The following is a 45,560-nucleotide window of genomic DNA, read 5'->3' as shown; positions in this document are numbered from 1 at the left end:
TACAAGGTTTTCACGTTATTTCAGATTTACACCCTGGCAATCAGACTTTTTGCCTCAGAGATTGCATGGTAACGCGACGCAGCTCGGCCCCCTCTGCAATCCTTCCCATCAGCCGTTTGTCCCCTCATCGAGAAGAACGCCGGCCCCTAGCCCTGTTCGCGCGCCAGCCACTTATCAAGCGTTCGACGGCATACGCCAAGACGCCGCGCAGCCTCGGTCTTTGACACCTCCCCCGCTCGAACAGCCGCGAACATCTCGAGCGCACCTTCCGGAAGCGGCTTCTCAGGCCTGCCGAACCGCATTCCACGTGCCCGCGCCGCAGCTATACCCTCAGCTTGTCGACGCTTGATGTTCTCGCGCTCAACCTGCGCCACATAGCTCAACAATTGCAAGAGCAGATCGGATATGAAGGTCCGGGTCACATCTTCCCCAAGGCCTGTTTGGCCCCGTGTATCGAGCAGCGGCATGTCGAGCACCACGATATCGACATTCCTGTCTTGGGTAAGCTTTCTCCACTGGTGCAAGATTTCCTCGTAGTTACGGCCCAGGCGATCGATGCTTGTGACCACCACGACATCTCCAGGCCTGAGCCGGCGCATCAGCGTTCCATACCGGGGCCGGTCAAAGCTCATTCCCGTATATCGGTCAACATATATATGGCTGTCCTTAACCGGGAACGCCCGCAGCGCATCCAGCTGCCGATCAACGTTTTGATCGGGGCTCGAAACGCGCGCGTATCCATACTCCATGTACTCGCCTCCTTAGGCATTGGCACTACTTGAAACGGATTGTTACCCCGCACCGCGCTCTAACCAGAAGCGCTTCGCACAAGCCACATGTCGCGTTCCGAGCAGAAACGCCCCGCGCGAGCTATAAGGCGCAGGCAAACCAGAACCGCCCATACGAACCCAAGACGCGCCGCGTATAATGAATCGGAAAACCAAAACGGGAGGATATACGGCATGGACTTGTCGCTCATTTGCGCGCTTATCGCTGCGCTTGCAGCCGTTGTGGCGGCCGGCGCGGCAATCATCTGCCTTATGGAGGCGCGCCGAGAATCGGCGCGGGCCGAAGACGCCCGAAGCAGCGCGAGCGCGAACATGCAGGAGCTGACGCGCCATGCCCAGGAAACTCAGCGCGCGCTCGACAGCGCCCAGCAATCCCTCGGCGCGCTCGTTCAGCATGCAGCCGCCACGACTCCGCTCATGCAGCAGCGCTTCGATACGGTCTCACAGCAGATCGCCCGCACCGGGGACCAGATGGACGCTCTTCGCCGCGAGACCACGCAGCAGCTCGGGCAAAACCGCGAGAACATCGAGGGCCGCCTCGACCAAGTGCGCGAAACCGTGGACCGCCAACTGGGCCAGATGCGAACGACCGTGGACCGCCAGCTGGGCGATATCCGCACCGACAACGCGCGCCAGCTCGACCAGGTGCGCGCCACGGTAGATGAAAAGCTCTCTCGCACGCTCAACGACCGGCTTTCGGCATCGTTCAAACAGGTAAGCGATCAGCTTGAAGCTGTTTACAAGGGCCTCGGCGATATGCAGAGCATCGCCTCTGGCGTGGGCGACCTCAAGCGCGTGCTGAGCAACGTGAAAACACGCGGCATGCTCGGCGAGGTGCAGCTTGGCGCCATCCTCTCGGACATCCTCGCCCCCGAACAATACCTGGAAAACGTGGTGACTAAACCTGGAAGCTCCGAGCGCGTCGAATTTGCCGTGAAGCTTCCCGTTGAGAGCGGCGACCCCATCCTGCTGCCCATCGACGCCAAATTTCCCGGCGACACCTACGAGCACCTGCGCGACGCCCTCGACGACGGCGACGCTGAGTCAATTGCCGCGGCGCGGCGCGCGCTCGAGACATGCATTAAGGGCGAGGCGAAAGATATCTCGAGCAAGTATCTCAGCGTGCCCGAAACCACCAACTTCGCCATCATGTTTTTGCCCTTCGAAGGGCTCTATGCCGAGGTAGTCGATCGTCCCGGGCTGGTCGAAGTCCTGCAGCGAGACTACCATGTCAACGTGGCGGGCCCCTCCACCATGGCGGCACTCTTGAACAGCCTGCAGATGAGCTACCAGACGTTCCGCCTGCAAAAACGCACCGACGACGTGCTTCGCGTGCTCGCCGCCGTTAAGGCGGAGCTTCCCAACTACCAAGAAGCGCTTCGCCGCGCCCGCAAGCAGATTGACACAGCGGGCCGCACGGTCGACAGCATCATCACGACGCGCACCAATGTCATCGAACGCAAGCTCGACGACATCAGCGCCCTTGCCGACGACGATGCCGCCGAGGTCCTTGGGATTGAAGCGAGTACCGAGCACGGTGATTCCTACGCCAAGGCTCTAGATGAGAGCGCAATCCTAGAACCCATTCATTCAAGCACAGAGACGCGAGACACTACCAATGGGAACGAGCACGGGAACGACGCAACCTCCTAACGCCCTATCGATGCCGAATCCCATTCACGCTGCACACGGTTATACCGATGCGCGGCTCTTCGCCTCCACCACGATGCGTCGCAGCTCCTCCGACCGAGTATGGCCGTGCGCCCTTGCCCGATCGTCCACATAAGCCATGAGCGATACGGGAAACCTCACGGTAAAAGGCCTGACCTCTTCGTTGGCAATCGACGGGCGGCCACGACGAGGCTTGCCCAGCTTCGCTGCGTCCCATGAATCTCGCTCATAATCTTGGGCACGAGCCTCTGCCTCTTCCTCGGTCATACCAATCTGGGCAAGCAACTCCTTGTCACTCATCGTCTAACCTCCTAAGCCCAGCTCGCGCAGCGCCTTACGTGTTGGCGGCGTGAAAGCATGCCAAATAATCCAGTCGCCATCGGATGTGCGCCGGCCTACCATCTCGATGCTGCGCCCCGTTGCGTCAAAACCGATTGCAATATATTCAAAGGGCCGGGAATCGCTACGCACCGCATATGCAATCGCTCCCTCCCATGCGCTGCGAACATCATCTGACTCAAGCTCTGGATGTCGCCCATGAATCCTATCCAATACATGTGTCACTGAGCCACCTGTCCTGATTATTGTATGACAATAATCAATCGCGCACAATAACGCGTGGAAGGGCAAGTCATGGATACGCCCTTTCGCCTACTCGCAACAGGCGAAGCACATTGGTAAGATGGCCATACCATCACAACCTTGCTGAGCACGATGCCTTGCATGTTAGGCAGTGACGCAGAGAGGATTCGCCATGCCCCGTGAAACCAACGCCGCCAAGCGCGAGCGCGCAATTGAGGTCTGCGAACGGCTTGACCGGCGCTACGGCCCCGTCGAGTGCTTTCTCGACCACGAGAACCCCTTCCGCCTCGTCATTTCGGTCCTCCTTTCTGCCCAAACCACCGATGCGCAGGTGAACAAAGTTACGCCGGAGCTTTTCCGCCGCTGGCCCACTCCCGAGGCCATGGCTGGTGCCACACCCACAGAGATCGCCGAGGTGATCAAGTCGCTCGGCTTCTATAAAACGAAGGCCAAGCACTGCGTTGAGGCTGCTCAGATGATCGTTGCCGATTACGGCGGCCACGTTCCGGCCGATATGAAAGAGCTCGTCAAGCTCCCTGGTGTGGGGCGAAAGACAGCCAACATCGTGCTCAATGTGAGCTTTGGCATCGTTGAGGGAATCGCGGTCGACACGCACGTCAATCGCATCGCCCACCGGCTCAAGCTCTCGCCCAAGACCCATGAGAAGGAACCACTCAAAACGGAACAGGACCTTCTCAAGATTCTTCCCAAAGCGTATTGGCGCAACGTGAATCACCAATGGATCAAGTTCGGGCGCGAAATCTGCGATGCACGCAAGCCGCTCTGCGGCGAATGCCCCCTCTCGGATATCTGCCCCAGCGTGCGCTGCTAGCTCCTAGCTCACGCCCTTGCCCAGGATACGCTGCGAGCCCTAGCTCACGCCCTTAGCCCCTACTCACATCGCCATCACCGAGCGCACAAACGACTCCACACGCGAGGGCATGGCAGTAAGCACATCGAGCACCTCTTCCGGCGTGGCCCCGTTGATGATGCAGGTCAGAACATACGACCCGACAAACACCGCCGCGAGCCCAAGGGGAATGAGCACGATGAGCGCGAGCACGCGCAGACAAGCACCGATGCGACGACGACGCGCCCGGCGGCGCTGGAAGGCGAGCTCTTCGCGGTACGCATCCTGCGCGACCGAATAGCCATCGCCCGCCTGAGACGGTGTATGCGAGGCCTCATGTTCAATCCGCTGCTCGGCATGCGTTTCGCACGCGCGGTGCCGCTCGGAAAATTCCTCGTGCCCGGATCGCTGCGCGGAGGGCGCATCGCTCCCGATCTGTTGGTCGACGGGCACCCGGCTCCCGGCCTGCTGCACGACAGGCGCCCCAAGCCCGGCCTGCTGCGCGGCATACTGCTCTTGCATGGCGCGCAACCATGCGTCCTGGGAACGACGCTCACGCTCCAACCGGTCATTTACTTGTTTGGGAGTCTCGATAAAAAGGTCCATGCAACATCCTCCTCGGAGAGGCATGCATGGAAAGGTAGGCCAAGCATGGCACGGAGATTAGCCTACGTCAAGCGTGCCCTGTGTCGAAATCGATAAACGGCATGCCCCGAGGACGCCGAGCGAAAGCTCGCTCCATCAACCACGATTCAAGCACGACCGCGGTGGCAACCCCACCAAGCCGCGTCACACGGCAGATGCGCCTCATGGGCAGGTCGCACCATGCAAGAAATGGCCGTGCGGAAATAGGGCACAACGCAAACGCCATCACGCAAAAGGCCGCCCATGCAACAAACGGCATGGGCGGCCCCAGAACCTAGGCGACGCGTTAGAACGCCAAGCCTACACTAGTAGTTGATCGCCTGCTCCTCGAAGTAGCTCTGCGGATGGTTGCAGACGGGGCAAAGCTGCGGAGCCGTGGGGCCAACATGCAGGTGGCCGCAGTTCAGGCACTTCCAAACCTTGACGCCCTCGCGCTCGAAGACCTCGCCCTTCTCAACGCGCTCGGCGAGCTTAAGATAGCGCTCCTCGTGCGCCTTCTCCACCGCGCCAACGCCCTTGAACTTGGCGGCGATCTCCTTGAAGCCCTCCTCCTCGGCGGTCTGCGCAAACTCGGCGTACATCGTGGTCCACTCGTAGTTCTCGCCAGCGGCGGCGTCCTTCAGGTTGTCGAGCGTGCCCGGCACCGCACCGCCGTGCAGATACTTGAACCACAGCTTGGCGTGCTCGGACTCGTTCTTGGCGGTCTCCATGAAGATGTCGGAGATCTGGACGTAGCCGTCCTTCTTGGCCTGCGAAGAGTAGTAACGATACTTGGTGTGCGCCTGCGACTCACCGGCGAACGCGGTCTCGAGGTTCTTCTTAGTCTGCGAGTTCTCGAAATCCATTGGACTCTCTCCCCTCCTGCTGGCATCAGCAGTCGTTGTTCGCGCACTCACGGCGCGCCTATGCTGAGGTTATACCCTCGGCGGTAGATTATACTCATACTTAATAGGAATTAGTTCTAATAAAATGAAAGAATCGCATACATTGCGCCAGCCAGATGAAGCTTATTCAACTTTTGGGCACTTCTTGCCTGCCTTATGAAGTATGAGTAACTTTTTTGTCAGAGAAACCGCAGGTACATCGCTCGCAGAACACCTGTCTACTTTGCAGGCACCTCGTGAAGTGCCCAAAAGTTGAAAGTGGTCGGTGCCCATGCAATGCTACAGTGCGATAAAACCCAACATGCTCCCGCAGCCAAACGTAGATTTCGGATTTCTTACAGCAAAAGCGCTGGTAGAGTGCTGACGAGATACTTCCCGCTTCAACCGAAGGTATAAAACAGGGTTTCAAGCCAGCGGGCAGCAGCCCCTATGCGATCATCCAAACGCGCTCACCATCGCGCTCGACGGCCAAACAGAACCCTTCCTGCTCCAAGGCGTCGAGGATCGAAGCAGCGAGCCCGGAGTCAACCGGGCCGCGCCCTGCCTTGGCCTCAAAGCGGTCGAGTTCGCGCACAACATCCTGCAAGGTAAGGCCCGCTGGCTCTGCATCGCGCGCATCGAGCAGCATCCGGACAACCTCTGCGCGCTTCTGGCGACGCGACCCTTCGAAACGGGACTGTCGCGTATACGCCGCGGAGCGGCGCGAGGGGTTGGGCAGCGTCTTTTTGAGATACGCGCCGTAGTCGAGCAGCGCATAATACCAGGACCGCGGCGTGTCTTCAGCATCCTGGGGAACGGCAAACCGCTCCGTCCCAGAAGCCCCATCCGTCCGCGCCGCAATACCCTCCGGGGCAAGGGGACAGGTCGCCTCCACCAACGGCGTGAGCTCCCGGTCGGGCACCGCAGGAACATCAGGGAAGAAGTGATGCAGAAACACCGTACGGACGTTGGTCTCGAGGTACACACCGGGCAGGTCGAACGCGAAGGCCCTGATACCCTGCGCCGTCGCGGGACCTATGCCCGGCAGCGCAACGAGCTCCTTCGTTTCGCGGGGAAACGCGCCGTCACAGCGCTCCATGATTTCCTGCGCCGCCCGCTTGAGCGCCAGCGCGCGGCGGTTGTATCCCATACCCTGCCACGCCTCGAGTACATCGGAGGTGGGGGCATCGGCCAGCGCCTCGACACTCGGAAAACGTTCGAGCCACGCCGGCATGCGCGTCTCGACGCGTGCCACCTGGGTCTGCTGAAGCATGACCTCCGAGAGCCAGATATGATAGGGGTCGCGCGTGCGGCGCCATGGAAGGTCTCGGTACAGCCGCGCACCCTCGGCGCGGATGAGCGAGCGAAATTCCTCTGAAACCATGTACCAGCCTACGCACCGGTATGACGGCGAAGCGACGCGCAGTCGGCATACGAGGCAAATGCGCTGCGATCGGTGAACTTCGCGTCAACGGCGGGGAAACGGCTCCACGTCACGACGTCGTGCAGCGTGATGGAACTGAGATAATCGCGCATAAGGGCTTCGGCTCCCAGCCAAAGCGGATGAAAACAGCAGGTAGACATACGCGAGCAGTCGGCGTCAGGCGCGGTGCACTCGTTGATGCAGAATGGTCCTTGCACGGCTTCGACGATATCGCAAAGCGTGATCGCGGCAGGATCGGCCTTAAGACGCATGCCGCCATGGACGCCGCGCAGGCTCTCCACAATGCCGGCCTGAGCAAGCCCATGCTGGATAGACCGCGCGAAGGAGTAGGGAACATCCACTTGCTCGGCGGCCACGCGCACGGAAAGCAGGTCGCTCTCGCTCGTAGCCAGAATCGACAGAATGCGCAGCGCGTAGTCCGTCTTCCTCGAGATGTCCATTATAGCCCCTTTGATGTCGAACGCCTGATAACTTGTCTTACCATGTTATATGACTGCACAGGCGAAAAAGCTGAGCATAGACTATAGCATGTTACCTACATCGCGCAGCGGGGCGTATTAAAAGCAAAAGCCCCGCACATGGCGGGGCTCTCTAAGCAATGGCGGGAAGTACGGGGCTCGAACCCGCGACCTCCGACGTGACAGGCCGGCGCTCTAACCAAACTGAGCTAACTCCCCTCAGCAAATGCTGCGTGAGCAAGTGTACCAAGAGCAGACGAGCCGCGCAAGGGTATTTTTAAAGAAAAGTGCGCTGATGCAAAAAAGCCTCCATAAGCGCAGCTCAGAGGGGGGCTGCAACTGCAACAGCTATTGCGCACGGTGAGGAGAACGCTGTGGCCGCAGCTGCATGGAGAATGGCCGGCATGCTGCGAGGCGGGCTGCCGGCTGCGTCCACTAACTTACTCCAGATCGATGATCTTAAGCGAAAGGACCTCGCCCGCCGAAACCATCATGCGCGCCATAGTTGCCCCGCGGGACCCGCGCGGAAACGTTGCCGACCCCGGGTTCACCACCAAGCAACCGCCCATCTCGAGCACGCGCGAACGATGCGTGTGGCCGCATACGGCAATGTCCACATCGTCAACAGGAAGATCCTCGCGATAATGGGCCACGGCAAAACGAAGCCCCTCATAGGTGAACAGGGCCAGCCGCTGCACCTCGGGGCCGTAGTCGCGGTAGTAATCGTTGTTGCCCAGCACGCCGCGAATCGGCGCAATGGTGCGGAGGTGCTCCCAATCCATTTCGGACGTGATGTCCCCTGCATGAATGATGAGGTCGGCACCTTCAAGCTGTTCGAGCAATGCGGGCGACAGGTGCCCGTGGGTATCGGAGATGATATCGATCCGCTTTGCCTCGGGTTCCGCCCCAACACGCCCCGACTCGGTCACCGTTGCCCCTTCCACAAGCACTCCCTACAGACTCAGCGCCTTTTTAAGCGGCACCACACGACGACGAGAAACCGGTACGCGCTCCTCCATACCCGTAATGCCCAGCTGGATGGCACCCGAGGGCACCGTCTCGACGTCTTCGACGCACGCAAGGTTCACGATATAGCGACGATGCACGCGGAAGAACCCGAAGTCGCAGAGCTTCGCCTCAAACTGAGCGAGCGACGTCGTGGAAAGAAACCGGTCATCGTCGGTAAAGATGCAAGAATAGTCGTCCTTCGCCATGATATAGCGGATCTGGTCCACCGGGATGAGCACCTTGCGCCCGCCCTTTTCGACCGGGATGCGCTCGATGGAAACCTTGCTCTCGGTCTGCGGCTTCACACGCGTGAGGACCTTCTCGATGGCCTGGTCGAGCCGCGCCTCTTCGACGGGCTTCAGCAGGTAGTCGACCGCGTCGACATCGAACGCCTCCACCGCGTGGTCGCTGTACGCGGTCACGAACACGATCGCGGGAGGGTTCTTGAGCTTGTGGAGCGCCTCCGCCAGCTGCAGGCCCGATGCCCCGGGCATCGAGATATCGAGAAACACCACGTCGACGCGGCTCTCCATTAGCATCTCGATGGCAGACCGAACACTCGACGCCTCGGTAATCGAGCTAATCTTGCCCGTCTGCTCGAGCAGAAATTTAAGCTCAGAGCGGGCAGGAGCCTCGTCATCGACGATCATCGCACGTAGCATACGTTGTATTCCCTTCGTCCGCGCAAACCGCTAGGCATGAACCGTGCGCCCAAACGGAACCGGATGTTCTCATTCTACCCATCAACGAAGATACTCCCCAGCAAATCCAGATGCAAGGTAATCGTCGTCCCCTCCCCTGGGTGCGATTCAACGTGCGCAGAGGATTTGGGGCCGTAGAATCGCTGGATTCGCTCGAAGATGTTGTGCATGGCCACGCCAGCGCCGCCGCCTTGGGGAGCGTTTACATCGACCGGCCGCTCCGTTACCTCGAAAAGGTGCGCCGCGGTCTGCTCGCTCATGCCCACGCCGTCGTCGGATACCTCGATTGAAATCGCCCCCTCGCCGCACGAACGCACCGCAACGCGAATATGCAGCGTGCCCTCGTCCTTCATACCATGACGCACTGCGTTTTCTACGAGCGGCTGAATAACGAAGGAGGGCACCGGCGACTCCTCGACGCCGTCTTCCACAATGAATTCGGCTGCGATGCGGTCGTCGCCAAACCGCGCGTACTCGAACATGAGATACCGCTTGGTCTGCGCGATCTCGCGCGATACGGGGATGAGCGAGCCGGAATTATCGAGCGTCGAGCGGTAGAACGAAGAGAACTCGCGAAGCAACTCGCGCGCGCGGGCCGGATCGGTGCGCGTGAAGGAAGCGATGGTGTTGAGCGTGTTGAAGAGAAAGTGCGGGTTGATCTGCGCTTGGAGGGCGCGCACCTCGGCGCGTGCGGTGAGCTCCTCCTGGAGCTCGAGCTCGTGGATGGCGAGCTGCGTCGAAATGAGGTCGGCAAAGCCCGACACAAGCGCGTACTGCGTGCGGTTGACCGCGTGCGGGCTGCGGAAATAGAACTTGAGCGCGCCCACGGTGTGATCGCTCACCTTGAGCGGAGCCACGATGCCCGCGGGGATCAGCCGGGCTCGCCCGTTCTCGGCACGCACCTCCACCGCCTGGGTGAACGACTGGATGATGCCGTGCTCAATCACGTAATGCGTTGCAGGCGTATGGATGGCAGAGCCGGAAGGAAAATCCTCCGCCATGTCGCCCACGCAGGCGAGAACGCGGCTCTCGTCGGTCACAGCGATGGTGCTCGCATGCGTCTCGGGCAGCAGGTGTCTGCAAATGGCTTCCGCGCTTTCGGGAGTAAGGCCGCCGCGCATGTCTTCGAGCATGTCCGAAGCGAGCGAGAGCGTTTCCTCGGTGTATTGGGAACGCAGGCGGTCCGGGTTGAGCAGGCGATAGGCGAATACCACCAGAAAGATGGCGAGCAGCACGCACACGATGGTCACCGGCACCGACTCCGCTCCCGCAATGACCAACCAGAGCAGGTAGAACGCCACCACGGACGCACCGATCACGGCAAGCATCCAGAGCAGCGAGAGGATATCGGTATGCCCTCCCGCCACACGGGACCGAAGGTTCATCAAGCCTCCTTGAAGAGTTCCGCGAGCTGCGCGTCGCGCCACAAGCCCTCCATGATGGCGGGCCAGAAGCTTTGGAAGCGCAGGTACTTTCCAGTGTTCTCGCGTGCATACCGCAGCGCGTTGCTGCGTCCATGGCGCCAGATGCCCCAGTAGGCGCGATGCTCCCGCGTGAAGAACGTGCGCACGATGGCGGTCTTGCGCACGCGCGAGTCGAGTTCCGACGAGATCCACGGACCGGGATACGGCATGAGCGAGGCGGGCGTCACCGAGTTGAGGTCGTTCTGACGGTTCGCATCGGCGAGCTTCGCCCGTTCATAATACCAGCGGTACACGTCCTGCATAAAGCGCGGTGCGCGCTGTTCGACCGCAGGGGGAAGATGGCGCACCGACCACCGGTTGTCGAACCAGACATCGAGACCGTGCAGCCGAAGATTGAAGAGGTAGTCGAGGTCCTCGCCGCGCGTGATGAACGGGTCGAACGCCACGCGCATGTACGCGCGGGCATGCACAGCAAAGCATCCGCCGCACACATAGTTGGAACGCGAGATGCGCGTCCCGCCGAGCGCCCGACGCATCCACTGGTTGAATTCCACGCGCTTGGTCCACCAGCGGTTCGTGATGCCCGCTTTTGAGGTGTTGGCGAAAGGAGAGTTTTCCTCGTTGAAGAAATATCCGCTCTTGGCAAGGATGGGAAGGCCCTGGCGCGTCTCGTGCCCAAGAGCGTATACCGCGCGCTTCATGAAATCCGCGGTGGCAACGACCTCGTCGTCGTCCAAGAACACCACGATGTCGTGGCCCAGCACCGCTGCGACCGCGAGCCCCATGTTCCGGATGGCCCCATAGCCGCGCAGCGATACGCATTCCCCCAGCCCGCGGGGGGCGAGCTCGCCCACGCGGTCGATGACCTGCATTGCCTCGACGTTGGTCACAACGGTAATGGTGAGCGATGGGTGGTCCTGAGCGATGCGCCGCACGCGCATGCTAACGTCGGAGGAGGCGGATAGCGGGCATACCACGAGCAGGACGATGGGCGCGACATCGTCCACGTTCTCGAGCGACGCAAGGCAGCGATCGAGCTCGGTGTCTTCGCGGTTAAGGTCGGTCGAATGATCATAGGCGCCGGGGGCCTGCTGTTCGGCCCGCACATCTGCCCAGTACGTTGGGATCACGATAACCGGTCCCACGTCCATCACGACCTCTCGTCTCTGGCTCTGCACCTGCCCCAGGCACAGAGCCTCATCGAGCACGCCGGCTTTCCGCACGCGCGCGAGATATCGCCGCGAGAAGCGGTTGGCCGCCCCGAGCGATCCCCCAATCGCTAATGCGAGGCGCCCCGCGCTTCCGCAAAGGGCGAATCCGCCTTGAAGTACGGCGTGCGAGCAAGCGACTTACTCAACGGATATCCCAGCACATACATGATAACCGCTTCGCCGGCGCCCGTGGTCACCAGTCCAAAGAGATACATGAGAGGCCAGGCACCATCGAGGGATATGGATGTGAAGGGAATCGTGTAGAAGCCGGTTGCCTGCAAAAGAATGGGCAAATAGGCAGGGACGATGAGGGCGTTGGCAATCACCGGGCCGGCGAGCGCCACGAGAGGATGCTTCCTCATCTTCCAGGTAAAGCAGGCGCCCGCAAACGTGGCGAGCGAGCCGAAGACCACATCGAGCAGGCCGAGCATGCCCGTGCCGGAAAGCGCGATGTTGGCGACGTTGGCGATAGCGCACCCGAGCGTAAGCCCCGGAATGGCAGCCGGGGTGAAGAGCGCGAGCGCGCAGAGCGCCTCGGACACGCGGAACTGGATGGGGCCCCAGGCCAGGCTGCCAAGGAAGAGCAGCGCGATGAGCGTGCATGCCGCGTACACGGCAGCGATGACCCCTATACGGGCGACTTCATTCGATTTCATGAGCATTCACCTTCTATGTTGGAGGGCTTTACTTGAATGCTCATCAGACGTGCCGGCGGGTGGTCTCTTTTGGGACGGGTCTATTTTGATCCATTTGACCCACTTCGGCCGCGATGGGTCAAAACGGACCCGTCCCAAAACGACTCAAATGGGTCAAAACGGACCCGTCCCAAAAGAGACCACCTGGACCGTCGCGCCCGGCCCTACGCCAGGCCCTTGATTCGAGAGAGCCTGATGAGCATGACAAAGCCCACGACCAACAGGATCCCGATGGAAAGCACTCCTAAAGAAGCATCCCCCGTGAGCGATGTCACGACAGATACTAGCAGAGTTCCCATGACGCTCGCATAGCGCCCGAAGATATCAAAGAAGCCGTAGTACTCGTTCGAACGCTCCTTGGGGATGAGCTTGCCGAAATAGCTGCGCGAGAGCGCCTGGATACCGCCCTGGAACATACCCACCACCACAGCGAGAATCCAGAACTCCACCTCGCTCTTGAGGAAGAACGCCGCGAAGAGCACGATGCCCACGTAGGCAGCAACCGCGATGAGAATCATGCGCAGGGTTCCGTACTTCTTGGCAAGCGATCCATACGCAATCGCGGAGGGGAACGCCACAAACTGCGTGACGAGCAGGGCCAGGATGAGCGCGGTCGAATCGAGGCCGAGCGACGTGCCGTAGGTTGTCGCCATCGAGATGACCGTATGCACGCCGTCGATGTAGAAGAAGAAGGCAATCATGTAGATGAGAATCGCCCGGTCCTCGGCGATGCGGCGCATCGTGGTGCCGAGGCCGCGGATGGTCTTGACCACCTCTCCGCCGAACGTCTCGCCAGGTGCGAGCTCCTTGGCGTAGCGCTGCTTATACGTGCGCACGAGCGGCACGGTGAACGCAAGCCACCAAATGCCCGTGATGATAAACGAAACCTGCACGCAGAAGAGCATATCGAGACCCAGAGCCGAGGGTCCCACCAGGATGAGCAGGATGCACACGATGAACGGCACGCACGACCCGATGTAGCCCCACGCGTATCCGGAGGAAGACACGGTGTCCATGCGATCGTCGGTGGTGATATCGGGGAGCATGGCGTCGTAGAACGTCATCGACGAGTTGAGCCCGATGGTGCACAGCACGTACACCACGAGAAACGGCATGGCACCCATGGGGATAGCCTGCGCGAAGCAGAGCACGAGACCCGTGAGGAAGAAGCCAAGGAAGAACTTGATCTTGTTGCCCGCATAATCGGCGAGCGACCCCAGAACGGGCATGAGCAGCGCCACCACGAGCGACGCCACCGTCTGGGCGTTTGCCCATGCGGTCACGAGCTCCGCAGAGGAGGCCCCCGTGTTGATCGCGTCGAAGTAGATGGGCACGACCGACGTGTTGAAGAGGACGAGGGCAGAATTGCCCACGTCGTACATGACCCAGTTGCGTTCCTGCTTGGTGTAGTTCACGACTGCTTCCTTCCCCATGCGCACGCGCGAGGCGCATGCAAAACAGCCTTATATGGTACGGCACCAAACAGAAAAGCACCGTCAGGATTTAGTAAAGAGGCCAGCCCTGAGCCGGATGCCGCCATGGGGCACCGCCGCACCCAGCGGCAGGGCGCCGTCATCGGTACCGGCCTTTCGGCCACAGGCCGGCCTCAGGGGCTAATCGTCTTCCTCAAGCTCCTCGTCGTCGGCAAGGGGGCGTCCGGAGTAGTTCACGCGGTTCGTAACCTCTTCCATGGGAACCCCGTCCACGAAGGCGCGTGCAGCACCTTCGTAATCGTCCAGCGCCCGGTCGAACACCTCGGGGAAGCTCTCGAACGAGACCGCCCTGGTGAACGGATTCTCCCACTCCAAATGCCCCATGTTGCCCGCACGAAGCGGAGGCTCGGTAGTCACCCGGTGCGCGAGCGAAGCCAGCAGCGAATGTCCGCGCACGGCTCCCTCGATGAGCCCGAGAACCTGCGAGATTGGCGCATTCGCCGGCTCGACGAGCTGGTAGGCGAGCTTCATGTCGGCCACGGCGCCGCCGTACTCGGGAGCTCCTACCGAAAGACCGAATACGCTGAGCGCCGTGTGGCTCATAAGCGTTCCGGCAACCTTGTTGATACGATCGGTCGTCACGAGCTCGCATGCAGGCGGGCAGTCCTCCGTAGTTGCGCCCCCGCGCTTAATCTGGAGCATAAGGACGTCCAGGTCGCTTTCGATGATGGCATGCACCTGGCTCCCCGCATCTTCGAGCGTCTCATCGACTTCCTGCACGCCCCATTGCTGGGCGTAGACGAACGGATGGGCATTGCGGTCGAGCACGTAATGAGAGAGCATGCCCAAAGCGAAGGCGCGGCCAATCTGGGCATCGTGCTGGCGTAGATGCGACACCCCGTCGCGCAGTGCCGCGAACTGCTGGGAGATGCGGCAGCGATGCATGGCCTGGGCGAGCCCCATGCACTCGGCGATATGCGGTGTGCGCACGCGGAAGAAGAATGGATCAGGGCCTTGGTTTGCCAGCAGAAACGCCATGCGTTCATCATCGCTTCCGATGATTCCCGCTGGTAGCCTATCGATACTTTCCTCGCCAAAGAGGTGATGGGTGATGAGCGCAGGCATGTCGCCCCTTCCCGCGCACCGCGGCAGCGGGCGTGTTCCCATGCTGCCATGCGCCTCCGAGTCGTTCTGTTCCATTATGCCCAACGCGAACCGCAAGATACCCGCCAATGCCCGGGGAAACATACCGCTCATACGATGCCCGCCGGAATTGCCGGGAAACCCTGCGACGATGCGATACCATGGTGCGTAAACATGCAGATGTTGGGAGGGAGGTGCGTCGCCGTGCCACAGGGACAACGCGACGAAGCGGATAACCATCCACAGGGCCAGACGCCCCGCGGCTCGGACACGGGCGTTGGGATGCCCACGCCCCGATCGGCACGCCTCGCCTCCTATCGCCCGCCGCACCAACATGCGACCTTCCCTCACGAACAGGAGCCGGTGGGGGCGCCCGCCCCTAGAGAGCGTCAAGCCGAACGCCAGCCAGGCGCTCCCGGCCATCGCAGCGGGCATAGCGCCATGCCGCACGGCCACTCCACCCAAGGCAGCGAGGCCGCATCCCGCCACGAACGCAGGGGCCGTCCCTCCCCCAACGATGCCATGCCTCGCCGCATCCAGCGAGGCGATGCCGGAAGCCCGCGCCAGGAATCGCGCGGCGATGCCGGATCTCTCCGCCGCCGGGAGCAGCGCGACAATGCCGGAAGTCCTCGCAGCCCGGAATCGCGCGGCGGGCACATCTCGGTACGCGAAAGCAGCCATGCCCCCGGGCGCAACGGACGCGCGTCCATGCGTAATGCCGGGCGGGTTGCCGGGCGGGCAGTAGGCCCCCGAAGAGGCCCCACCGGGCCCTATCCGCCTACCGCCAACAGGGCCGCGCGCATCTTAGGCACCATCGCCATGGTCGCGGCCGCCCTCGTAAGCGCGCTGGGAAGCGCCGTGAGCAAGCTGTTCGGCCGCCTGTTTGGCCGGCGAAACCCTCACGCCGTATTCTCCTCCCGCTCATCGCGCCGCCGCTGGTCGGGCGGTGCGCCGCGCTCTGGGCGCAGCACGTTCGCACGGGGCTCCTATCGGGGCAGCTCGTGGAGCAGACGGGGGCGCCGCCAACCCGTTCGGCTGCGCGCCGTGCTCGCGCCATCCTGCATAGGTGCCCTGGTGCTCACGCTCGCCTCAACCGTTTTCTTCGTGCCTTCGGCTGGCGCGGATGCCACTGCCGAGGCGAAGCTTCTCGACCTCACCCCCATGAGCATAGGGCAGCTTCCCGCATCCACGCAGCGCTCATCGTGGCAGCAGGGCAGCATGCCCTACCTTTTCCAGACCGACCCGCTCTGGGCCCAGAAGCCCTACGCAGGAGCCACCGTGGCGCTCAACGGCTGCGGCCCCACCTGCCTCACCATGGTCTACATTTACCTAACAGGCAACACCGACCTCACGCCCGCCGACATGTGCGCACGCGCCGACGCAGGCAGTTACGCGCCAACCGGCGCAACGGAGTGGCGCTTCATGACCGAGATGCCGAGCAAGCTCGGGTTCTCCAGCCGAGAACTCGAACTCACGCCAAACGCGATATCTACGGCGCTCGAGGCAGGACAGCCGGTCATCTGCGCCGTGGCCCCTGGCGACTTCACCTCGGTGGGCCACTTCATCGTACTTTCCGGCATCGACGATGCAGGCATGCTCACGGTCCACGACCCCAACAGCAGCCTGCGGAGCGCGCAAAAGTGGAGCGTCGACCGCATTTTGGGCCAGACCACCGCATGCTGGGCCTTCACCGCATAGCAAGCGGCCCCGAGATGCGCTGAGGCCGCTTTGCGGGGCTTTGCGGGGCTCGCGCTCGCCAACGCGAAGCGGGCGGCCCCGATATGAACCGAGGCCGCCCGCCTAATCGTTATGTAGAACCAGCTCAGCAGCCGGTGCGCGGCGCGCTAGTACACGCCGGGCCAGAGGTACCAGGAATTGCCGATCTTGATCGCGCACACGCCGATGTTCCCCATGTCCTCGCTCTCGGTTTCACCGGCGCTATAGCCTTCATAATCCTCGTTGAAGGTAACGGAGACCTCGCCGGTAAGATAGTAGCCCTCGGTAACAACGCCGTCGCATCCGCTTGACGCAAGGGCATCGTTGATGCTCTCTATGTCGTAGCTATCGAGCCTATCGCCCAGCTCCACATCGATCGAGATGGTGAACATGTCCGTATAGCTTGAAAGCGTTGACGCATAGTATTCCATGCTACCGCCAAGCGAGCTGCCCATGTACTGGATCAGCTCTTCGCGCGTACGGCCGGTCTCCTCAAGCGCCGAGTCGATGAACTCGGGCGGAATAAGGTCGATGATGCCGCTGCCGAACTTCTCGAACGCAGCAGAATCGAAGTCGCTCTGCATAAGGTCGTCGAAGAGAGCGTCCGTCTGGTCGGCGATGCCCTGCGCGCTCTTGTGCGCCCCGCCGCCAAATACGCCGGAGACCGCGAGCACGATGGCCACTACGGCAACCACGGCGACCGCCAAGATGCCGATGGCCATGCCACGGGTCACGCGGAACGGCTTTTTAGGCGGCTTGACATCGAAGGGGCTTTGGCCCGCTGGCGCCGGCGGAACACCCGGCGGGACGGAACCGGGAGCTGCGGCGAACGGGGGCGCAGATTGCTGCCCCGCAACTGGCGAGGGTGCCGGAGCAGGCTGGGGCGCGCTCGCGTTGGGCTGGGCTGCACCCGCAACAGGCTGGGGCGCTACCGGCTTGCCGCAATGCCCGCAAAATGCAGCCCCGTCTGGCAATTGAGAACCACAGTGAGGACAGTACATGTCAACCTCCCCTTCCCGCGCTCGATAGACCCCGTAGCCCCGAGGCGCATTGCGCGAATCCAAGGCGACGCGCCACCCAGGGCGCGCCGCTTTCTTGGACTAAAGTGTAGCCTCACCAACGCCCCCATAGGAGCAGGCAATCGCCAAACAGCAGGTTTTCTGGCGCCCACCGGACGCCGCTCGCCTACACAATCGGGGCAATCCCAGAAAAATGCAGGTACAGCGAGATAAGAGCAACGATGACGACCACCAAGGCTATGACCTTGTCATGCGCAGCAGGAAGCACCGGCTTGCCGCGCCCCTTCTCTCCTGCCGCATACACCAAGATGCCCGGGGCAAACAGGATCGTCGTGATCATCACACCCTGAAGGCCCGTAGACCACACGAGGAAGATCGTATAGATGAAGCCGAGCGTGCCGAAGAACCGCGCAGTCGCGAGTTTGGGCGCACGAGGGCCGTCCAGGTGCTCGTTCTTCCAGCCGATCACCATGTAATAGGCTGCGGAGCACACATAGGGGATGAGGATGGTGTTGACTGCGCACGAATAGAAGAACTGATACGTACTTGCCGCAACCGCAGATAGCACAAGGAACAGCTGGGTGATGCTCGAGCTTACAAGCACCGTCACGATCGGGGCGCCGCGATCGTTGGTCTTGGTGAACGACTTGGGGAACGAGCCCTGGCGCGCAGCCTCGAAGGGTGTCTCGGAAGCGATGATCACATACCCGAGCATGGCGCCCACAAGCGAGAGGACCACGCCGAGATTTACGACCGCCGCCCCTACCGGACCGATGGCGCGCTCAAGAATGCCCGCCATGGAGGGCGTTGCGAGCTGGGCCATCTCTTCACGCGGCATGATGCCGAGGGAGAGCAGCGAGATGATGAGGTAGAGCACGAAGACGGCGATGAAACCGAAAGCCGTCGCTCGTCCTACGTCTTTCACGTATTTTGCACGACCCGAGATAACGACGGCGCCCTCGATGCCCGTGAACACCCAGACGAGCGCGATCATGGTCGAGACGACCTGTTCACCAAAACTCGGGCCTCCGGGCTCGCCCCAGAAGTTATCCATAAAGATATCCGGGTTGAATTTGCCCAGAAGCACGATGGACAACACGAACATGCCAAGCGGAACGAGCTTCGCCAGCGTGACGATTGTGTTGATGCCAGCGGCCTCTTTAACCCCGCGCGTAACCAAAAACGTGAGGAACCACAGGAACACGCTCGCGCAGATGATTGAAATCATGTTGTTGCCCTCACCGAACACCGGGAAGAAATACCCCAGCGCGCTGAAGAGCAGCAATGCGAAGCTCACGTTCGAGAGGCATGCGCTGATCCAATAGCCCCAAGCGGAATTAAAGCCTACGTAATCGCCAAATCCTGCAGCGGCATACGCATAGATGCCGCCCGTAAGATCAGGGCGCGCTTGCGACAGGCCGTTGAACACCATCATGAGTGCGAACACGCCAATGAAACAGATGGCCCACGAGACGATGACGGCGCCGGAGTTCGCACCGCCAGCGGCCATATCGCCCGCGAGCGAGAAGATGCCGCCGCAGATACTCGCGGTAATGACCATCATCGTGAGGCGGAAAAGATCGAGACCGTTAGGATCGATGATACCGTCGTCGCCAACGCGCTCGACGACCTCATGGTCCTGTGCCATACGAGCTCCCTTCCCTACTTGCGTAGACGTAAAAAGGGGCCGACACGCAGGCCGGCCCCCGAAAAGAACACCTTAGAAACGCAGCGACAGGCAGGAAAGGCCGCCGTCGACCTTGCGGTACTCGGAGGTATCGACCACGAGCGTCTTGTAGCCCAGGTCCTGGACCGCCTTGAGCACGGTCGGGTAGCCCTCGGCAACGATGACGGTGTCGTTCACCCAGATGCAGTTGGCACCGTAGGCCTCTTCCTCGGGCACAACGATCTTGTTGTACTGGGCAAAGTCCGGCTTGTCGATGAACTCGCCCGAAACCAGCATGTTGTTGTTCTCGATGTAGTTCACGCCGGTCTTGAGGTGCAGGACCTCCTCCAGCGGGACCTCGGAGCCCTCGAGACCCCAGCCCTCGAGGATCTCGATGAACTGGCGGATGCCCTCCTCATTGGTGCGCGCGGAGCGGCCCACGTAGAAGTGGTCGCCCACCATCATGACGTCGCCGCCATCGAGGGTACCGGGGCTCACGATGTGCTTCACATGCTCGTCGTCGAAGAACCGACGAACGACCGGCTCAATCTCGTCCTTCTCGCCGTTGCGGGAGTCGGCACCCGGATTGGTGATGATGGCGCCGCAACGGGTGATGACCGCGGGATCCTCGACGAAGCAGCTGTCGGGGTACTGCTCGAGAGCGGGAAGCACCGTGACGTCAACGCCGCACTGCTCGAGAGCGTGCTCGTAGTCGTAGTGCTCCTCGATGGCGCGCTCGTAAATGGGCTGGCCGAGCTCCGGCGCGCTCGTGATGCCGTTGCTAAGCGACTTGCCGGGACGACGGATGATGACGTGGCTGAACTTGGTCATGATGAGGTCCTCCTTGGGAAGGTTTGCGGGGCTTCCTTCACCCCGTCTCGCTGGCTTCATTCTATGGGTGATTCTTTGTTTTGTATATTGTATACAATTATGAGCGGTGCCTATTGCTCGGTGAACGGTTGATTCTATTTACTGGTTTTATCTTTCATTCTCTGCACGTCGACAATATACATTTGAGAATGCTTGGCATGCTCATGCTATTCATCTAGCAACGGTCTGTTGTATGCTGTTGCAGGCGCATCAACATGCCGCAATCGCTCACCCACCGAAGGGAGGCGACCGTGGACACCCCACGCAGCTCGCTCAAGGATAATGTATACAGCTACATTGCCGGGCGCATCGACAGTGGAGAGCTCTCCGCCGGAGACCGTGTAAGCGAACAAGCCATCTGCGACGCGATGGGGGTTTCGCGCACGCCGGTTCGAGAAGCGCTCATCCAGCTCGCAAGCGATGGCTACCTCGACAACCAACCCAGGCGCGGCTTCCGCGTGCGAGGCTTCGATCGCCAACGAGCACTCGAGGTGTTCGAGGTCATCGGGCCCCTCGACGGGCAGGCTGCCTTCTTGGCATGCCCCCAGCTCACCGAGCAAGACCTCGCACAGATGCAGTTCCTTGTGGGGTCTATGGACCTCGCCATATCGAGTGGCCTCATCCTCAAATACGACGACTTACAGCGCGAATTCCATTACAGCTATGTCCAGAAATGTGGAAACCAGCGCCTCATGGACCTCATGACGCAGCTCGAGCGCTGCTTCATCAAGCGCGACTACAGCACCGTTGACCGAGAAATGACCACCAAGCTGCTGCTCAAGGCCAACGATGAGCATCGGCACATCCTCGACCTTCTCAAGGCTCACGACGCCGCTGCCGTTCGAGACTATGTCCGCGACGTGCACTGGAATACCGATAACGCCGAGTTCACCGTGTGGTAGGCGCCAAGATCACGATAAAAAGCCTACGATGAGCGCATGCCCAACCCCCATAGCGACTGCGAGAGCATCGGCTAGTGCAGGAATAAGACGGACCCTACCGCTATGGCCCAACGGGTGCAGCGCCCAATCATTGGAGAAGAGGTCCCTAAACAAAACGGAGGCCCCAACCAGGTTGGAGCCTCCAAGAGACACACGATGTAGGGTAATCGCAGGCGCTTACGCGTAGATGCGGGTGCCGGAGAGACCGGCCATGGTCTCGGCGGCCTTGTCGAGCGCGCCGATGATGCACACGCGGCCCTTGCGGCTGCGGGCGAACTTGATGGCGGCGCGGACCTTCGGCTCCATGGAGCCCTTGCCGAACTGGCCCTCGTCGGCGAGTTTCTCGGCCTCGTCGGCGCTGATCTCGGTCAGGTCCTGCTGGTCGGGCTTGCCAAAGTTAATGGCCACGTGCTCGACGGCGGTGAGCAGGAAGAGCACCTGAGCGTCGCAATCCTCGGCGAGGAGCTCGCCGCCCATGTCCTTGTCGATAACGGCGGCCACGCCCTTGTAGCAGCCCTTGTTGTTGTAATCGCGCACCACGGGGATGCCGCCACCACCGCAGGCGATGACGATGAACTCGTTGTCAAGAAGGTTGAGGATGGAATCGGCCTCGACGATCTTCTTAGGCTCGGGGCTCGCCACGACGCGGCGCCAGCCGCGGCCGGAGTCCTCGACGAAGGTCATCTCGGGGTTCTCCTCCATGAGCGCCTTGGCCTGCTCCTCGGTGTAGAACGGGCCGATGGGCTTGGTGGGGTTCTGGAACGCCGGGTCGTCCGGGTCGCACTCGATCTGGGTCACGACCGTGGCGGCGTGCCAGCGCTTGTAGCGGCGATGCATCTCGCGGCCGATGCCCTGCTGCAGGTGGTAGCCGATGTAGCCCTGGCTCATGGCGCCGCACTCGGGCAGGTCCATGGAGGGGGTGCCAATGGCGTCGTGCGCGGCGGCGAAGGCGTTCTGGATCATGCCGACCTGCGGGCCGTTGCCGTGGGTGATGATGATCTCGTTGCCCTGCTCGATGAGGCCGAGCAGCGCGTGGGCGGCGTGGCCGACCTTCTCGATCTGCTCCTGGGGGGTGTCGCCGAGGGCGTTGCCGCCGAGCGCGACGACGATACGATCGGGCTTGCCGATGGGCTTGGACATGGTCATTCCTTTCCGCCGAAAGTTTGTAAAAACGTTCATGCAATTCCACCCAAGTCACTCGGGTAGGCTTGCATTATATTCTCGAGATGCCCGTTTTTATTCATATTTAGAGTTTAGAGAGGATAGATAACGGATGAGCGGTAGGTATTTGCCGCTCAGCGTATCGCCGTGTTGTGGTTTCGTGATGCTCCACTTTTTCGAGGTAAAGCAACGGTAAAGAAGAGCCTCGCGCATCAAACGAAGCGCTTTTCTCCCCTCCGCGCATCCCTTCATTGCTGAACGCGGTTTTATGCATAACATGCATTGTTTTATATTTGGCCCCACGGCACGCTGGGCCGCCTTCCGGCGCCCCCGCCGGCAGCCCGGATGCACCGCGATCCCCCGCCCGGGCGGGAAAAGCGCCAACGGGGCCCGAAAAAAGCCGCTCGGAGGGGCGTTGGCGCGCGATGCCATGCAAAAGTCCCGCCAAAGGATCGGATTTTTGGGCGCACGCGCAGTAGCCGGCATGGGGGCAGCGTCCTGACCTGCGGCTCCCCTGAGCCCACGGCGCGGCCTATCCGGCCCATCGATGAAAATCCGATTCTTTGGCGGGACTTTTGCTCCGGGGCTGGCCGACCACGGCGCTTCACGCGGCGCTTCCAGGCGGGCGGGCCGGCCAATCGTTCACAAACTTGACGAATGCGCGCACAAACTTGCTGAGTGCCCCGAAATGGCGACATTCGGCAAGTTTGTGCGCGCATTCGTCAAGATTATGCACCCTCCCGTGAGCTCCCCTGCCTTCTTTGAGTGCCTCCGCGCGACGTGCACCCGCGATGCGCCCTGCACCAGACCCACGCGCGACGCGCTTTTGCGCCATACGCCTACACCCCACACCGCGCCCCACAGAGCGCCCCGGGCTGCAAGCAGAAACGGGCCGGCGGAGTGCAACGCTCCGCCGGCCCGCCACAACAGACGATAACCGCCGTCCAATAAACGCGCCAGCTTACCCGTGAATACGGGTGCCAGATAAACCGGACATAGTCTCGGCGGCCTTGTCGAGCGCACCGATGATGCAGGTGCGGCCCTTGCGGCTGCGGGCGAACTTAATCGCCGCGCGGACCTTCGGCTCCATGGAGCCCTTGCCGAACTGGCCCTCGTCGGCGAGTTTCTCGGCCTCGTCGGCGGTCAGGTCGGTCAGGTCGCGCTGCTCAGGCGTACCGAAGTTCACAGCCACATGTTCCACAGCAGTGAGCAGGAAGAGCACATCGGCGTCGCAATCCTCGGCCAGCAGCTCGCCGCCGGCATCCTTGTCGATTACCGCTGCCACACCCTTATAGCAGCCCTTGTTATCGTAGTCACGGACCACGGGGATGCCACCGCCACCGCAGGCGATGACGATGAACTCGTTATCAAGAAGGTTCAGAATCGAAGGGGCCTCGACGATCTTCTTGGGATCGGGGCTCGCCACGACGCGGCGCCAACCGCGGCCAGAATCGTCCACGAAAACCTTGTCCGGCTCCGCTGCCATAATCTCGCGGGCCTGCTCCTCGGTATAGAACGGGCCGATGGGCTTGGTGGGGTTCTGGAAGCTCGGATCCTCCGGGTCGACCTCAATCTGGGTGACCACGGTGGCCACGTGCCAGCGCTTGTAGCGCTTGTGCATCTCGCGGCCGATGCCCTGCTGCAGGTGGTAGCCGATATAGCCCTGGCTCATGGCGCCGCACTCGGGCAGGTCCATCTCAGGTGTCCCGATAGCATCGTGGGCCGCGGCGAAGGCGTTCTGGATCATGCCGACCTGCGGGCCGTTGCCATGGGTGATAATGATCTCGTTGCCCTGCTCGATGAGGCCGAGGAGTGCGTGGGCAGCATTGTTCACGCGCTCAATCTGCTCAGCGGGCGTGTTGCCCAGCGCATTGCCGCCGAGCGCGACGACGATACGGTCGGGTTTGCCAAGAGGCTTGGACATGGAAAACTTCCTTTCGTAACTTACAGTCAGCTGGCATTAGCTGCTCAGCTTGATTTCATTCGCTAGGATTTAAAAAATTGTCGTAGAAAAAGTACAAAATAGAGTCAAATTTTGTATATTCATTACGACAATTTTGCGGGAAGCACGAGACGGGCCACCCCAGGCTGCCTGCAGCAGCCCGTCTTCGTCAAATAGCTGCGATGCGACCCGCGATTCGCGCCGCATCGCAGCTCGCGCTATGCACTGCACCGCGATCCGCGAATCGCGCTGCGCTGCGATTCCAATCGGCACCAAATCAATGCCATGCGCAGCGCGCCTCGCACGACGCCAAGGTGCCCGCCTGCGGCGCAAGCGTCGGCGGCATCGCAACAGCACATATCGTGCCTCGCACGCGTGATCTTGCTACTCGGCGAAACGGTTCTTGTGATCCCAGCTATGGCGATACAGGTCATCGCTCACGAGGTAATCGTAGATGTCATCCACGATCTCGATACCGCCGGCGTCCTTAGTTGCCTGGATGCGCATCTGCGCACGCTGGCCGGGCCAATACACCTTATCGAAGCCCACGCCCGGCTTGACGGCGTTGAGCTCGTCGAGCACCTCGGACATGTGAGCGCGGAACTCGTCCGCCCCGCAGAAGTACTCAGGGTTGATCGCCACGTTGAGGTGGCCGAGACGACGGCCCTCGGAAAGATCGTGATACATGGAGGAGACATGCTTGCCCGCGGGCACGCCCAACAACACGCCGGAGAGAATGTCGACCATCATCATGAGGCCATAGCCCTTGGGACCGGCAATGGCAACCAGCGCGTTCACCTTGTGCGGATCGGTGACCGGGCTGCCGTCCTCGTCAACCGCCCAGCCCTCGGGAATGGAGCGGCCGGCGCTCTTGGCGTCGAGGATCTTCCCCCACGCCTGCACGGTCGTGGCCATATCGAAGCTCACGATGCGGTCATCGGCCGTAGGGGCCGCGAGCGCGATGGGGTTCGTGCCGTAGAACGGCTCGGCGCCACCATACGGGATGACCATCGGGTCGGACTGCGTGCAGGAAAGACCGATCATGCCCTGCTTGGCGGCCATCTCGGTGTAATAGCCGATCGCGCCGGTGTGCGAGACGTTCGCCACGCCCACGAAGCCGATGCCGTTCTCCTTGGCCATGTCGATGGCCTTCTGCATACCCTCGATCGCGAAGGGGTAACCGCAGCCGTTGTCAGCGTCGAGAATGCCCGAGCACGGTCCGGTCTGCGTCCACGTAACCTTGGGATCGATGGTCATGCCGCCCTTGGAGATGCGCTCGGTGTAGTACTCAACGCGCACCTCGCCATGGCTGTGCAGGCCGCGCTCGCTCGACCACGCGAGCACCTCTGCCATGTCGTCGGCATGGTTCTCATGCATGCCGGCGGCCATGAACTTCTTCTTCATGAGTTCTTTGAGTTCGTCACGAGTAACAAGCATGAAAGCCTCCTTACGTTACGCCCGTGCCCGCACATCGAGCACAGAGCTTGATACCTTGGCACAAGCGGGCGGACGACATGTCGTGTACGTCCGCCAGCTCAGGCGACGCAACGCGCGATACGCAATCAGGCAGTCCACTCGATTACTTCTCGAGCGCCTTTTTCCCGTAGAACACGTCGCGGTCAATACCGTCCTTCTCGCCCGCTGCCACCATCATGGCGCAGAACACATCGGAGTCCACATTCAGGATGGTGCGGATCGCACCGACTGGATACGTGAGGCCCGCGAAGATACCGATGCTCGAAAGCGGGAGCCCCAGCTGCGGGACGATCATCGTAAGAGACACGATGTCCGCACCCGGCGCCACAGCGTTTGCCAGCGAGAGCAGGGTCGAGATCACGGTAAGGAATACGAAGTCAAGCCCACCGAAGGTCATGCCGTAGATCTGCGCGATCGTAATGGCCGTCACCGCGAGGTGGATAGAAGCGCCGTTTGAGTTGAGCGGCATGCCAAGCGGAAGAACGAGGTCCGCGATATCCTCGCGAACGCCAATCTTGTTCTTGGCATCGTCCATCTCGACCGGCAGGGTCACTGCAGAGGATATGGTCGCGATCGCCATAAAGGACATGCGCCAGATGTGGCGGATGAGCACGGCAGGGCTGAGCGAACAGCGCACGCACACCACGATGATCCACAGCACGAGGAATGCGAACACCGTGCCTCCGAGCACCAGGAGGTACTTGAGGAGCGGAATCAACACCTCGGGGCCGAGCTGCCCCACCATCGACGACACATAGCAGAAGATGCCGATGGGCGCGATGGTCATGACGCCGCGAATAACGACGAGCAGAAGCTCGCCAAACTGCGCGATGAAATCGAACACGGGGCAAGGCTCGCCCTCATGGTTGCTGCGCCACCAGCTGATCGCCAGGCCGAGCGCGATGGAGAACACGATGCAAGGCACCATGGCACCCGCGCCCATCGATGAAACGATGTTGCTGCTGAAGAAGTTGGTAATCGTATCCTGAACCGTAACAGCGGTCGCACTGGAAGCATCGTACGTCGCCTCCTGGACCAGGGCCGCGTCGGCAAGGCCGGCACCCGGCTGGAAGATCGTCGCCGCGGCGACACCGCAAGAGGCGGCGAGGATCGATGACCCCGCGAACCACGCGATGCCCTTGACGCCGATACCGGAGAGATCGCGCGCGGTGAGGCCGCCCACCGCCTCGATGATGGTGCACATCACGAAGGGAACGATTCCCATCTGTACGAGCCTGAAGAAGACGTCACCGATGAATTGGATCTGTGAGAGGCTCTCCCCGCCAATAACGCCGACAATATATCCGGCGACCATGGCGACCACGATGGCGAGCGTTGCGTTGTACTTAAAGCGCTTAGGTGGGTTGACAGATTCGGTTGTCATAGAATCACATCCCCGGGGAAACCACTCTTCCCCACGTAGGCGGATGAAACACACCCGGAAGGCCAGGGGGACATCCCGGGCGGCTGCAGCCCGTAGGCATGCAGCGCAAGGCTTTTAGGTCCGAGTGGGGACCAACCTTGGTACACTCAAGGCACCGCGGGCAAAGCCCGCGATAAGCGGAGGGCGTCGCCAAGAGGAGACGTGTGCGCGGCGCCCTCGCTAGATACAGCAGCTACGCGCTAGGCAGCTTCCTGATACTCCTTTTTGCCATCGAATATGTCGTGGTCGATGCCGTCGGGACCAGCCACGAGCATGGCGGCGAACACGTCGCCGGTAACGTTCAGCGGCGTGCGGGTGGCACCGGTGGGGTACTCGAGACCGCCGAAGATGCCGATGGCCTCCATGGGCAGGCCGAGCGCCGGGATCATCATGGTGAGCGACACGAGCGAGGCGCCCGGGGTTGCCGCGTTCACGAACGAGATCATGGTGCAGATGAGCCAGCAGGTCAGGAAGTCAGAGGGGCCGAAGGCGATGCCATAGAGCTGGGCGATGCAGAGGGCATCCACGGTCATGTGGATGGCCACGCCGTTGGAGTTCAGCGGCACACCAAGGGGCAGGAGCACGTCGCAGACGTCCTCGCGGATGCCGATCTTCTTCTTGGCGTCCTCCATAGCGGTGGGGAGCGTCACGGCAGAAGAGATGGTGGTGAAGGCGGTCACGAGCGTGCGGACCAGCTTGCCGGCCAGCTTGACCGGGTTCACCCTGCAGTAAGCACCGCAGATGATGCAGTAGGCAACGAACATGATGACCATGCCGAGCGCCATCACGAGGAAGTACTTCGCCAGCGGAACCAGAACGGTCATGCCCACGGAGGCGACCATGGAGGAAACGTAGCAGAAGATGCCGATGGGAGCGATCGTCATGACGCCGCGGATGATGTTGAGCAGCAGGTCGGAGGTCTCGCTGATGATGTCATAGAGCTTGCACTCGTCGTGGGTCTGGCGCCAGAAGCTGATGACCAGGCCGAGGGCGACGGCGAAGATGATGATCTGGATCATGGAGCCGTTAGCAAGCGAAGCCACGATGTTGGTACCGAAGAACCCGGTGAGGGTGTCCTGGATGGTCATCATCTCAACAGCCTCGCCGTCGTAGCCGGCAGCTGCCATAACGGCATCGGTGCCAGCGCTGGCACCAGGCTGGAAGATGACGCCGAGGGCAATGCCGAGCGCAGCAGCGATACCCGAGGACACGATGAAGATGATGACGCCCTTGCCGGCAATACCGGAAAGCGTCTGCGGGGTAAGGCCACCCACGGACTTGACCACGGTGGCCAGCACGAAGACCGGGATGGACATCTGGATGAGGGCGAAGAAGATATCGCCGATGAACTGGAGCTGGGTCATGGGCTCGCCGACCACGAGACCGGCGATGACCGCAAGAGCCATAGAAATCAACATGAGGACGGTCAGGTCGATTTTCTTCTTAACTTCTGCCATTATGCCTTCCTTTCCAACAAAGCCGAGATAGCCCGGCTTACAACAAACAACAGAACGCCGCGCCGAAACCCAGGAGGCTGTCGGCCCCCGAGGTGTGCCCGAGCTCGAGCACTCGTGCCAGCGCATCGGGGAGCGCCTGCTCGTCCATCGCGCGCACTACAGCGAGCAGGTCGAGGTAGTCCTCGTTGGCGTACCCCTCCCCCATGGCCCGGTAATATGCCTCACTCACCGCGGTGGTTTTACCGGGAACCACACTTGATACCGTCTCGAAAAAGGCTTGTGCCATACTCGAAACGTCCCCGCAATACAGGAAACGAAGCGCCGTGCCAAAACCCATGAGCACGTCATCGCCCGACGGGGTGAGGCCGAGGCCTCTACCCACCAGGTATTCGACGGCTCCGTGCATAGCACGCTCCGCAGCCTCAACCTGCGCATCGCCGCAAGACCGTTCTCCCTTGTCAAGCACACGACGACACATGGCCGAGAACCGAGCGAGCTCGGACACGGCGCTCCGAGACCGATCCGGCCACGGCAGCCCGGTGCGGTCGGCAAGGCCGAGGGCACCGATCTCGCGCAGCAGGGCGGCATCGATATCGTTCGGGAACGCACCGGCAAGCTCGGGGACGCGCATGCAGCGCACCGGCGCGGCGGAGAGCTCGAGCTCACTCACCCGCGCACGGCTGTAGATGCGCAGAACCCCATCGCGAAAGACGGCGCGGTCCCCCTGCACCGCGGAACCCACGAGCGCGGGCATCTCCTCCGCGTCGACGTTCGCACCCAGGCAGGAGAGCGGCGCGTCGCTGCTCCCCAGATGCAGCAGCAGTCCGTCGAGCTCAACATTCAAGCTCGAAGAGAATACGCTGTGCACCGTTCCCGTCGCGTGCTGCGACAGGTGACCCAATGCGTAGTCGCTCACAGAGGTGATGCCCATGGCAACCTCGCCCTCTTACTCGATGCCGAGCTTGGCGCAGTACGCCTCGAGCGCCTTCTCGAAGCACGCGAGCGGCGCGCGCACCGTACCGGCGCCGACCTGGCCGATGCCCGCCTTCTTGTGGGCGATGCCGGTGTTGATGATCGGGGTGATGCCCGTGGCCACGACCTTGCGGATATCGATGCCGAGGCACGTACCCTTGAAGTCCCACGTGGGGATGGACCAGTTGGGATTGTGCTCGACGCAGATCTGCTCCATCTCGTTGGAGATGTTGAGCGCGTCCTCGAACCCGCCGGCACCAACGAAGCGGGTCACGCCGGGCGCCGCGACCATGGCCATGCCGCCCACGCCCACGGTCTCGGTAATGGAGGAGTCGCCGTTGTCGGGGCAACCATCCTCAGCCGTGAATCCGGTGAAGTACAGGCCCATGGGCGTGTTCACCGGAGCGCAGAACCACTCGTCGCCGAGGCCGGTCACGCGCACGCCGAACTCATAGCCGTTGCGGGTCATGGTCGAGACCACGCAACCCTCCTCGTCCTTGCGCACGTAGTCAACGATTGCCTTGCCCATGGCCATCATGATGTTCAGGAAGAATTGATCGGTGTCGGCCAGGAACTGGATCACGCGCTCCTTGGCGCCCTCGGAAGCATCCGTCTTCACGATGAGCGGCGCCAGCTCCTTGAGGAGATTCAGGGTCGCGGCCATGTTGCGCTGGTGGAACTCGTCGCCCTGGGTGATGGCGCGCGCAATGAGCACGTTGAGGTTGATGCCGCCATCGGAGAGTTTGAGCGCCTTGGAGAGCACGGGGCCGAGCTCGTCGGCCATCCAGTGCAGGCGGTCGACGACCTCCTGGCTGTACGCGCCGAAGCGCAGCACCTTGCCGATGCCCTCGTTCATGGTGCAGTAGGCGGTGGTGTCGTCCGCAAGGTTCACGACCTTGAGCACGGCCATGTTGGCGGAGGTGATGCCGCCCATGGGGCCTACGGCATGGCAGTGGTGGCAGGGGATGAACTCGACCTCGCCGGCCTCGAGCATCTTGACGGCCTCTTCCTCCGTCTCAGCCCAACCCTCGAAGAGCGCTGCGCCGATGCACGAACCGCGCATGGGGCCCTGCATGTTCTCCCAGGTGATCGGGGGGCCTGCATGCAGAAGCGTCTTCTTCTCGCGGTTGAGCTCGGGGATGACGTCCTTGGCCACCACGACGTCCACGAGCTGCGGCTGGCTCTCCTTGAAGCGCTGGCAGATGCGCTCGTTGGCCTCGTCGATGCCCTCGACCTTAGCGAGCTCGGTGAGCAGGTGAATCATCCGCTTGTTGCCGCCGGCCATGGGCTTCCAGGTGTACTGAACGCTCTTGGCACCATAGGCGCGAAGCGGGTCGTTGAAGCTCTCCACGCCCACGTTGATCACGCGCGGCTTGGTGGTGAGAAGCTCCATGACGGCCTCGCTCGGCTCGGGCAGAGGCGAGTCGTCCTTGACCTCATACGGAACGACCTCGCGGTCCTCCTCGGTGAACTCCACGCCCTTCATGGCAAGCGCGGCGCGGACGGCCATGGCGTTGGACTCCTCCATGATGGCGCCGGCGTCCTCGAGGATCTTGATGGAGCGCTCGTAGTCCTGCGGGTCGTGGCTCGTGCCCACGACGGTGCCCACGAAGTGCACCGTGCGACCCTCGGCCGCGGCGGCCGCCTTGCACTCGGCGATGACGGGCGCGAGCGCAGAGGCCATATCCGGATGGCAGCCGTAGCCCAGCACGCAGTCGAAGACGATGACGCCGGTGGTGTCCATAGCGGCGTAATCGCGCATCATCTTGATGCGGACGTCCGGGTCGATCATGGGATGCGGGCGGCCCTGGGTGTACACGTCGTCGCCAAGGTCGATCACGTCGTAGCCGCCATGGCGCAGCATGTAGCCATCCTCCTTGATGATCTCGCCGAGGTCGAGCGCCTCGGTGATCATCATGGCAGCCTCGCCAGCGAGGGTGCCGCCAGAGTACAGGCCGATCACGGTCTTGTCGGCGCCGAGCGGCTCGTCAACGGTAAGGTTGAGCGGCTCGAGATAGTTCTTCTTAACCTCGGCACCGTTCGCAAGGTCGACGGCGATGCGCGCGCACTCCTCAAGCGTGTGCGCGAGGTAGACCTTGCCCTGATGCGCCTCGGGCTTCTCGCCGATGAAGATGGCGACGACCGGCTTGGTGCACTTCTCCAGCAGGTCAACGACCTCATCACGCACGGCAGGCGCAGGCGGCTTGGAGATGACGCAGATGACGTCGGTGGGATCGTGGTGCTCGAGCGCCACGATGGCGTCCTTTACCGTCACCGCGCCGACCTTCTCGTTGAGGTCGCGGCCACCGGTGCCGATGGCGTGCACGCAACCGCCGCCCAAGCGGTCGATCATGCAGGTAACCTCCTGGATGCCCGTGCCGGAAGCGCCCACGATACCGATGTTGCCCGGGTTGATGACGTTGGTGAAGGCGATCGGCACGCTCGAGATAACGCCGGTGCCGCAGTCGGGACCCATGAAGAGCAGGCCCTTCTCGTGCGCCTTCTGCTTCAGGCGAACCTCGTCCTCAAGCGCAACGTTGTCGGTGAAGCTGAACACGTTGAGCCCCAGGTCGAGCGCGCGCTCAAGCTCGGGAGCAGCATACTCGCCAGGGATGGAGAAGAGCGCCATGTTGGCGTCGGGCAACTGCGCGATGGCCTCCTCCCAGCTGGTCGCCTCAGCGGGGCCGCCGGCGGCCTCCTTCTTGACCGAAAGGTCGGCAAGGAAGGCCTCGGTCTCAGCGAGCACGGTGTCCACCACGGCCTCGTCGTCGGTCTCGACGACGATGACCATGTCGCTCGGGTTCGCAGCCTTGGCCTCATCGGTAAGCAGGCCAGCGTTAAAGAAGATATCCTTGTTCGCGTCGGTGCCCATCATGATTTGGCTCTGGATGACACCGTCGAGGGTGTTAATCTTGTTGGTCAGCAGCATCAGGTTGATGGAGTCCTGATACGAATTTGGCTTGACCACAGTCTTGAGCATCGTCTCCTCCTTTTCTGCAACTTCCTGAAGGATCAGGGGCGACCGTCTTCCCGGGTGACGGCCCTCCCCTACACCCTCGCATTGAATCATCTGGGCTTTTTCTTTTCATTGGCGAGGAGGATAGGAAAACATCCGTTTCTTTATCCAGAGCGGAAATGACCTGCTGCAGCGTGTTCGTATACTGAAAGAGAGGCTGTGGAAAGAGGCTCCCCGTGATAGTGAGAGAGATCTTGCTGCTCCCATCGTTTGAAGGAGCGAGCATCATCGCCGGTAAGACCGGCATGGATAACGAGATCACCGGCGCCATGGTGCTCGAGGCAATCGATATCGAAAACTGGGGCAAACGCGGCCAGCTCATCATCTCGAGCTTCTACGCGCTGGAGCACCTCTCCGAAAGCGAGACGGTGATGTTCTTCCGCACCATGAGCTCCATCGGCATCGGCGCTCTGGTGTTCAAGCCGGAGCGCCTTATGGTTGAGGCCCCGGAGCGCATCATCGAGCTCTGCGACGATTTCGACCTGCCGCTCATCAAGCTCGCGCCGCAGGTTAAATACGAGTCCATTCTGCTCGACGTGCTAGGACATATCCTGGACTCAAACCTCACCCTGCTCAATCGCTTCTTCGACGTGCACAAGCACCTCATGGCGCTTGCGCTCAAGCAGCCGTCGATACCCTATATCTTGAGCCCGCTCAAAAACGCCCTGCATGCAGAGGTCACATACTTCGATACCGTGCGCGACCGCCGCACCGGCACCGAACAGGTACTCACCGAATTCACCGGCTATTCGTTTAACAGGCGCGAGCCCGAGGCCTACCAGACGCACGCCTACTTCGATGCGAAACTCTTCTACGACAAGGGGTTCGGCGCCTCGCACCAACCGCAGACCGTTCAGGCACTCGCCGTGCGCATACCCAGCTCTGATGGGGTGGACTACTACCTCATCATCCATAACGCCGACCGCGAGCTCACGCCGCTCGACACCATGACCGTCGAGAACATCGTGAGCCTGCTGCAGATGGAAATCTTGAAGCAGAACGCCATCAAGCAAAAGCTCTTCTACCAGAACAACAACACCGTGCACGACCTGCTACTCGATCGCTTCGGCTCGCACGAGCGCATAGACTCCGCGCTTGCGCTGCTCGGCATCGATCGGTACCCCTTGTACGAGGCGCTGCTCGTACGCACGCGCGTAGTCGACCCCATCGATGCCGACCGCATCGACGAGCTGCTGCAAGCCCTGCGTCGGAGCCTGCGGGCATCCTATCCAGGCATCGTGTACTTCGTGAACGGCGACCGCATCGTCTTTCTGCACAACGTGCGGAACGAAAACTCAGGCTTTTCCCTCGACACCGTGCGGAACGTTCTCGCCGACCTGCACAACTCTTCGATTCTCCCGCTCTTCACGCACCTCGCGGTGATCAGCTCGGCCACCGACCGATACTCGCTGCCAGCCATCAACAACGAGGTGATGAACGCATACCGGCTCTTCGATGAGACGCAGGGCGACTTTGAGGTTCGCTACGACGATCTGGGCCTATACAAGCTCTTACTGGGCGTGGACGACCCGTCGCAGCTCGACACGTATATTGACCCCCGCCTCAGCGCGCTGCATCAAGACGCCCCTGACCTGTTCCAGACGGTCGTGAGCCTCTGTGCGAACGGCATGAGCTATCCCAAGACCGCCGAGCAGCTGTACCTGCACCCCAAGACGGTGCGCTACCGCGTTGAGCGCGTGCGGAAGATCTACGGTGTTGACGTTCGCAATCCCGACGACTACCTGCAGGTTGTGCTGGCCGATAAGATCTACACGCTACGCAAGGATTCCTAGCGCCACGGAGCTGCCGCTCCAAGCGCAGCAAGTGGCCGGGGCGGCGCCCGCCGGAGCAGAGTCCTTTCGAGGGGTCACTCCTTTGGCACGCTACCCTTTGGCACGGCGCCCTTTCGGTTCGGCTTCCCTCCGGTGCGACGCCCCCAGCACGGCACTCCTGAGATTCAAGCGTTCCTTCGACACGGCGCCTCTTTGATTGAGAAAGGATAGGCTATGGCTTGCCCCGTTACCGTATATCGCCCGACCGCTTCAAACGATGCGCGGCGCATCGTGTTTTACCTTCACGGCGGTGGCCTGGTCTATGGGGAGCGCGACGATTTGCCCTCTCCCTATGTCCGGGCAATCACCGATGCGGGCTCCACGCTCGTGTGTGCCGACTACCCCCTTGCACCCGAGACCGCGCTGCCGGATATCGTCGACGCCCTCTACGAGACCTGGCGCACCGAGGTCGCAGAGCCCATCGAGCGCGGCGATTGCATCGACTATCTTCTTTTTGGGCGCTCGGCAGGCGCGTACCTCGCATTGCTTCTCGCACGCGAGATCAGGCTGCGCGGCCAAGACCTTCCGCAACCCGCTGGCATCATGAGCTTTTATGGCTACTACAACCTGGGCGAGCCTTGGGTCTCCGAGCCAGCAAGCGCCTATTTGGCTTTACCGGAGGTCTCCCTCGGCGAGGTGGAGCGCATCGTAGAGCGCGGTGGAGCTCCAACCTCGGGGCCCAAGGCGCTCCGGTACGCACTGTACGTCTATGCACGCCAGCATGAAGGGGCGTGGCTCGCCCTCATGGGGCTCAACGGGGCCACCCCCGAACGCTCCGTCTCGTCCTGGTCCCTCTCCGCCGAGGACCTCGCGGCGCTGCCGCCGCTCTTTATCGCAGCGAGCACCGGCGATGAAGACGTCCCCTATCGCGTGTCCAAGCAGCTTTCGCGCCAGGCGGCACACGCGCACATGAAGAGCGCCTATTACCTCCCTCATGATTTCGACCGAGATGTAACCAACCCCGCAGGCATGGAGGCATACCAGGCCGCGATCGCCTGGATGGATGCGCTCAACACCCAATAGCCCCAGCCGAGCGCCTGCTCCCGGCGACCGCTCATCGCAAAACTGCCCCAGCGCGCGCGATGCCACGTAAAAGTCCCGCCAAAGGATCGGATTTTTGGGTGCACGCGCAGTAGCCACCGAGAGGCCAACGCTTTGACCTGCGGCTCCCTTGAGCCCGCGGCGGGGTGTATCCGGCCCATCGATGAAATCCGATCCTTTGGCGGGACTTTTGCTCCAGGGCTGGCAGACCGCGGCGCTTCCCGCGGCGCAATCGGGCGAGCGGACCAGTCAATCGCTCACAAAAGTGCCGAGTGCGGCCAAATGGCCACACTCGGCAAGATAGTGAACGGTTTTGCTAAGTCGGACAGAGCAACTGAGCGGAGCGCAGCCGCCGCGTTCGCCTCGCCTAGTCCCACGCCTCGCGACCGCGGAGCGCCTTGAGGCCGATGTCGTGGCGGAGCGTCTTGCCCTCGAAATCAATCTTCTCGCAGGCAGCATAGGCCAAATCGCGAGCCGCCTCGAAGGTATCCCCAAGCGCCGTCACGGCCAGCACGCGGCCACCGCTCGTCACGAGCTCGCCCGTGTCGGTCACCGCGGTACCCGCATGGTAGACGGTCACCCCGTCCAGAGCATCGGCATCTTCAACGCCGGTGATAACCTTGCCTTTCTCGTAGCTGCCCGGATAGCCCGCGCTCGTGAGGACCACGGCCACGGCCCACTCATCGCGCCAAGACAACTCAACATCGTCCAAGCGCTGCTCGGCGCAGGCGAGCATGACATCTACCAGATCGTTCTTTAGGCGCGGCAGAATCACCTGCGTCTCCGGGTCGCCGAAGCGCGCGTTGAACTCGAGCACCTTGGGCCCTTCCGGCGTAAGCATGAACCCGCCGTAGAGGCAGCCGCGGTAGTCGATCCCCTCGGCAGCGAGCTCGGCCACGGTATCGGCCATGACCCGCTTCATGACGGCGAGCTCCTCGTCGGTCACGATGGGCACCGGGCTATACACGCCCATGCCGCCCGTGTTGGGACCACGGTCACCCTCAAGGGCGCGCTTATGGTCCTGGGCGGTAGCCATGGGCCGCACGGTCTTGCCGTCGGTGAAGGCCAGAAGCGAGCACTCGGGGCCGGTCAGGCACTCCTCGATGACCACGGTGGAACCCGCATCGCCGAAGGCTCCGGCAAAGCACTCGCGGACCGCCTCCTCGGCCTGCTCCTGCTCGGTAGCCACGACCACGCCCTTACCAGCTGCCAGACCATCTGCCTTCACCACGAGCGGGGCACCTTGCTCGCGAACATAGGCGAGCGCCGCCTCCTCGTCGGTAAAAGAGCCGTACGCTGCCGTGGGAATGCCGGCACGCTCCATGAGCTCCTTCGAAAAGCGCTTGGAGCCCTCCATCTGCGCACCCTCGGCGCCAGGCCCAAAGCACGCGATACCAGCCGCGCGCACGGCATCGGCAACACCGGCAACGAGCGGGGCCTCAGGACCGATCACCACGAGCCCGATGCCCTCCTCGCGGGCAAAGGCCGCCACCGCCTCCGGGTCGTCCTCGGCAAGCGCCACGTTCACACCCTCCTGCAGCGTGCCTCCGTTACCCGGCGCGATGTAGAGCGTTCCGCAGCGCGGAGACTCGGCAAGCTTCTTCGCGAGCGCATGCTCGCGGCCGCCGCTTCCCAAAAGCAGGATGTCGATGGTCTTGGTGGTCTCGGTCATAGTTCCTCCTTGTAACGGCGAGGCTTGGAGCATGTCAGCGGGGCGAATAAGCAAAATGGTCCATTTTGACCCCGTCCCAAAATGAACCCTGCCTCGCCCTTAGAACGACGGCGTTAGGTACTCGGCGATATCGTCGAGCTCGGGATTATGGAACTCCTCCGGGTACGCAAAGAGTCCCACGGCGCGAAGCCCCACGTGCGTGGCGATGGTCGGGCCAATGGTCCCCATGGTAAGGAAACGCAGCGAGGCGTCGGTCTTATCGAGCGCCCGATCCATGAATTCAAGCGCTTTATAGGCCTTGGTATGAAGCTTGTAGTACACAAGCGGGCCCATCTCGCGGGACTGCTCGGCCATGAGGTCCACGATGTAGCTCACTGCATTCTTCATGCCCTTGGCCTTGTGAAGCACCTCGATCGCGCCGGTCTCGGTAAGCGTTACCACGATCTTGAGGTTCAGAAGCGAGGTGGCCATACCTTGGAATTTGCTGGCGCGCCCGCCCTTCACCAGGTTTGCGAGCGAATCGGGGATGAAATAGATGCGGTGCGTGCGCCGCACGTTTGCAATGCGCTCGAGCGCCTCGTCGAGCGTGCCGCCGGCACGGGCGATACAAGCGGCCTCGAGCACCATTGCCCCTTGGCCAACCGTAGCGGAGCAGGAATCGAATGCTTCGATGCGAATGCTCCGCTGCTTCGCAACATGGGCCGCAGCGGCACGTGCGGTCTCGTAGGTACCCGAAAGCGCCGCGGAGAGGTGGATGGAGAGAATCTCTGTATAGCCCTCGTCGGCAAGGGCGTTGTACGCGTCGAGGAAATCTGCCGGCGCCGGCTGCGAAGTGATAGGCAGGTTCTCCGCCGCCTCGAGTTTATCGAGGAACTCCTCGATCTTGATATCAACCCCGTCAGCATACTCCGTCGTCCCGAAAGCGACGTGCAGCGGCACCACGCGCAGCTCGTACTTCTCCACCAATGCAGCAGGCAGGTCGGCGGCACTATCCAAAACGATGGCGAACTTGTTCACGGTCCCTCCCCCGGCGACCACATTCGTGTTTTCAAGCGCTCGCGACGCGGCGCTCCTACTTCCAGGAACGGTTGATGGTCTGCTCGCGGTCGGGGCCAACCGACACGAACGCAACCTCGGCATGGGCAAGCTCCTCGATGCGCGCAACGTAATCACGCGCCTCCTGCGGCAGCTCGTCAAAGGAGCGGCATGCCGTGATGTCGCACTTCCAGCCGGGCAGCTCCTCATAAACCGGCACGGCGTTGGCAAACGCCGCCTCGTGCTCCGGCACCGTGGTGTAGCGCTCGCCATCGCAGTCGTAGGCAACGCAGACTTTGATGGTATCGAACGCGGAAAGCACATCGAGCTTGGTGAGCGCGATATGGGTGAGCCCGTTCACGCGAGCCGAGTAGTTGGCGATCACGCCGTCGAACCAGCCACAGCGACGACGGCGGCCGGTGGTCACGCCGTACTCGTACCCCTCCTCGGTGAGGGTGTGGCCGGCATCGGTTTCGTATGCCAGCTCGGTGGGCATGGGGCCAGAACCCACGCGGGTGATGTAGGCCTTCATGATGCCGAGCACGCGCTCGATGTTGCCGGGGCCCACGCCAGAACCGGTCACGGCGCCACCAGCGGTGCAGTTAGACGATGTAACGTACGGATAAGTGCCGTGGTCGATATCGAGCAGCGTCGCCTGAGCGCCCTCGAAGAGCACCGACTTGCCCTCCTCGATAAGATCGTTGAGCAGGCGGGAGCTCTCGCAGATATACGGGCGCAGGCGCTCGGCCATGGGAAGATACTCATCGCAGATCTGGTCTACCGTGTAGGTGGGCAGGCCGAAGATCTTCTCCAGCTGCGGGTTCACGCGGTCAAGGACGCGTGCGAGCTTGTCGCGGAAGGTAGCCTCGTCGAGCATGTCCTGCATGCGCAGGCCAATGCGCGCCATCTTGTCCTGATAGCACGGGCCAATGCCGCGCTTCGTGGTGCCGATGTTATGAGACCCGAGGAGCTCCTCGTAGGCGCCGTCGAGGTCCATGTGGTAGGGCATGATGACGTGCGCGTTGCCCGAGACCTTGAGGTTGGCCGTGGAGATGCCATCGGCCTCGAACATATCGATCTCTTCGAGCAGCACCTTGGGGTTGACCACGCAGCCATTACCGATCACCGAGATGCACTCCGGATACATGATGCCCGAGGGAACCTGGTGCAGGCCGTACTTGCGATCACCCACCACGATGGTGTGACCCGCGTTGTTGCCGCCCTGATACCGCACGACGCAGTCGAAGTCCCGAGCGATCAGGTCGCAGATCTTGCCCTTGCCCTCATCGCCCCACTGGGTTCCAACCAGCACTGTCGAGCTCATGAATTACTCCTCACCGATTAGGCTACTCAACCCGTACCGCGTCGAGCGCCCTCGCACCCAGCCCGCTCGCCAGCCCATAGGCCAACGCAGGAGCCTGGCGCACTATACAACAGGCACTATTATATCCACCGGAACAGGCGTTCAGGCTAGCCCTCGCCATGTATCCCATCAAGCTCATAGAACTTCGTGGATGCGGGCACGAACGCCAGGTCCACATCGCCGATAGGGCCGGAACGGTTCTTCGCCACGATGACGCGCGTCACGCCCTCGTCCGGGCGGTCGTCGCGCGACGCCTCCTGCTCGTCGGCCGAGCGGTCGAGGAACATGACGATGTCGGCGTCCTGCTCGATTGAGCCCGATTCGCGCAGGTCAGAAAGCTGGGGGCGCTTCCCGGTACGGCTCTCGACCGCACGGGAGAGCTGCGAGAGCGAGATGACGGGCACTCCGAGGTCCTTCGCCATAATCTTGAGGGCACGGCTCATCTCCGAGACCTCGACCGCGCGGTTCTCGGCACGACGGCCCGCCGGTGGGCTCACCAGCTGCAGATAGTCGAGGATGATGACAGCCCGCTCCTTGTTGTGGAGCATGCGGCGCGCCTTGGCGCGAATCTCGGTGATGGTGGTGCCCGGCGTATCGTCGATAAGGATATCGAGCTTCGAAAGCTCCTGCGTGGCCTCGTTGATGTTCGCCCATTGCTCGGGCGAGATGCGGCCCGTGCGAAAATCTGAGATGGAGAGCGCTGCGTGCGCGCAGATAAGGCGCTGTGCGATTTCCTTTCCGCTCATCTCGAGGGAGAAGAAGCCCACGGTGCAGCCGTCGGCAGCCGCATTGAGCGCAAGGTTGAGGGCGAAGGACGTCTTACCAACGGCGGGACGGGCGCCCAAGATGATGAGCTGGCCCTCGCGCATGCCGAGCAGCAAGCGATCGAGGCTCGGAAAACCGGTGGCAACGCCGTGTGCCTGCCCGCCGGCCGCCGCAATCTCGGCCGCCTCGTTGTAGGCCTCGATCATGAAGTCCGTAAGAGAACGATACGCGCTCGATACCTCGCGATCCGTAATCTTGAGCACGAGGCTCTCGGCTTGGTCGACAGCCTCTTTCGCATCGAGCGGCGCATCGTAGGCAAGCTCGCTGATCTGTCCGGCGGCTTTGATGAGCTCTCGGAGGAGCGAGTCGCGACGCACGATCTCGGCATGGTGCTGCCAGTTGGCAAGCGAGATGGTGTTGCCCACGAGCTCGAGAATGTACGCCTCGCCGCCCACCGCAGACAGCTTATCTTCAGAAGCGAGGAAGTCCACCACCGAAATGGAATCGATGGGAATGGCCCGCTCGTTCATGGAAACCATCGCAACGAAGAGCTCGCGGTGCGCAGGGCGATAGAAGTCGTCGATCCGGAGCTCGGAGATGGCATCGTCCACCACGTCTGGCGAAAGCAGCATGGCGGAGAGCACGTTGGCCTCGGCCTCGGTGTTATTGGGAAGGCCTTGATGGGCCCCACGGTCTACGGCAAGGGGGGCGTAATCATTCGGCGACACGCTCATGCCTTTCTCGAACACGAGGCGGCGTGCAAAACGCCGCCCAGCAGATAACGTACGAGCACCCATGGTAGAGTATTCCGCTGCCGAGCAGAGGGCTCGTTCCCCTGCTCTCTGCACCTTTTTCTTTCCACATCCAGATGTGGATAACCCCGCCCCGGCTTTCAGCGGGAATACCAGTTTTCAACGTTTTCCACAATTCGACAGGCCCATCATACCGAGTTTTCAACAGCTATACTCTTTACCTGCTGTTATTCACTTCTTACTGTCTTTTTGCGGTTTTATTACACACAGATATTTGTACATTTAGTGAACATACAGGTAACTGGTGTTGTTTTATACATTGCGCAGGATAACCACCGTACGCGGTACCGTCTGCTCTTGATAAAGGGTTGTGAAAAACTTGCTATCGAATCTGGCTCATATTGAGTTTTCAACCGTTGACCTGTTGATTTCTTACTCTCTCGATTTGTCAAGAGAAACTATCAACCTTTTCTTGAATGTTGAATGTTTGCGCACGTGAGTTTTAGGACCCGCCCGGACCATCCGAGCTCCGCGCGAACGGCGGCTTTGCGGGCGCTCGAACCGGTGAATCCGCAGCCGCCAAGATGCGCGCCTCCGATTCGCCCGGCTCACCGCCTCGTGGCATAACGCAAAACGCCCGCCGCCGAGATTCCCCGGCAGCGGGCGTGGTGAGCGCTGTTGCTGTAGCGTCTGCTACTCAGCAGCTTCCTCGGTAGCCTCCTCAACCACCTCGGCCTCGGCCTCAGCCTCGGTCTCGGCAGTCTCGGACTCCGCGGCGAGCTCCTCGGCGGTCACGCCAACGAGCACGACGACCTCGGCACGAATCTCGCGGTAGAGCGAGATGGCCACAGTGTGGGCGCCGGCAACCTTGATGGGCTTGCCGAGCTCAACGCGCTTGCGGTCAATCTCGACGCCGAGCTGGTCCTTGACGGCGTCGGCAACCATGGCGGCGGTAACCGAACCGAAGAGGATGCCCTCGTCGCCGACCTTGACGTCAACAGTAACCTGCTTGCCGTCGAGGTTCGCCTTGAGCGCGTTGGCGTCAGCAAGACGCTTCTCCTCGCGCTTGGCGATGTTGTTGCGGCGCTGCTCGAGCTGCTTCAGCTCGCCCTTCGTCGCCGCAACGGCGAGCTTCTTCGGGAAAAGGTAGTTCTCGGCGTAGCCCTGAGCGACGTCTACGATGTCGCCCTCGCCACCCTTGCCCTTGATCTCACCAAGAAGAATGACTTTCATGAGATCTCCTATCCTGCGCGTCGCACGCGCGACGCATTTCTTACGTGTGTGCCTCGTTGTGCGAACCATCCCGCGGAAGCTTGCGGAAGTTGGCCCACACATCGATGAGGCCGATGATGCTCACAACGAACATCACCTCAAGCCAAGTTGCAACCATGATGACGGCGAACCGCCCGAAGCACCCTATGCGCCAGCGGCCGAGCAATCCCAAGATCACGCCAAGACCTTGGATCAAGAAGATGATCCTTACCGCCAAAAAGAGCGTGACGGAGACGGTCCGGAGTACCTGCGACTCGGGCACAGCGGCAAATGAGGCGCCCATCCCTAGGACAGAGAGGGCCAGCACCCCAACCGCCCAGAGCGGCGCGTCGAAGAGACTGATCTGCGGGACCCGAAGGCGCTGCCCCGGCGCAGGCATCTCGCCCCACGAGGCCGGACGCTGGACCGAGCCAAGGAACGACCCGAATCCGGCGACGAGCGCATCGAGAGCGGCAGAGAGCACGTACACCATCGGCCAGATGACCGAAATCAGGGGCTCAATCGAGACGAGCGCAAGCTCAGCCTCGACGCCGCGACCAACCGAAGCGCGGGCAACCTCCATAAGCATCGCCGACGTCACCTCGGCAAGGTTCGTGCCAGCGTTGAAGGCGGTGAAGCCATCGACTGCCATGCACAACGCGATAGCCGCGGTGACCACAAGCGATACCTCGGTAACGCCCGCACGCCTCTTCCACATGAGCGCGGAGATGGCTGCCGCGATACCAACGAGCGGAACTGCGAACAGCACGTTGGAAACACCATCGAGCACCATCCACGCAACGAGGACGGCACCCGAGATGCCCAAGCCCGCAACCAAGCCCTTCGCACCGAAGCGCTCAGACTGGGTCCTGAGACCCATCGCAAGGCACGCTACCCCGAGCATGGGGTACCGCGCCATCACGGCCACGGACAGCCCGATCCCTACGAACCACAGCCATCCTCCGCTTGGTCGCGAAGCGCGCTGCCGGGCGGGAACGATCTCGGTCCCATCTGATCCGGCTGCGCTATGCTGCCCGTCGAACATCATCATGAACGAGCAAACGGCCTGCTAGTCGCGGTTGCGGCCACCGCGGGAGGAAACCACGGGGACAGCGTACGGCAGAAGAGCCATCTCGCGGGCGCGCTTGATCGCGTTCGCGATGTCATGCTGGTGCTGCGTGCAAGCGCCAGTGACGCGGCGCGGCTTGATCTTGCCGCGGTCGGTCATGTACTTGCGAAGGAGCTGAGTATCCTTGTAGTCGATGTACTCAGTGTGCTCCTTGCAGAACTGGCAGTACTTACGACGCGGCTGACGTGTTGAATAATCATTAGCCATGTCAAAATACCTTTCGTTTGGCGCGTCCGGCATAGCCGGAGCGCACTCGTGCAAACCAGGCGTCTACGCCTCTAGAACGGAATATCCTCGTCGTAGATATCCGCCGTCGGCGGAGCCTGGACAGGCGCCTGCGGGCGCGCCTGGGGCTGCTGGGCATAGCCTCCGCGCGGGGCCTGGGGTGCGTTGGAATACCCTCCGTCACCCTGCTGGGAGCCCCTGCTCATGAACTCGATTTCATCGACGATGACCTCGAGCTTGCTGCGGCGCTGGCCGTCACGCTCCCAAGAGCTGTAACGCAACTTCCCCTCAATCGCGACCTTGGAGCCTTTGCTGAGGTAGCGGCTCACCGCCTCCGCGCGCGCACCGAACATGGTGCAGTCCACGAAGTTGGGATAGTCTTCCCACTCGCCGGACTGGGGATTGCGCCTGCGATCGTTCACCGCGACACCGAACGAGAGCACCTGGGTGCCGCCGCTCGTCATGCGAAGCTCCGGATCGCGGGTGAGGTTGCCGGAAATGTTAACTCGGTTAATGCTCATGCGTGCTCACTACCTCTCACGTACGGGCAGCGCGCCGAGCCGGCACGCACCCGCTGGGCGCATCGCGCCCCTTCCATAGGCGATTTACTCCTGGTCGTCACGGCGCACGATCATGTGGCGCTCCACCGCATCGGTAATGCGGAGAACGCGATCGAGCTCGGCGATCGACGCGGGATCTGCATGGAAGTTGATGAGGGTGTAGTCACCTTCGGTGAGATCGTTGATCTCGTAGGCGAGCTTGCGCTTGCCCCACTCGTCAACGTTGTCAACCTTGCCGTTACCGGCAGCAATCGTCACGTCGATACGCTTCATAACAGCAGCGCGAGTCTCGACATCAAGAGACGGGTTGACGAAGAACAGCAGTTCATAAGCCTTCATGTGGTCACCTCCTCTGGACATAAGGCTCCGGGTCGTGAAGGTGCGCCCGGAGCAGGAAAGGACTCAGCTACTATAGCCGCTTCCTGCCGAAATCTCAAGAAGTCCGTGCTACACCCTCATGAGCTCCACATACACCCCGCGCCCGCTGCACAGCCGCCGGAAGCGACGGCGAAGGTCGCCGGAGGCCGCGCGGCACAGGGGCCGAGCTGGCGGGGCGAACGGTGCCCGCCCATCCATGCAAGCCAAGGTTCTCACGCGCATCTGAACAAACGCTGGCCGCATTCGTTCAATATGCAGAACATGCACTGAGGCCCGACTCACAGGCGCACCGTTTTCCCAGCTAGACACACTTAATCCATGCACCACACGCCGCAGCGAGCGCTCGCGCGGCACGGCAAAGTCCATTGTTTTCCCAAAAGTAATGTGCGACCCGCATGGATGACGAACGGCGTGCGGTCTCGATTTGAGCTTTGCCCTTGCTGCGGGCACGGACCTCGATGGGGACCGGACCTCGATTGAACCCGAGCCTCAATCTGAAGTGGCTAGCCCTCGTGCGGAACCCCGTCGGGCAAGAGGTCGGTCGAGAGCCCCCAGCGCCCCACGTCGAAGCGGCGAAACCACATTCCCGCTGCATGCGTCGCCACAAGTTGCATCGCGACCGAAAGCGCCGAGCCGATGAACGAGAAAGCCGTAGACAGCAGGAACCCGCCCAAGGCATTCGTCGGGCCGAGCGTGAACAGGTGGCGCAGAAGATGCTCAGAATTAAAGACGAAGTAAAGTGCGCCATCATAGAACTCGAAATACGAGATACCCACCGATGCGATGGCACCCATAACCGCCGCAGAAGCCCACGAATACATGAGCCCCGCTGCGCACCCAATGGCGGAAACCCCCACCAGCCTCATGAAGCCACCCGGGTCGCAAACGACCATCTGGGCCAAGCGGTCGAGCCGCCATCCAGCGGCGAAGCCATCGTAGATGGTGCCGCGCAGCATAGCCGCGATGATGAACGCACCGATGA

The 45,560-nt window shown here is 61.7% G+C and carries 38 protein-coding genes, 1 tRNA gene and 2 pseudogenes; 6 read left to right on the top strand and 35 right to left on the bottom strand.

The window, feature by feature from the left end; all coding sequences use genetic code 11:
• Window positions 1–146: 146 nt before the first annotated feature.
• Complete coding sequence (locus tag HGEM_RS07040; protein ID WP_019128723.1) at window positions 147–749, bottom strand: recombinase family protein; 603 nt, start codon at window positions 747–749, stop codon at window positions 147–149.
• Window positions 750–962: 213 nt separating this feature from the next.
• On the opposite strand from HGEM_RS07040, the gene HGEM_RS07035 reads away from it, so the two are divergent.
• On the top strand, window positions 963–2,441 hold the full coding sequence (locus HGEM_RS07035; protein WP_019128722.1) for a DNA recombination protein RmuC: 1,479 nt from the start codon (window positions 963–965) through the stop codon (window positions 2,439–2,441).
• Between the two features lie 39 nt (window positions 2,442–2,480).
• Here the strand turns inward: HGEM_RS07035 and HGEM_RS07030 are convergent, their stop codons facing one another.
• Window positions 2,481–2,759 (bottom strand): hypothetical protein, encoded by a 279-nt coding sequence (locus tag HGEM_RS07030; RefSeq protein WP_019128721.1) that lies wholly within the window; start codon window positions 2,757–2,759, stop codon window positions 2,481–2,483.
• 454 nt (window positions 2,760–3,213) lie between these two features.
• Here HGEM_RS07030 and nth point away from each other — a divergent pair, with 454 nt between their 5' ends.
• The gene (gene nth / locus HGEM_RS07025; protein ID WP_019128720.1) at window positions 3,214–3,873 is read left to right on the top strand and encodes an endonuclease III; all 660 of its coding nucleotides are present in this window, start codon (window positions 3,214–3,216) and stop codon (window positions 3,871–3,873) included.
• A 63-nt stretch (window positions 3,874–3,936) separates the two neighbouring features.
• On the opposite strand, the gene HGEM_RS07020 is transcribed toward nth, so the two are convergent.
• The 12 genes from HGEM_RS07020 to HGEM_RS06965 all read right to left on the bottom strand — a co-directional run bounded on the left by HGEM_RS07020 (window position 3,937) and on the right by HGEM_RS06965 (window position 14,898).
• A complete protein-coding gene (locus tag HGEM_RS07020; RefSeq protein ID WP_019128719.1) occupies window positions 3,937–4,497 on the bottom strand; it encodes a hypothetical protein in 561 nt (186 codons plus the stop codon).
• Between the two features lie 344 nt (window positions 4,498–4,841).
• Window positions 4,842–5,381 (bottom strand): rubrerythrin, encoded by a 540-nt coding sequence (rbr, locus tag HGEM_RS07015; RefSeq protein WP_019128718.1) that lies wholly within the window; start codon window positions 5,379–5,381, stop codon window positions 4,842–4,844.
• Window positions 5,382–5,847: 466 nt separating this feature from the next.
• A complete protein-coding gene (locus HGEM_RS07010; RefSeq protein ID WP_019128717.1) occupies window positions 5,848–6,783 on the bottom strand; it encodes an HhH-GPD family protein in 936 nt (311 codons plus the stop codon).
• A gap of 8 nt (window positions 6,784–6,791) precedes the next feature.
• Window positions 6,792–7,283 carry an RrF2 family transcriptional regulator gene (locus HGEM_RS07005; protein WP_019128716.1) on the bottom strand — a complete coding sequence of 164 codons (492 nt, stop codon included), beginning with the start codon at window positions 7,281–7,283 and terminating at the stop codon, window positions 6,792–6,794.
• 159 nt (window positions 7,284–7,442) lie between these two features.
• Window positions 7,443–7,520, bottom strand: a tRNA-Asp gene (locus tag HGEM_RS07000).
• A 221-nt stretch (window positions 7,521–7,741) separates the two neighbouring features.
• The gene (locus tag HGEM_RS06995) at window positions 7,742–8,245 is read right to left on the bottom strand and encodes a metallophosphoesterase family protein (protein WP_230197243.1); all 504 of its coding nucleotides are present in this window, start codon (window positions 8,243–8,245) and stop codon (window positions 7,742–7,744) included.
• A 9-nt stretch (window positions 8,246–8,254) separates the two neighbouring features.
• Entirely contained in the window at window positions 8,255–8,971 is a 717-nt protein-coding gene (locus HGEM_RS06990) for a LytR/AlgR family response regulator transcription factor (RefSeq protein WP_022349294.1), read from the bottom strand.
• 74 nt (window positions 8,972–9,045) lie between these two features.
• Complete coding sequence (locus tag HGEM_RS06985; RefSeq protein WP_019128713.1) at window positions 9,046–10,395, bottom strand: histidine kinase; 1,350 nt, start codon at window positions 10,393–10,395, stop codon at window positions 9,046–9,048.
• Complete coding sequence (locus tag HGEM_RS06980) at window positions 10,395–11,579, bottom strand: glycosyltransferase (RefSeq protein WP_035101688.1); 1,185 nt, start codon at window positions 11,577–11,579, stop codon at window positions 10,395–10,397. Before HGEM_RS06980 ends, HGEM_RS06985 begins: the two co-directional genes overlap by 1 nt.
• A 134-nt stretch (window positions 11,580–11,713) precedes the next feature.
• Window positions 11,714–12,307, bottom strand: coding sequence for a QueT transporter family protein (locus HGEM_RS06975; RefSeq protein ID WP_019128711.1), 594 nt, complete (start codon window positions 12,305–12,307; stop codon window positions 11,714–11,716).
• Window positions 12,308–12,504: 197 nt separating this feature from the next.
• Window positions 12,505–13,755 (bottom strand): MFS transporter, encoded by a 1,251-nt coding sequence (locus tag HGEM_RS06970; RefSeq protein ID WP_019128710.1) that lies wholly within the window; start codon window positions 13,753–13,755, stop codon window positions 12,505–12,507.
• A gap of 198 nt (window positions 13,756–13,953) precedes the next feature.
• Window positions 13,954–14,898 carry a zinc dependent phospholipase C family protein gene (locus HGEM_RS06965; RefSeq protein WP_019128709.1) on the bottom strand — a complete coding sequence of 315 codons (945 nt, stop codon included), beginning with the start codon at window positions 14,896–14,898 and terminating at the stop codon, window positions 13,954–13,956.
• A gap of 1,092 nt (window positions 14,899–15,990) precedes the next feature.
• On the opposite strand from HGEM_RS06965, the gene HGEM_RS10365 reads away from it, so the two are divergent.
• Window positions 15,991–16,614, top strand: a complete 624-nt coding sequence (locus tag HGEM_RS10365; protein WP_019128707.1) for a C39 family peptidase — start codon at window positions 15,991–15,993, stop codon at window positions 16,612–16,614.
• A gap of 146 nt (window positions 16,615–16,760) precedes the next feature.
• On the opposite strand, the gene HGEM_RS06955 is transcribed toward HGEM_RS10365, so the two are convergent.
• The 4 genes and pseudogenes from HGEM_RS06955 to HGEM_RS06945 all read right to left on the bottom strand — a co-directional run bounded on the left by HGEM_RS06955 (window position 16,761) and on the right by HGEM_RS06945 (window position 20,148).
• Window positions 16,761–17,366: a hypothetical protein gene (locus HGEM_RS06955; protein ID WP_019128706.1), complete on the bottom strand. Its 606-nt coding sequence runs from the start codon at window positions 17,364–17,366 to the stop codon at window positions 16,761–16,763.
• Window positions 17,367–17,567: 201 nt separating this feature from the next.
• A pseudogene (locus tag HGEM_RS10685) lies at window positions 17,568–17,633 on the bottom strand (zinc-ribbon domain-containing protein); the annotation flags it as partial.
• 184 nt (window positions 17,634–17,817) lie between these two features.
• A complete protein-coding gene (locus HGEM_RS06950) occupies window positions 17,818–19,299 on the bottom strand; it encodes a basic amino acid/polyamine antiporter (protein WP_019128705.1) in 1,482 nt (493 codons plus the stop codon).
• 72 nt (window positions 19,300–19,371) lie between these two features.
• Window positions 19,372–20,148 (bottom strand): dimethylarginine dimethylaminohydrolase family protein, encoded by a 777-nt coding sequence (locus tag HGEM_RS06945; protein ID WP_019128704.1) that lies wholly within the window; start codon window positions 20,146–20,148, stop codon window positions 19,372–19,374.
• Between the two features lie 290 nt (window positions 20,149–20,438).
• On the opposite strand from HGEM_RS06945, the gene HGEM_RS06940 reads away from it, so the two are divergent.
• A complete protein-coding gene (locus tag HGEM_RS06940; RefSeq protein ID WP_019128703.1) occupies window positions 20,439–21,089 on the top strand; it encodes a GntR family transcriptional regulator in 651 nt (216 codons plus the stop codon).
• Between the two features lie 216 nt (window positions 21,090–21,305).
• Here HGEM_RS06940 and arcC (HGEM_RS06935) read toward each other — a convergent pair whose 3' ends face one another.
• The 7 genes from arcC (HGEM_RS06935) to HGEM_RS10035 all read right to left on the bottom strand — a co-directional run bounded on the left by arcC (HGEM_RS06935) (window position 21,306) and on the right by HGEM_RS10035 (window position 32,539).
• Window positions 21,306–22,268 carry a carbamate kinase gene (gene arcC / locus HGEM_RS06935; protein ID WP_019128702.1) on the bottom strand — a complete coding sequence of 321 codons (963 nt, stop codon included), beginning with the start codon at window positions 22,266–22,268 and terminating at the stop codon, window positions 21,306–21,308.
• A gap of 982 nt (window positions 22,269–23,250) precedes the next feature.
• On the bottom strand, window positions 23,251–24,213 hold the full coding sequence (gene arcC, locus HGEM_RS06930) for a carbamate kinase (protein WP_019128701.1): 963 nt from the start codon (window positions 24,211–24,213) through the stop codon (window positions 23,251–23,253).
• Between the two features lie 402 nt (window positions 24,214–24,615).
• Window positions 24,616–25,668 (bottom strand): ureidoglycolate dehydrogenase, encoded by a 1,053-nt coding sequence (gene allD, locus HGEM_RS06925; protein ID WP_019128700.1) that lies wholly within the window; start codon window positions 25,666–25,668, stop codon window positions 24,616–24,618.
• Between the two features lie 142 nt (window positions 25,669–25,810).
• The gene (locus HGEM_RS06920) at window positions 25,811–27,091 is read right to left on the bottom strand and encodes a dicarboxylate/amino acid:cation symporter (RefSeq protein ID WP_019128699.1); all 1,281 of its coding nucleotides are present in this window, start codon (window positions 27,089–27,091) and stop codon (window positions 25,811–25,813) included.
• A 239-nt stretch (window positions 27,092–27,330) separates the two neighbouring features.
• Window positions 27,331–28,587: a dicarboxylate/amino acid:cation symporter gene (locus tag HGEM_RS06915; protein ID WP_019128698.1), complete on the bottom strand. Its 1,257-nt coding sequence runs from the start codon at window positions 28,585–28,587 to the stop codon at window positions 27,331–27,333.
• Between the two features lie 37 nt (window positions 28,588–28,624).
• Complete coding sequence (locus tag HGEM_RS06910) at window positions 28,625–29,518, bottom strand: oxamate carbamoyltransferase subunit AllH family protein (RefSeq protein WP_019128697.1); 894 nt, start codon at window positions 29,516–29,518, stop codon at window positions 28,625–28,627.
• Window positions 29,519–29,533: 15 nt separating this feature from the next.
• Window positions 29,534–32,539 (bottom strand): bifunctional FdrA/YlbE family protein, encoded by a 3,006-nt coding sequence (locus tag HGEM_RS10035; protein WP_019128696.1) that lies wholly within the window; start codon window positions 32,537–32,539, stop codon window positions 29,534–29,536.
• A 212-nt stretch (window positions 32,540–32,751) separates the two neighbouring features.
• On the opposite strand from HGEM_RS10035, the gene HGEM_RS06900 reads away from it, so the two are divergent.
• Together HGEM_RS06900 and HGEM_RS06895 are read left to right on the top strand one after the other, a co-directional pair.
• Window positions 32,752–34,368 carry a PucR family transcriptional regulator gene (locus HGEM_RS06900; protein WP_019128695.1) on the top strand — a complete coding sequence of 539 codons (1,617 nt, stop codon included), beginning with the start codon at window positions 32,752–32,754 and terminating at the stop codon, window positions 34,366–34,368.
• A 213-nt stretch (window positions 34,369–34,581) separates the two neighbouring features.
• A complete protein-coding gene (locus HGEM_RS06895) occupies window positions 34,582–35,430 on the top strand; it encodes an alpha/beta hydrolase (protein WP_019128694.1) in 849 nt (282 codons plus the stop codon).
• Between the two features lie 385 nt (window positions 35,431–35,815).
• Here HGEM_RS06895 and purD read toward each other — a convergent pair whose 3' ends face one another.
• From purD to HGEM_RS10360, 10 genes and pseudogenes are all read right to left on the bottom strand, one after another.
• Window positions 35,816–37,120 (bottom strand): phosphoribosylamine--glycine ligase, encoded by a 1,305-nt coding sequence (gene purD / locus HGEM_RS06890; protein ID WP_019128693.1) that lies wholly within the window; start codon window positions 37,118–37,120, stop codon window positions 35,816–35,818.
• Between the two features lie 99 nt (window positions 37,121–37,219).
• On the bottom strand, window positions 37,220–38,137 hold the full coding sequence (locus tag HGEM_RS06885; RefSeq protein ID WP_019128692.1) for a DegV family protein: 918 nt from the start codon (window positions 38,135–38,137) through the stop codon (window positions 37,220–37,222).
• A gap of 55 nt (window positions 38,138–38,192) precedes the next feature.
• Window positions 38,193–39,479, bottom strand: a complete 1,287-nt coding sequence (locus tag HGEM_RS06880; RefSeq protein WP_019128691.1) for an adenylosuccinate synthase — start codon at window positions 39,477–39,479, stop codon at window positions 38,193–38,195.
• Between the two features lie 146 nt (window positions 39,480–39,625).
• Entirely contained in the window at window positions 39,626–41,017 is a 1,392-nt protein-coding gene (gene dnaB, locus HGEM_RS06875) for a replicative DNA helicase (RefSeq protein ID WP_019128690.1), read from the bottom strand.
• 711 nt (window positions 41,018–41,728) lie between these two features.
• Entirely contained in the window at window positions 41,729–42,268 is a 540-nt protein-coding gene (gene rplI, locus HGEM_RS06870; RefSeq protein WP_019128689.1) for a 50S ribosomal protein L9, read from the bottom strand.
• A gap of 40 nt (window positions 42,269–42,308) precedes the next feature.
• Window positions 42,309–43,337, bottom strand: coding sequence for a hypothetical protein (locus HGEM_RS06865; RefSeq protein WP_022349316.1), 1,029 nt, complete (start codon window positions 43,335–43,337; stop codon window positions 42,309–42,311).
• A gap of 18 nt (window positions 43,338–43,355) precedes the next feature.
• On the bottom strand, window positions 43,356–43,622 hold the full coding sequence (rpsR, locus tag HGEM_RS06860) for a 30S ribosomal protein S18 (RefSeq protein ID WP_019128687.1): 267 nt from the start codon (window positions 43,620–43,622) through the stop codon (window positions 43,356–43,358).
• Between the two features lie 71 nt (window positions 43,623–43,693).
• The gene (locus HGEM_RS06855) at window positions 43,694–44,161 is read right to left on the bottom strand and encodes a single-stranded DNA-binding protein (RefSeq protein ID WP_019128686.1); all 468 of its coding nucleotides are present in this window, start codon (window positions 44,159–44,161) and stop codon (window positions 43,694–43,696) included.
• An 84-nt stretch (window positions 44,162–44,245) separates the two neighbouring features.
• Entirely contained in the window at window positions 44,246–44,539 is a 294-nt protein-coding gene (rpsF, locus tag HGEM_RS06850; protein ID WP_019128685.1) for a 30S ribosomal protein S6, read from the bottom strand.
• A 542-nt stretch (window positions 44,540–45,081) separates the two neighbouring features.
• Window positions 45,082–45,560 (bottom strand): annotated as a pseudogene (locus tag HGEM_RS10360) (DUF4013 domain-containing protein); the annotation flags it as partial.

The organism is Enorma massiliensis phI, from assembly GCF_000311845.1.
Classification (GTDB): domain Bacteria; phylum Actinomycetota; class Coriobacteriia; order Coriobacteriales; family Coriobacteriaceae; genus Enorma; species Enorma massiliensis.
The sequence above is the reverse complement of the archived record's forward strand: the minus strand, read 5'-3'. Positions and strand labels throughout refer to the sequence as shown.

What these genes read in the sequence shown, in the direction of transcription:
- HGEM_RS07040 (WP_019128723.1), bottom strand. Translation starts at nt 749, where the DNA reads ATGGAGTATGGATACGCGCGCGTTTCGAGCCCCGATCAAAACGTTGAT.
- HGEM_RS07035 (WP_019128722.1), top strand. Translation starts at nt 963, where the DNA reads ATGGACTTGTCGCTCATTTGCGCGCTTATCGCTGCGCTTGCAGCCGTT.
- HGEM_RS07030 (WP_019128721.1), bottom strand. Translation starts at nt 2,759, where the DNA reads ATGAGTGACAAGGAGTTGCTTGCCCAGATTGGTATGACCGAGGAAGAG.
- nth (WP_019128720.1), top strand. Translation starts at nt 3,214, where the DNA reads ATGCCCCGTGAAACCAACGCCGCCAAGCGCGAGCGCGCAATTGAGGTC.
- HGEM_RS07020 (WP_019128719.1), bottom strand. Translation starts at nt 4,497, where the DNA reads ATGGACCTTTTTATCGAGACTCCCAAACAAGTAAATGACCGGTTGGAG.
- rbr (WP_019128718.1), bottom strand. Translation starts at nt 5,381, where the DNA reads ATGGATTTCGAGAACTCGCAGACTAAGAAGAACCTCGAGACCGCGTTC.
- HGEM_RS07010 (WP_019128717.1), bottom strand. Translation starts at nt 6,783, where the DNA reads ATGGTTTCAGAGGAATTTCGCTCGCTCATCCGCGCCGAGGGTGCGCGG.
- HGEM_RS07005 (WP_019128716.1), bottom strand. Translation starts at nt 7,283, where the DNA reads ATGGACATCTCGAGGAAGACGGACTACGCGCTGCGCATTCTGTCGATT.
- HGEM_RS06990 (WP_022349294.1), bottom strand. Translation starts at nt 8,971, where the DNA reads ATGCTACGTGCGATGATCGTCGATGACGAGGCTCCTGCCCGCTCTGAG.
- HGEM_RS06985 (WP_019128713.1), bottom strand. Translation starts at nt 10,395, where the DNA reads ATGAACCTTCGGTCCCGTGTGGCGGGAGGGCATACCGATATCCTCTCG.
- HGEM_RS06975 (WP_019128711.1), bottom strand. Translation starts at nt 12,307, where the DNA reads ATGCTCATGAAATCGAATGAAGTCGCCCGTATAGGGGTCATCGCTGCC.
- HGEM_RS06965 (WP_019128709.1), bottom strand. Translation starts at nt 14,898, where the DNA reads ATGCCTGCGCTCATCACCCATCACCTCTTTGGCGAGGAAAGTATCGAT.
- HGEM_RS06950 (WP_019128705.1), bottom strand. Translation starts at nt 19,299, where the DNA reads ATGGCACAGGACCATGAGGTCGTCGAGCGCGTTGGCGACGACGGTATC.
- HGEM_RS06945 (WP_019128704.1), bottom strand. Translation starts at nt 20,148, where the DNA reads ATGACCAAGTTCAGCCACGTCATCATCCGTCGTCCCGGCAAGTCGCTT.
- arcC (WP_019128702.1), bottom strand. Translation starts at nt 22,268, where the DNA reads ATGTCCAAGCCCATCGGCAAGCCCGATCGTATCGTCGTCGCGCTCGGC.
- arcC (WP_019128701.1), bottom strand. Translation starts at nt 24,213, where the DNA reads ATGTCCAAGCCTCTTGGCAAACCCGACCGTATCGTCGTCGCGCTCGGC.
- allD (WP_019128700.1), bottom strand. Translation starts at nt 25,668, where the DNA reads ATGCTTGTTACTCGTGACGAACTCAAAGAACTCATGAAGAAGAAGTTC.
- HGEM_RS06920 (WP_019128699.1), bottom strand. Translation starts at nt 27,091, where the DNA reads ATGACAACCGAATCTGTCAACCCACCTAAGCGCTTTAAGTACAACGCA.
- HGEM_RS06915 (WP_019128698.1), bottom strand. Translation starts at nt 28,587, where the DNA reads ATGGCAGAAGTTAAGAAGAAAATCGACCTGACCGTCCTCATGTTGATT.
- HGEM_RS06910 (WP_019128697.1), bottom strand. Translation starts at nt 29,518, where the DNA reads ATGGGCATCACCTCTGTGAGCGACTACGCATTGGGTCACCTGTCGCAG.
- HGEM_RS10035 (WP_019128696.1), bottom strand. Translation starts at nt 32,539, where the DNA reads ATGCTCAAGACTGTGGTCAAGCCAAATTCGTATCAGGACTCCATCAAC.
- HGEM_RS06895 (WP_019128694.1), top strand. Translation starts at nt 34,582, where the DNA reads ATGGCTTGCCCCGTTACCGTATATCGCCCGACCGCTTCAAACGATGCG.
- purD (WP_019128693.1), bottom strand. Translation starts at nt 37,120, where the DNA reads ATGACCGAGACCACCAAGACCATCGACATCCTGCTTTTGGGAAGCGGC.
- HGEM_RS06880 (WP_019128691.1), bottom strand. Translation starts at nt 39,479, where the DNA reads ATGAGCTCGACAGTGCTGGTTGGAACCCAGTGGGGCGATGAGGGCAAG.
- dnaB (WP_019128690.1), bottom strand. Translation starts at nt 41,017, where the DNA reads ATGAGCGTGTCGCCGAATGATTACGCCCCCCTTGCCGTAGACCGTGGG.
- rplI (WP_019128689.1), bottom strand. Translation starts at nt 42,268, where the DNA reads ATGAAAGTCATTCTTCTTGGTGAGATCAAGGGCAAGGGTGGCGAGGGC.
- HGEM_RS06865 (WP_022349316.1), bottom strand. Translation starts at nt 43,337, where the DNA reads ATGATGATGTTCGACGGGCAGCATAGCGCAGCCGGATCAGATGGGACC.
- rpsR (WP_019128687.1), bottom strand. Translation starts at nt 43,622, where the DNA reads ATGGCTAATGATTATTCAACACGTCAGCCGCGTCGTAAGTACTGCCAG.
- HGEM_RS06855 (WP_019128686.1), bottom strand. Translation starts at nt 44,161, where the DNA reads ATGAGCATTAACCGAGTTAACATTTCCGGCAACCTCACCCGCGATCCG.
- rpsF (WP_019128685.1), bottom strand. Translation starts at nt 44,539, where the DNA reads ATGAAGGCTTATGAACTGCTGTTCTTCGTCAACCCGTCTCTTGATGTC.